The 56,126-nt window shown below is 67.5% G+C and carries 57 protein-coding genes (2 of these 57 cut by a window edge); 18 read left to right on the top strand and 39 right to left on the bottom strand.

Annotated elements, in window-relative coordinates; all coding sequences use genetic code 11:
* From AC4ELH_RS23540 to AC4ELH_RS23515, 6 genes are all read left to right on the top strand, one after another.
* A protein-coding gene (locus AC4ELH_RS23540) for a sirohydrochlorin chelatase (RefSeq protein ID WP_498887002.1) crosses the window boundary here: on the top strand, positions 1-161 show its 3' portion. The gene continues 553 nt to the left of window position 1, outside the view; the window shows 161 of its 714 coding nt (coding positions 554-714); its start codon lies off the left edge, out of view; the stop codon is at positions 159-161.
* A 144-nt stretch (positions 162-305) separates the two neighbouring features.
* On the top strand, positions 306-1,685 hold the full coding sequence (locus AC4ELH_RS23535; protein WP_498887000.1) for an MBL fold metallo-hydrolase: 1,380 nt from the start codon (positions 306-308) through the stop codon (positions 1,683-1,685).
* A gap of 41 nt (positions 1,686-1,726) precedes the next feature.
* Positions 1,727-2,938: an NAD(P)/FAD-dependent oxidoreductase gene (locus AC4ELH_RS23530; protein ID WP_498886998.1), complete on the top strand. Its 1,212-nt coding sequence runs from the start codon at positions 1,727-1,729 to the stop codon at positions 2,936-2,938.
* Entirely contained in the window at positions 2,938-3,534 is a 597-nt protein-coding gene (locus AC4ELH_RS23525) for a rhodanese-like domain-containing protein (protein WP_064960326.1), read from the top strand. The genes AC4ELH_RS23530 and AC4ELH_RS23525 overlap by 1 nt, the downstream gene beginning before the upstream one ends.
* Positions 3,531-4,391, top strand: coding sequence for a sulfite exporter TauE/SafE family protein (locus AC4ELH_RS23520; protein ID WP_463804868.1), 861 nt, complete (start codon positions 3,531-3,533; stop codon positions 4,389-4,391). Before AC4ELH_RS23525 ends, AC4ELH_RS23520 begins: the two co-directional genes overlap by 4 nt.
* A gap of 61 nt (positions 4,392-4,452) precedes the next feature.
* On the top strand, positions 4,453-4,713 hold the full coding sequence (locus tag AC4ELH_RS23515; protein WP_055115484.1) for a metal-sensitive transcriptional regulator: 261 nt from the start codon (positions 4,453-4,455) through the stop codon (positions 4,711-4,713).
* Between the two features lie 18 nt (positions 4,714-4,731).
* On the opposite strand, the gene AC4ELH_RS23510 is transcribed toward AC4ELH_RS23515, so the two are convergent.
* The 6 genes from AC4ELH_RS23510 to AC4ELH_RS23485 form a co-directional block, all read right to left on the bottom strand.
* On the bottom strand, positions 4,732-5,781 hold the full coding sequence (locus tag AC4ELH_RS23510) for a sulfate/molybdate ABC transporter ATP-binding protein (RefSeq protein ID WP_064885575.1): 1,050 nt from the start codon (positions 5,779-5,781) through the stop codon (positions 4,732-4,734).
* Positions 5,782-5,803: 22 nt separating this feature from the next.
* On the bottom strand, positions 5,804-6,625 hold the full coding sequence (cysW, locus tag AC4ELH_RS23505) for a sulfate ABC transporter permease subunit CysW (protein ID WP_055115487.1): 822 nt from the start codon (positions 6,623-6,625) through the stop codon (positions 5,804-5,806).
* Positions 6,622-7,500, bottom strand: a complete 879-nt coding sequence (gene cysT / locus AC4ELH_RS23500; RefSeq protein WP_498886995.1) for a sulfate ABC transporter permease subunit CysT — start codon at positions 7,498-7,500, stop codon at positions 6,622-6,624. The genes cysW and cysT overlap by 4 nt, the downstream gene beginning before the upstream one ends.
* A complete protein-coding gene (locus AC4ELH_RS23495; protein ID WP_498886993.1) occupies positions 7,497-8,540 on the bottom strand; it encodes a sulfate ABC transporter substrate-binding protein in 1,044 nt (347 codons plus the stop codon). The genes cysT and AC4ELH_RS23495 overlap by 4 nt, the downstream gene beginning before the upstream one ends.
* A gap of 139 nt (positions 8,541-8,679) precedes the next feature.
* Positions 8,680-8,772 carry an Ms4533A family Cys-rich leader peptide gene (locus tag AC4ELH_RS23490; protein ID WP_350222992.1) on the bottom strand — a complete coding sequence of 31 codons (93 nt, stop codon included), beginning with the start codon at positions 8,770-8,772 and terminating at the stop codon, positions 8,680-8,682.
* A 139-nt stretch (positions 8,773-8,911) separates the two neighbouring features.
* Entirely contained in the window at positions 8,912-9,115 is a 204-nt protein-coding gene (locus tag AC4ELH_RS23485) for a hypothetical protein (protein WP_064885589.1), read from the bottom strand.
* 115 nt (positions 9,116-9,230) lie between these two features.
* On the opposite strand from AC4ELH_RS23485, the gene AC4ELH_RS23480 reads away from it, so the two are divergent.
* Positions 9,231-11,261: a glycoside hydrolase family 15 protein gene (locus tag AC4ELH_RS23480; RefSeq protein ID WP_055115495.1), complete on the top strand. Its 2,031-nt coding sequence runs from the start codon at positions 9,231-9,233 to the stop codon at positions 11,259-11,261.
* A 53-nt stretch (positions 11,262-11,314) separates the two neighbouring features.
* Here AC4ELH_RS23480 and AC4ELH_RS23475 read toward each other — a convergent pair whose 3' ends face one another.
* On the bottom strand, positions 11,315-12,013 hold the full coding sequence (locus tag AC4ELH_RS23475; protein ID WP_448448898.1) for a sensor domain-containing protein: 699 nt from the start codon (positions 12,011-12,013) through the stop codon (positions 11,315-11,317).
* A 94-nt stretch (positions 12,014-12,107) separates the two neighbouring features.
* Here AC4ELH_RS23475 and AC4ELH_RS23470 point away from each other — a divergent pair, with 94 nt between their 5' ends.
* Entirely contained in the window at positions 12,108-12,389 is a 282-nt protein-coding gene (locus AC4ELH_RS23470) for an ANTAR domain-containing protein (RefSeq protein WP_448448896.1), read from the top strand.
* On the opposite strand, the gene AC4ELH_RS23465 is transcribed toward AC4ELH_RS23470, so the two are convergent.
* Positions 12,373-12,930, bottom strand: coding sequence for a class I SAM-dependent methyltransferase (locus AC4ELH_RS23465; RefSeq protein ID WP_448448894.1), 558 nt, complete (start codon positions 12,928-12,930; stop codon positions 12,373-12,375). The two genes, AC4ELH_RS23470 and AC4ELH_RS23465, sit on opposite strands and share 17 nt — an antisense overlap.
* Positions 12,931-12,984: 54 nt before the next feature.
* Here AC4ELH_RS23465 and AC4ELH_RS23460 point away from each other — a divergent pair, with 54 nt between their 5' ends.
* On the top strand, positions 12,985-13,899 hold the full coding sequence (locus AC4ELH_RS23460) for a zinc-binding dehydrogenase (protein ID WP_498886988.1): 915 nt from the start codon (positions 12,985-12,987) through the stop codon (positions 13,897-13,899).
* Positions 13,900-13,929: 30 nt separating this feature from the next.
* On the opposite strand, the gene AC4ELH_RS23455 is transcribed toward AC4ELH_RS23460, so the two are convergent.
* From AC4ELH_RS23455 to lepA, 6 genes are all read right to left on the bottom strand, one after another.
* Complete coding sequence (locus AC4ELH_RS23455) at positions 13,930-15,165, bottom strand: acyl-CoA dehydrogenase family protein (RefSeq protein WP_498886986.1); 1,236 nt, start codon at positions 15,163-15,165, stop codon at positions 13,930-13,932.
* Positions 15,162-16,151 (bottom strand): GNAT family N-acetyltransferase, encoded by a 990-nt coding sequence (locus AC4ELH_RS23450; protein WP_498886984.1) that lies wholly within the window; start codon positions 16,149-16,151, stop codon positions 15,162-15,164. Before AC4ELH_RS23450 ends, AC4ELH_RS23455 begins: the two co-directional genes overlap by 4 nt.
* Positions 16,148-17,680 (bottom strand): APC family permease, encoded by a 1,533-nt coding sequence (locus tag AC4ELH_RS23445; protein ID WP_064960334.1) that lies wholly within the window; start codon positions 17,678-17,680, stop codon positions 16,148-16,150. The genes AC4ELH_RS23450 and AC4ELH_RS23445 overlap by 4 nt, the downstream gene beginning before the upstream one ends.
* A gap of 126 nt (positions 17,681-17,806) precedes the next feature.
* Complete coding sequence (locus AC4ELH_RS23440; protein WP_498886982.1) at positions 17,807-19,189, bottom strand: LLM class flavin-dependent oxidoreductase; 1,383 nt, start codon at positions 19,187-19,189, stop codon at positions 17,807-17,809.
* Positions 19,189-20,490 carry an NtaA/DmoA family FMN-dependent monooxygenase gene (locus tag AC4ELH_RS23435; RefSeq protein WP_498886980.1) on the bottom strand — a complete coding sequence of 434 codons (1,302 nt, stop codon included), beginning with the start codon at positions 20,488-20,490 and terminating at the stop codon, positions 19,189-19,191. The genes AC4ELH_RS23440 and AC4ELH_RS23435 overlap by 1 nt, the downstream gene beginning before the upstream one ends.
* A gap of 70 nt (positions 20,491-20,560) precedes the next feature.
* Positions 20,561-22,435, bottom strand: a complete 1,875-nt coding sequence (gene lepA, locus AC4ELH_RS23430; RefSeq protein WP_448448884.1) for a translation elongation factor 4 — start codon at positions 22,433-22,435, stop codon at positions 20,561-20,563.
* 79 nt (positions 22,436-22,514) lie between these two features.
* On the opposite strand from lepA, the gene AC4ELH_RS23425 reads away from it, so the two are divergent.
* Complete coding sequence (locus tag AC4ELH_RS23425) at positions 22,515-23,150, top strand: type II toxin-antitoxin system PemK/MazF family toxin (RefSeq protein WP_110917007.1); 636 nt, start codon at positions 22,515-22,517, stop codon at positions 23,148-23,150.
* Here the strand turns inward: AC4ELH_RS23425 and AC4ELH_RS23420 are convergent.
* From AC4ELH_RS23420 to AC4ELH_RS23405, 4 genes are read right to left on the bottom strand one after another with little or no spacing between them, the layout of a single operon-like run.
* Complete coding sequence (locus AC4ELH_RS23420; RefSeq protein ID WP_448448883.1) at positions 23,147-23,917, bottom strand: ABC transporter ATP-binding protein; 771 nt, start codon at positions 23,915-23,917, stop codon at positions 23,147-23,149. The genes AC4ELH_RS23425 and AC4ELH_RS23420 overlap by 4 nt on opposite strands.
* Entirely contained in the window at positions 23,914-24,939 is a 1,026-nt protein-coding gene (locus AC4ELH_RS23415; protein WP_448448881.1) for a FecCD family ABC transporter permease, read from the bottom strand. The genes AC4ELH_RS23420 and AC4ELH_RS23415 overlap by 4 nt, the downstream gene beginning before the upstream one ends.
* Complete coding sequence (locus AC4ELH_RS23410; protein ID WP_498886977.1) at positions 24,936-25,946, bottom strand: ABC transporter substrate-binding protein; 1,011 nt, start codon at positions 25,944-25,946, stop codon at positions 24,936-24,938. The genes AC4ELH_RS23415 and AC4ELH_RS23410 overlap by 4 nt, the downstream gene beginning before the upstream one ends.
* Positions 25,943-26,980: an ABC transporter substrate-binding protein gene (locus tag AC4ELH_RS23405; RefSeq protein WP_448448878.1), complete on the bottom strand. Its 1,038-nt coding sequence runs from the start codon at positions 26,978-26,980 to the stop codon at positions 25,943-25,945. Before AC4ELH_RS23405 ends, AC4ELH_RS23410 begins: the two co-directional genes overlap by 4 nt.
* Positions 26,981-27,214: 234 nt before the next feature.
* On the opposite strand from AC4ELH_RS23405, the gene AC4ELH_RS23400 reads away from it, so the two are divergent.
* Positions 27,215-27,463 carry a DUF6480 family protein gene (locus tag AC4ELH_RS23400; protein ID WP_064882454.1) on the top strand — a complete coding sequence of 83 codons (249 nt, stop codon included), beginning with the start codon at positions 27,215-27,217 and terminating at the stop codon, positions 27,461-27,463.
* Positions 27,464-27,485: 22 nt separating this feature from the next.
* Here AC4ELH_RS23400 and AC4ELH_RS23395 read toward each other — a convergent pair whose 3' ends face one another.
* Both AC4ELH_RS23395 and AC4ELH_RS23390 read right to left on the bottom strand, forming a co-directional pair.
* Positions 27,486-28,094, bottom strand: a complete 609-nt coding sequence (locus AC4ELH_RS23395; RefSeq protein WP_498886974.1) for a GNAT family N-acetyltransferase — start codon at positions 28,092-28,094, stop codon at positions 27,486-27,488.
* A 209-nt stretch (positions 28,095-28,303) separates the two neighbouring features.
* The gene (locus tag AC4ELH_RS23390; RefSeq protein ID WP_064960371.1) at positions 28,304-28,735 is read right to left on the bottom strand and encodes a CBS domain-containing protein; all 432 of its coding nucleotides are present in this window, start codon (positions 28,733-28,735) and stop codon (positions 28,304-28,306) included.
* A 156-nt stretch (positions 28,736-28,891) separates the two neighbouring features.
* Between AC4ELH_RS23390 and AC4ELH_RS23385 the strand changes: the two genes are divergently transcribed.
* Positions 28,892-29,752 (top strand): ribonuclease Z, encoded by an 861-nt coding sequence (locus AC4ELH_RS23385; RefSeq protein ID WP_448448875.1) that lies wholly within the window; start codon positions 28,892-28,894, stop codon positions 29,750-29,752.
* An 84-nt stretch (positions 29,753-29,836) separates the two neighbouring features.
* A complete protein-coding gene (locus AC4ELH_RS23380; RefSeq protein ID WP_498886972.1) occupies positions 29,837-31,354 on the top strand; it encodes a HEAT repeat domain-containing protein in 1,518 nt (505 codons plus the stop codon).
* Here the strand turns inward: AC4ELH_RS23380 and AC4ELH_RS23375 are convergent.
* Both AC4ELH_RS23375 and AC4ELH_RS23370 read right to left on the bottom strand, forming a co-directional pair.
* Complete coding sequence (locus tag AC4ELH_RS23375) at positions 31,351-32,202, bottom strand: LLM class flavin-dependent oxidoreductase (protein ID WP_498886970.1); 852 nt, start codon at positions 32,200-32,202, stop codon at positions 31,351-31,353. The two genes, AC4ELH_RS23380 and AC4ELH_RS23375, sit on opposite strands and share 4 nt — an antisense overlap.
* Before the next feature lie 8 nt (positions 32,203-32,210).
* A complete protein-coding gene (locus AC4ELH_RS23370) occupies positions 32,211-32,918 on the bottom strand; it encodes a hypothetical protein (protein WP_498886968.1) in 708 nt (235 codons plus the stop codon).
* Between the two features lie 88 nt (positions 32,919-33,006).
* Here AC4ELH_RS23370 and AC4ELH_RS23365 point away from each other — a divergent pair, with 88 nt between their 5' ends.
* Positions 33,007-33,501 (top strand): MarR family winged helix-turn-helix transcriptional regulator, encoded by a 495-nt coding sequence (locus AC4ELH_RS23365; RefSeq protein WP_498886966.1) that lies wholly within the window; start codon positions 33,007-33,009, stop codon positions 33,499-33,501.
* Here the strand turns inward: AC4ELH_RS23365 and AC4ELH_RS23360 are convergent.
* Genes AC4ELH_RS23360 through AC4ELH_RS23350 form a run of 3 tightly spaced genes read right to left on the bottom strand, consistent with a single transcriptional unit; the run spans position 33,485 to position 36,977 of the window.
* Positions 33,485-34,324 (bottom strand): transglutaminase family protein, encoded by an 840-nt coding sequence (locus AC4ELH_RS23360; protein WP_498886964.1) that lies wholly within the window; start codon positions 34,322-34,324, stop codon positions 33,485-33,487. The two genes, AC4ELH_RS23365 and AC4ELH_RS23360, sit on opposite strands and share 17 nt — an antisense overlap.
* Positions 34,325-35,299 carry an alpha-E domain-containing protein gene (locus AC4ELH_RS23355; protein ID WP_055115532.1) on the bottom strand — a complete coding sequence of 325 codons (975 nt, stop codon included), beginning with the start codon at positions 35,297-35,299 and terminating at the stop codon, positions 34,325-34,327.
* Between the two features lie 16 nt (positions 35,300-35,315).
* Entirely contained in the window at positions 35,316-36,977 is a 1,662-nt protein-coding gene (locus AC4ELH_RS23350; protein WP_448448870.1) for a circularly permuted type 2 ATP-grasp protein, read from the bottom strand.
* A gap of 237 nt (positions 36,978-37,214) precedes the next feature.
* Here AC4ELH_RS23350 and rpsT point away from each other — a divergent pair, with 237 nt between their 5' ends.
* Positions 37,215-37,475 carry a 30S ribosomal protein S20 gene (rpsT, locus tag AC4ELH_RS23345; RefSeq protein WP_055115535.1) on the top strand — a complete coding sequence of 87 codons (261 nt, stop codon included), beginning with the start codon at positions 37,215-37,217 and terminating at the stop codon, positions 37,473-37,475.
* 33 nt (positions 37,476-37,508) lie between these two features.
* Here the strand turns inward: rpsT and holA are convergent, their stop codons facing one another.
* The 4 genes from holA to AC4ELH_RS23325 form a co-directional block, all read right to left on the bottom strand.
* Positions 37,509-38,459, bottom strand: a complete 951-nt coding sequence (gene holA, locus AC4ELH_RS23340) for a DNA polymerase III subunit delta (protein ID WP_498887062.1) — start codon at positions 38,457-38,459, stop codon at positions 37,509-37,511.
* 25 nt (positions 38,460-38,484) lie between these two features.
* Positions 38,485-39,984, bottom strand: a complete 1,500-nt coding sequence (locus AC4ELH_RS23335) for a ComEC/Rec2 family competence protein (RefSeq protein ID WP_498887060.1) — start codon at positions 39,982-39,984, stop codon at positions 38,485-38,487.
* Between the two features lie 49 nt (positions 39,985-40,033).
* A complete protein-coding gene (locus tag AC4ELH_RS23330) occupies positions 40,034-40,882 on the bottom strand; it encodes a helix-hairpin-helix domain-containing protein (RefSeq protein WP_498886961.1) in 849 nt (282 codons plus the stop codon).
* 98 nt (positions 40,883-40,980) lie between these two features.
* The gene (locus tag AC4ELH_RS23325) at positions 40,981-41,772 is read right to left on the bottom strand and encodes an SPFH domain-containing protein (protein WP_064960374.1); all 792 of its coding nucleotides are present in this window, start codon (positions 41,770-41,772) and stop codon (positions 40,981-40,983) included.
* A 132-nt stretch (positions 41,773-41,904) separates the two neighbouring features.
* Here AC4ELH_RS23325 and AC4ELH_RS23320 point away from each other — a divergent pair, with 132 nt between their 5' ends.
* On the top strand, positions 41,905-42,957 hold the full coding sequence (locus tag AC4ELH_RS23320) for an NAD(P)H-dependent amine dehydrogenase family protein (protein WP_055115541.1): 1,053 nt from the start codon (positions 41,905-41,907) through the stop codon (positions 42,955-42,957).
* Positions 42,958-43,119: 162 nt separating this feature from the next.
* Here the strand turns inward: AC4ELH_RS23320 and AC4ELH_RS23315 are convergent, their stop codons facing one another.
* The 8 genes from AC4ELH_RS23315 to AC4ELH_RS23280 form a co-directional block, all read right to left on the bottom strand.
* Positions 43,120-43,959, bottom strand: coding sequence for a DegV family protein (locus tag AC4ELH_RS23315; RefSeq protein WP_064882479.1), 840 nt, complete (start codon positions 43,957-43,959; stop codon positions 43,120-43,122).
* Between the two features lie 2 nt (positions 43,960-43,961).
* On the bottom strand, positions 43,962-44,711 hold the full coding sequence (gene octT, locus AC4ELH_RS23310) for a diglucosylglycerate octanoyltransferase (RefSeq protein WP_064882480.1): 750 nt from the start codon (positions 44,709-44,711) through the stop codon (positions 43,962-43,964).
* The gene (gpgP, locus tag AC4ELH_RS23305) at positions 44,701-45,381 is read right to left on the bottom strand and encodes a glucosyl-3-phosphoglycerate phosphatase (RefSeq protein WP_064882482.1); all 681 of its coding nucleotides are present in this window, start codon (positions 45,379-45,381) and stop codon (positions 44,701-44,703) included. The genes octT and gpgP overlap by 11 nt, the downstream gene beginning before the upstream one ends.
* A gap of 7 nt (positions 45,382-45,388) precedes the next feature.
* Positions 45,389-45,775, bottom strand: a complete 387-nt coding sequence (gene rsfS, locus AC4ELH_RS23300; protein WP_064882484.1) for a ribosome silencing factor — start codon at positions 45,773-45,775, stop codon at positions 45,389-45,391.
* On the bottom strand, positions 45,772-46,419 hold the full coding sequence (gene nadD, locus AC4ELH_RS23295) for a nicotinate-nucleotide adenylyltransferase (RefSeq protein ID WP_448448860.1): 648 nt from the start codon (positions 46,417-46,419) through the stop codon (positions 45,772-45,774). Before nadD ends, rsfS begins: the two co-directional genes overlap by 4 nt.
* Before the next feature lie 73 nt (positions 46,420-46,492).
* Complete coding sequence (locus AC4ELH_RS23290) at positions 46,493-47,947, bottom strand: vWA domain-containing protein (protein ID WP_448448859.1); 1,455 nt, start codon at positions 47,945-47,947, stop codon at positions 46,493-46,495.
* Entirely contained in the window at positions 47,947-48,834 is an 888-nt protein-coding gene (locus AC4ELH_RS23285) for an AAA family ATPase (protein ID WP_498886956.1), read from the bottom strand. The genes AC4ELH_RS23290 and AC4ELH_RS23285 overlap by 1 nt, the downstream gene beginning before the upstream one ends.
* Positions 48,835-48,864: 30 nt before the next feature.
* Complete coding sequence (locus AC4ELH_RS23280) at positions 48,865-50,124, bottom strand: glutamate-5-semialdehyde dehydrogenase (RefSeq protein ID WP_498886955.1); 1,260 nt, start codon at positions 50,122-50,124, stop codon at positions 48,865-48,867.
* A gap of 84 nt (positions 50,125-50,208) precedes the next feature.
* On the opposite strand from AC4ELH_RS23280, the gene AC4ELH_RS23275 reads away from it, so the two are divergent.
* On the top strand, positions 50,209-51,069 hold the full coding sequence (locus AC4ELH_RS23275) for a ribokinase (RefSeq protein WP_064882491.1): 861 nt from the start codon (positions 50,209-50,211) through the stop codon (positions 51,067-51,069).
* Between the two features lie 44 nt (positions 51,070-51,113).
* Positions 51,114-51,938 carry an enoyl-CoA hydratase/isomerase family protein gene (locus AC4ELH_RS23270; protein WP_064882493.1) on the top strand — a complete coding sequence of 275 codons (825 nt, stop codon included), beginning with the start codon at positions 51,114-51,116 and terminating at the stop codon, positions 51,936-51,938.
* Here the strand turns inward: AC4ELH_RS23270 and AC4ELH_RS23265 are convergent.
* Together AC4ELH_RS23265 and AC4ELH_RS23260 are read right to left on the bottom strand one after the other, a co-directional pair.
* On the bottom strand, positions 51,935-54,625 hold the full coding sequence (locus AC4ELH_RS23265) for a S15 peptidase family protein (protein WP_498886952.1): 2,691 nt from the start codon (positions 54,623-54,625) through the stop codon (positions 51,935-51,937). The two genes, AC4ELH_RS23270 and AC4ELH_RS23265, sit on opposite strands and share 4 nt — an antisense overlap.
* A gap of 136 nt (positions 54,626-54,761) precedes the next feature.
* Positions 54,762-56,126 carry the 3' portion of an NAD(+) synthase gene (locus AC4ELH_RS23260; protein ID WP_498886951.1) on the bottom strand. The gene runs 687 nt beyond the window's last position, so only the last 1,365 of its 2,052 coding nucleotides appear in the window; its start codon lies off the right edge, out of view; its stop codon occupies positions 54,762-54,764.

Below are 56,126 nucleotides of genomic sequence, written 5' to 3'. Positions count from 1 at the left end.
TCCTGGCGCATGGCCGCATCACCGATCGGGTGGCCGAATTCGCTTGTACCGCGGGCATTCCGATGGCCGATCCACTTGGTCCGCACCGCCTGGTGGCAGCCACGGTGCTGGATCGCTACGAAGAGGCGCTTGCCGCGCGCAGCGCCGGCTTCGCCGCCTGACCCCACCCTTTTCCGACCGACCACGCCCCCGGGAACGCCCCGGGGGCGTTTTCATGCGCTTGACACCTATACCCCTTGGGGTATGTTCGGACATATCGGTATACCCCCATAGGTATACATAGTCGTCCACCGAGGAGTTGAACAATGAAGTTCATCCAGTACTACCTGGACTGTCTGTCCCATGCGTCGTACCTGATCGGCGACGAGTCATCGGGGCGCGCCGTCGTCGTCGACCCGCAGCGCGACGTGTCCGAGTACGTCACCGATGCCGAGAAGCTCGGCATGCAGATCACCCACGTCATCGAGACCCACTTCCACGCCGACTTCCTGTCCGGCCACCTCGAACTGGCCGAGGCCACCGGCGCGACGATTGTGTACTCGTCCGTCGCCAAGCCCGAGTTCGATCACCTGGGAGTCGAAGACGGCCAACACATTTCACTGGGCGAGGTGGTGCTGGAGTTCCGCCACACCCCGGGTCACACCCCAGAGTCGATGAGCATCGTGATCTATGAGCACGCCGATGACGCCGTGCCCTACGGCGTTCTGACCGGCGACACCCTGTTCATCGGCGATGTCGGCCGGCCGGACCTGCTGGCCTCCATCGGCTACACCCGAGACGAACTGGCCGACAAGCTCTACCACTCGCTGCACGAGAAGCTGCTACCGCTGCCCGATGCCACCCGGGTCTTCCCGGCCCACGGCGCGGGTTCGGCCTGCGGCAAGAACCTGTCCACCGAACTGTCGTCCACCATGGGTGAGCAGAAGCAGACCAACTATGCGCTGCGCGCACCGGACAAGCAGTCCTTCATCGAGTTGGTCACCGCAGGCCAGCCGCCCGCCCCCGGCTACTTCGTCTACGACGCGATCCTCAACCGCAAGGACCGCGCCCTGCTGGACGAGGAGGCGAACCCGGAGGCCCTGGACTACCGTCAGGCCACCGAAGCGGTCGCCGACGGGGCCATGCTGATCGACGGCCGCAGCCCCGAGGACTTCGCGCTGGGCCATCTGCGCAACGCGATCAACATCGGCCTGGCCGGGCGCTACGCCGAGTTCGCGGGCTCAGTGGTCAAACCCGACGCCGACATCGTGCTGGTCACCGACCCGGGCGAGGAGCGCGAAGGCAAGAACCGGCTGGCGCGCATCGGGTTCGACCGGGTGCTGGGTTACCTCGACAACCCGGAGCGGACCATGTTCGAACATCGAGACGATGTGACGGTCGCCTCACGGTTGACCGCCGCCGCGTTCGGTGAGCGAGCCGGCTCGGTGGCCGACCTGCAGATCGTCGACGTGCGCAATCCGGGCGAGACCGAGGCGGGCACGATCCCCGGCGCGGTCAACATCCCCGTCGGCCAGCTGCCGGACCGGACCGGCGAATTGGATCCGACCCGCCCGACCGTGGTCTACTGCGCCGGCGGCTACCGCTCTTCGGTGGCGGCCAGCCTGCTGCGCCAGCGCGGCTTCACCGATGTCAGCGACATCCTGGGTGGCTACGGCGCCTGGGTGGACAGCACCCAGGCAGTCTGAGCCGGCGCAAATCGTCTGAGAGACAGGAAAACACAACAAGTATGTCCACCCCAGCCAAGCATGAGGTCCTGATCATCGGCGGCGGCACGGCCGGTATCACCGTGGCGGCGCGGTTGCTGCGCAAGCACTACACCGACGTGGCGATCATCGAACCGTCCGACCAGCACTACTACCAACCGTTGTGGACGCTGGTGGGCGGCGGTCAGGCGACGGCGGCCGAGACCGAGCGTGCCGAAGCGTCGGTGATGCCGCGCGGTGCCATCTGGATCAAGAGCGCGGTGACCTCCGTCGACCCGGACGCCAACACGGTCACGTGTGCCGATGGCGCGACGTACTCCTACGACGTCCTCGTGGTGGCGCCGGGTATCCAGCTGGACTGGGAGCGCACCGAGGGCCTGACCGACACGCTCGGCAGGGACGGTGTCTCCTCGAACTACCGCTTCGATCTCGCGCCGCGCACCTGGGAGTTCATCCGCGACACCAAGTCCGGGACGGCGGTGTTCACCATGCCGTCCGGGCCGATCAAATGCGCCGGCGCCCCCCAGAAGATCGCCTACCTGGCCTGCGACCACTGGCGGCGCCAGGGTGTGCTCGACAACATCGACGTGCACCTGGTGGTCCCGACCCCGCGGATCTTCGGCATCCCCGCGATCGCGGACAACTTGGACAAGGTCATCGCCGACTACGGCATCACGCTGCACACCGGAAGTGAAGTGCGGTCCATCGATTCGGCATCGCGCAAGGTGACGATGACGAACGTTGCCGATGGCGTCGAGACGGTGCTGCCCTACGACGTGCTGCACGCGGTCCCCCACCAGTCGGCGCCGGACTGGATCAAGTCCAGCCCGCTGTCCACGAGCCATGTCGGCGGGGACGCCAACGGTTACGTCGACATCGACAAGCACACCATGCAGCATGTGCGCTACCCGAACGTGTTCGCACTCGGTGACGCGGGATCGTCACCGAACTCGAAAACCGGTGCGGCCATTCGTAAGCAGGCGCCCGTGGTGGTCGAGAACATCGGTGCGGTGCTGAGCGGGCGCCCGCTCACCGGGTCGTACGACGGCTACGCGTCCTGCCCGATCGTCACCTCCGCACACGACATGCTCCTGGCCGAGTTCGACTACGACTTCGCGCTGAAACCGTCCTTCCCGCTGCTCGATCCGGTCAAGCCACACCGGCCGTACTGGCTCTTGAAGAAGTACGGGCTGCCCGCCCTGTACTGGAACCTGATGTTGAAAGGTCTTGCCTGATGTCCTCTTCGTCGATCATCGACGCCACCGAACTCAACGAGCTCAAGCAGGCCGGTCCCGGCCCGCGACTCATCGACGTCCGCACGCCCGCCGAGTTCGAAACCGCCCATATCCCTGGCGCTTACAACGTTCCACTGGACCTGCTGCAGGAACATCGCGACGAGATCGCCGAGCACCTCGACGAGAACATCGTGTTGATCTGTCGCTCGGGGCAACGTGCAGGCACCGCCGGGCAGACCCTGCGTGACGCAGGCCTGCCGAACGTCTCGATCCTCGACGGCGGCATGACCGCATGGCAGAACCAGGGATTCGGGGTGCGTCGTGGCGCCCAACGCTGGGATCTGGAACGTCAGGTTCGCCTGGTTGCGGGGTCGATCGTGCTGAGCAGCGTGCTGGGCAGCATCGCGGCCCCCAAGCTGAAATGGCTGGCCGCGGGGATCGGCGCCGGATTGACGACAGCGGCGCTGACGAACACCTGCGCCATGGGCATGATGCTGGCAAAGCTCCCCTACAACCGGGGCGCCTCCTGTGATGCCGACAGCGTCGTCGCACAGCTGATCGGCTCCAAGCAGGCACATTCGGGCGCATTGGCATGATCGCCCTCGCTGTCGCGCTGGCCGTCCTCGTCGGGGTGTCCCTCGGACTCCTCGGCGGAGGTGGCTCGATCCTGACCGTTCCACTGCTGGCCTACGTGGCTGGCATGGAGGCCAAGCAGGCGATCGCCACCTCGCTGCTGGTCGTCGGGGTGACCAGCGCGGTCAGCACCCTGTCTCATGCGCGCGCCGGCCGGGTGCAGTGGCGCAGCGGCCTGATGTTCGGCGCGGCCGGCATGGTCGGCGCATACCTGGGCGGACTGCTGAGCTATGTCGTGCCGGGAACGATACTGCTGACCGCCTTCACGGTGGTGATGATCGCTACGGGTATCGCAATGATCAGGGGCCGCAAGACGTGCGAGCCGACGACGCGGACGATGCCGGTCGCCAAGGTCCTCTTGATGGGTCTGGGAGTCGGGGTGGTGACCGGAGCCGTCGGCGCGGGTGGCGGATTCCTCGTGGTGCCCGCCCTGGCACTGCTGGGCGGCCTGCCCATGCCCGTCGCGGTCGGAACCTCCCTGCTGGTGATCACCATGAACTCGGCGGCAGGTCTGGCCGGCCATCTGAGCACAGTGCCGATCGACTGGACGATCGCCGGTGCGGTCACCGCCGCGGCGGTGCTCGGCAGCCTGCTGGGTACCCGACTCACCGCCCACGTGGACCCCGATGCGGTACGCCGGGCCTTCGGCTGGTTCGTGTTGCTCATGGCATCGCTGATCCTCGGCCAGGAGGTCCACCCCGCCATCGGGCTCACCGCGGCAGGCCTGACGGCACTGGCCGGCCTCGGCAACCTCAGCTGCGCGCGGCTCGGATGGTGTCCGATGCGGTGGCTTTTCGGCCCACCCGCAGCGACAACATGACCACACGCACATACCCCCGAGGGTATGATGAAAGCAAGAAACCCAACGTTAAGGGGACAACATGATCTGCGACGAGGAATCGATCGCCGCCATCCTCAACCGGTTGCGCCGCGCACAGGGACAGCTCTCCGGCGTCATCGCCATGATCGAACAGGGCCGCGACTGCAAGGATGTCGTCACCCAGCTCGCCGCGGTGTCCCGGGCACTCGACCGCGCCGGATTCAAGATCGTGGCAACTGGTCTGCGTGAATGCATCACCGGCGAGAGCGACGAACCGATGGACGTCGCCGAGCTGGAGAAGTTGTTCCTGACTCTGGCCTGACGGGGTGGCGCTGACCACCTAGCTGACGGTCAGCGCCTCATCCTCGTTACTCGCCGGAGTCTGCACTCCCCCGGCGATCTGCGGAACCCGAGTGGCCCGCACATAGACCGTGTCGCCCTCGCGCAACCCGAGCGCCTCGGCGTCGCCGCGGGTGATCTGCGCGGTAAACGGCACATGGGTTGCGGCACCGGTCAGTTCGACCCGCACCTCGAAGCCCAGCATCACGATCCGGTCGATGGTGGCGCGCAGCACCCCGGTGGCCTCCGCTGTCCCATCACCGGCGGCAACGGCCAGCTCCGGGTTGCGTCCCACCCGAATGTCGTGCGGACGCACCAGGATTCCGTTGAGCTCGGAGACGGCACCGAGGAACGACATCACGAACGCGTTGGCCGGCTCGTCATATACCTCCGTCGGCGACCCCACCTGTTCGATCCGCCCCTTGTTGAGCACCGCGATCCGGTCGGCCACATCCAGCGCCTCGGCCTGGTCGTGCGTCACCAGCACCGTGGTGACGTGTACCTCGTCATGCAGCCGGCGCAGCCAGGTGCGCAGATCGTCACGGACCTTGGCGTCCAGCGCCCCGAACGGCTCGTCGAGCAGCAGCACCTGCGGATCCACCGCCAATGCGCGGGCCAGTGCCATGCGCTGACGCTGGCCCCCGGAGAGCTGGTTCGGGTAGCGGGTCTGAAAACCGGCCAGCCCCACCACTTCCAGCAGGTTGTCGACCTTCTCCTTCACCTCGGCTTTGGGGCGCTTACGGATCTTGAGACCGAAGGCCACATTGTCGCGGACCGTCAGGTGTTTGAACGCCGCATAGTGCTGGAACACGAATCCGATATCGCGGCGCTGCGGCGGAATCCCGGTCACATCGCGGCCGTTGATGGTGATGGTCCCGCTGTCGGGCTGATCCAGGCCCGCGATGGCGCGCAGCAGGGTGGACTTGCCCGAGCCACTCGGGCCCAGCAGCGCGGTCAACGACCCTGACGGCACCTCGAAGTCGATGTTGTCGAGCGCCGCAAAATCGCCGTAATGCTTGTTCGCGCCCCGAACCACGATCGCGTCGGTCATAGCTCTTGTCTCCTTCTCAGGCCTACTGCGCGGCCTTGATTCGGCGCCGGTCGAGGATCACCTGGACAACCAGGACGATCACGGCCACCGCCATGAGCAAAGTCGAGATGGCGTACGCCCCGTACACCGAGTCAGCGGTGCCGCGGTTGTAGCGGTCGGCCACCAGCAGGGTCAGGGTCTGGGAGGTACCCGGCAGGTTCGAGGACACCATGATCACCGCACCGAACTCCCCCAGCGTGCGGGCGATGGTCAACACGATGCCGTAGGTCAGGCCCCACCTGATGGACGGCAGGGTGATCCGCCAGAACGTCTGCCACCAGGTCGATCCCAGTGTCGCGGCAGCTTCCTCCTGATCGGTGCCGATCTCGTGCAACACCGGCTCGACCTCACGGATCACGAACGGCACCGTGACGAAGATGCTGGCCAGCACGATGCCGGGGATTCCGAAGATGATCTTGAGTCCGAGGTCGTTCTCGACGAAGCCCAGCAGTCCCGCCGAACCCCACAGCAGGATCAGCGCGACACCCACGACCACCGGTGACACCGCGAACGGCAGGTCGATGACCGCCTGTAGGGCACTCTTGCCGCGGAACCGGTTGCGCGCCAACACCAGGGCGGTGGGAACACCGAACAACACGTTCAGCGGCACCACGATGGCCACCACCAACAACGACAGGTTCAGCGCCGAGATGGCCGCGGGTGTGCCTACCGATGCGAAGAACGCACCGACGCCCGGACCGAAGGTCCGCCACAGGATCAGCCCGACCGGGACCACCACCAGGACCGTCACATAGGCCAGCGCCAGAAAGCGCAGCAGGTAGCGCACCGACGGTGAGAGCGTCATGCCGAAAGCTCCTCACGTTTGGCCGCACGCGAGCCCACCGCCCGCAACACGAACAGCACCAGGAACGAGATCACCAGCAGCACAATCGAGATCGCCGCGGCGCCGGTTCGGTCGTCGTTCTCGATCAGGGTCCGGATCCACTGCGACGACACCTCGGTCTCACCGGGGACGGCGCCACCGATGAGCACCACGGAACCGAATTCACCGATGGCCCGCGAGAACGCCAGACCGGCCCCGGACAGCAGGGCAGGCAGCAACGCCGGCAGGATCACCTTGACGAAGATGACCCGATTGCTGGCACCCAACGAGGCGGCCGCCTCCTCGGTCTCCTGGTCGAGCTCGAGCAACACCGGCTGCACCGAGCGCACCACGAACGGCAGCGTGACAAACAGCAGGGCGATGCCCACACCCCATTTGGTGTGCTGCAGGTGCAACCCGACCGGGCTGGCCGGACCGTACAGCGCCAGCATCACGAGGCTGGCCACGATCGTCGGCAAAGCAAATGGCAGGTCGATCACCGAGTCGACCAGCCGCTTACCGGGGAAGTCGTCGCGGGTGAGCACCCAGGCCACCACCAGGCCGAAGAAGATGTTCACCACCGTCACGCCGGCCGAGATGGTCAGGGTCACCCGAAACGATTCCAGGGCCGCGTTGGAGGTGACCGCCAACCAGAAGGCGTTCCACCCACCGCCGGCCGCCTGCCACAGGATCGCCGCCAATGGCAGCAACACGATGACGCTCAACCAGATCGAGGCCGCGCCCACGCGCAGCGACGTGCTGCCGTAGCGGCCGGACCGCGCGCCGGGAGTGAACTCCCCCGGCGCGGCCACAGCCGAACCAGGTTCGGCTGCCTCGCTCTGCGCTACTGATGTCATCCAGTCGCCTGCTTGTAGATCTTGGTGATCGAGCCGTTGTCCTTGTCGAACAACGCGGGGTCGACCTCTTTCCATCCGCCGAGATCTGCGATCGTCCACAGCTTCTCCGGCGTCGGGAAGTCCTTGGCGAAGTCCGCCGCCACCGCGGGATCGACCGGACGGAATCCGGCCTCGGCCCACAGCTTCTGCCCCTCGGCGGTGAACAGGAAGTTCTCCAGCGCCTTGGCCTTGTCGGCGTGGGCGCTGGTCTTGACGACCGCCACCGGGTTCTCGATCTTGAAGGTCTGCGGCGGGTTCACGTGCTCGATGTCCTTGCCCTGCCGCTCGACGTTGATCGCCTCGTTCTCGTAGCTGATCAGTACGTCGCCGGTGCCCTGCAGGAACACATCGGTGGCCTCACGTCCCGAACCCGGGCGGGTCTTGACGTGCTCGGTCACCACCTTGTTCACGAAGTCGAGCCCGGCCGCGGAATCCTTGCCGCCGTTGCTCTTCGCCGCGTACGGGGCCAACAGGTTCCACTTGGCCGAACCGGAACTCAGCGGGCTCGGGGTGACGACCTCGAGCCCGGGCTGAAGCAGATCGTCCCAGTCCTTGATGCCCTTGGGGTTACCCTTGCGCACTACCAATGACACCACGGAACCGAACGGCACGCCCTTCGTATTGCCTGCGCTCCAGTCGTCGGCCACCTTGTCGGCCTTGACCAACCGGGTCACGTCGGGTTCGACCGAGAAATTCACGATGTCGGCCGGCTTGCCGTCGGCCACGGCCCGGGACTGGTCGCCCGATGCGCCGTACGACGTCCGCACCGCAACGCCCTTGCCTTCCTCACTGGCGGCGAAGGCCGGGATGATCTTGCTCCAGCCCGGTTCGGGCACGGCATAGGCGACGAGGGTCAGCGTGGTGTCGGCACCCGCGGCACCCTGGTCACCGCCGGCGACATCACTGGCGCCGCCACCGCAGCCGACCGCCAGCACGCCGGTGGTGGCCAGGACGGTGGCAGTACGCCAGAACTTACTGAGATGGGGCTTGTTAACAGGCACTGAGGACCTTTCTTGCGGACAGCGGACATTGCGAGGTCCGTCATGCGGAAAGGCGAGGGAGGCGAGGGAGGCGAGGAGGCGAGACAACAGCATCCGGGCGCAGAACCACCACCGACACCAAACCGCGGACGGGTTGGAGTCAGCGACAACAGGCGACGTCAGCAACAGCGCACGAACCCACGGCAATGAGAGCCAAGACATGGCTCTCAGTCTTGCCGGACGCTGAATGCATGGCGCGAAGAATAACAGAATTCCGCCGTCGCGCCCGTCGAGCGACAGGTGTCCTCGCTAGCTGGTCAGCAACCACATCACGATGACCAGCACAACCAGCAGAATCAAGATCAACGTGACACGTGAGCGCGGCATACCGTTCACTCCGATTCCACCTCGTCCACCGGGGCGTGGCGCAACCGGCGCAGCCCGGTGCTTCCCCAGCCCAGCGCGCCGTCGAGCACCACCGCGATGCCATAGGCCAACGCCAGCACCACCGGCATCACCACCGCGGTCTGCACGACGAACGGCAGCCCGGTCAGCCACAGTTCGACGCCGTCCCACCAGTTCAGGATTGCCGCCATGGGGCAAGCGTAGGCGATCGTCGACAGCACCCCGTCTTCATCCCGCCGCACCAGTAACGTTCGACACGCGTGTCTTGGGTAGACGACACCCGTATCCGCAGATGATGATGTGCGGATGGTTCTGCAACACACCGAGCCCACGGATGTCGTCGCGGCACTCGACAAGACCCCTGACACCTCGAAGACCCCCGAGACGCCGCTCACGGCGACGGCGCCCGTGCCGTACTCCTCGGGTGCGTCGCTACGGAACCCTTTCCCGCCGATCGCCGACTACGGGTTCCTGTCCGACTGCGAGAACACCTGCCTGATCTCGTCGGCAGGTTCCGTGGAGTGGCTGTGTGTCCCCCGACCCGACTCTCCCAGCGTGTTCGGCGCGATCCTGGATCGCAATGCGGGCCACTTCCGGCTCGGCCCCTACGGGGTGACCGTTCCATCGGCGCGGCGCTACCTGCCGGGCAGCCTGATCCTGGAGACCACCTGGCAGACCCACACCGGTTGGCTGATCGTGCGCGACGCGCTCGTGATGGGTCCGTGGCACGACATCGACACCCGGTCACGCACGCACCGGCGTACCCCCATGGACTGGGATGCCGAACACATCTTGCTCCGCACGGTCCGCTGCGTCAGCGGCACCGTCGAACTGGTGATGAACTGCGAACCGGCGTTCGACTACCACCGTGTCAGCGCCTCGTGGGAGTACTCCGGCCCGGCCTATGGCGAAGCGATCGCACGCGCCAGCCGCAACCCGGACTCGCACCCCACGATGCGGCTCACCACCAACCTTCGGATCGGCATCGAGGGCCGCGAGGCCCGCGCCCGCACCCGGCTCACCGAGGGCGACAACGTGTTCGTCGCGCTGAGCTGGTCCAAACATCCCGCCCCGCAGACCTTCGAAGAGGCCTCGGACAAGATGTGGAAGACCAGTGAGTCGTGGCGGCAATGGATCAACATCGGCGATTTCCCCGACCACCCGTGGCGGTCATACCTGCAGCGCAGCGCGCTGACGCTGAAGGGACTGACCTACTCGCCGACCGGCGCCCTGCTGGCCGCCCCCACCACGTCGCTGCCGGAAACTCCTCAGGGAGAACGTAACTGGGACTACCGCTACTCGTGGATCCGGGACTCCACGTTCGCGCTGTGGGGTCTGTACACCCTCGGGCTGGACCGGGAAGCCGACGATTTCTTCTCGTTCATCGCCGACGTGTCCGGTGCCAACAACGGCGAACGCCACCCGCTGCAGGTGATGTACGGCGTCGGTGGTGAGCGCAGTCTGGTCGAAGAAGAACTGCATCACCTCTCGGGCTACGACAATGCCCGGCCAGTGCGGATCGGCAACGGGGCCTACAACCAGATGCAGCACGACATCTGGGGCACCATGCTCGATTCGGTGTACCTGCACGCCAAGTCGCGCGAACAGATTCCCGAGGCGCTGTGGCCGGTGCTGAAGAACCAGGTCGAGGAAGCCATCAAGCACTGGAAGGAGCCCGACCGGGGCATCTGGGAGGTGCGCGGCGAGCCGCAGCACTTCACCTCCAGCAAGATCATGTGCTGGGTGGCGCTGGACCGCGGTTCGAAGCTGGCCGAGCTGCAGGGCGAGAAGAGCTACGCGCAGCAGTGGCGCGCGATCGCCGAGGAGATCAAGGCCGATGTCCTGGCCCGCGGCGTGGACTCCCGCGGTGTGTTGACCCAGCGCTACAACGACGACGCCCTGGACGCCTCGCTGCTGCTGGCGGTGTTGACGAGGTTCCTGCCGTCGGACGATCCGCGGGTGCGGGCCACGGTGCTGGCGATCGCCGACGAACTCACCGAGGACGGCCTGGTGCTGCGCTACCGGGTCGAGGAGACCGACGACGGGCTGTCCGGCGAAGAGGGCACGTTCACCATCTGCTCGTTCTGGCTGGTGTCGGCGCTCGTCGAAATCGGCGAGGTGAGCCGGGCCAAGCACCTGCTCGAGCGGTTGCTCTCGTTCGCCAGCCCGCTGCACCTGTACGCCGAGGAGATCGAGCCGCGCACCGGCCGCCACCTGGGCAACTTCCCGCAGGCATTCACCCACCTGGCCCTGATCAACGCCGTGGTGCACGTCATCCGCGCCGAGGAGGAGTCCGACAGTTCCGGAGTCTTCCAGCCCGCCAACGCACCGATGTAGGGGCCGTCAGGCGTTGCCGGACAGCATGTCTGCCCACCCAGGCCCTTCGATGATCAAGCGTCCGCCGCCGTGGCGGCCATATGCAGTGCCAGGGTGGCGGCCTGGTTCGTGATACCCACTCCGCACGCCCAGGTTTCGATCACGAGATTGGAGACAACTGCCAGCGCGTGATCGCATGGCCACTCGGGCTGTTGCTGCTCGGTCGAGAACTGGGTCAACAGCGACCGCTCGGCGACAACGTCAGCGATATCCCAGTGCGTCGTCGCATCTCCGGTACCTATCGAGATGGTGCGCCCGGCGCACGCCTGCCACAATTGCCCGGCCGAGTCGAAGAAGCTACGTGCCTCATCACCCGACGGATACAGCACCACAGTCTGTTCGATGGATTGCCTGGATCGTGGCGTCGACATCACCTGATCACGCACGCCGGTCCAACCTGAACCCGCATACACCGCCTCTTGCGCACCGAAAACCGCTGCCCGGCAGTCTTCGTCAGACAGATCGTTGGCATTGACGTTCATCGTGTCGCTGGTATCGCGGGCCTCCGTGGGTTTCAGTCCGGTCACTCCGACGATCTCGTCGGCTTCCTCCGCGGAAATCAGGAGACCTTCGAGCGCGGATTCGGTGAAGGTTTGGTCGACCACGGGGACCGAGTTCTCCGCCCGCACGGCGCTGCCGTCGACCATCTGCGCGCATCCGGCCATCAGCAGTGATGCGGCGGCGAGTAGTGCGATCACGGGGGGACAGGGCATGTCACCATTGTCACCGACCGGTGGCACCTCGCCGGACACAATCACCGTGCGCCGATCTCTGGATGAGTCGGGACCGACCCGGCACCATCGGGTCATGAGCTACAGCCGCCTCCGCGCAGACGACACTTCACGCATCAAGATCGACGTGGCGATCGGTGTTCTGGTCGCCCTGCGCGGTTGCGCGCCTGATCAGGCTTTTGCCGAACTGGTGCGGGTGGTCCAGCGCACCGGTATCGGAATCGGCAGCATCGCAGGTGCGTTGGTGGATCTTGCCGGCGGCAGCTCGGGCACCACGGCCGACTACGCCGAGGCGTTCAACGCCTGGGGTGAGCTGCTCGCGCAGGCCCGGCGAGTGCCCGTCAGCCCCGTCCGGTGACCTGTGCCCGTGCCATCAGCCAGGCCTCCCCGTCACCCTCGTACGCGGCCAGCGTCTCAAGACCGGCAAAGGCCGCCTCGAGTTCACCGGGGGCGGCCCGGAACCGACCCGGTTGCGCCCCCACCTCACTGAGCACGCAGACGGCCAGCAGGCCGCCCGGCCGCAGGCGGGTGGCCAGCGCCGGATAGAGGCGCGGGTCGCGGAAGCGATGGCACAGCACCACATCGACCTGTGGTCCGGCCGGTAGGCCCTCGTCGAGGTCGGCGACCTCGAATCGGCAGCGATCCGCCACTCCGTGGCTTGCGGCCGTCGCCCTCGCCTGCGTGATCGCCACGGTGGATACGTCGAAGCCGGACACGGTCAACCCGCGCTGAGCCAGCCACACCGCGGCCCGACCGGTTCCACACGCGATGTCGAGGGCCGACCCGGACGCGGGAAACTGGTCGGCGCGGCCGCTGAAGACCTCGGGTAGGGCCGGCACTCGGTCCGGCTCGCGGTCGGCATAGGCCGTGTCCCACCGGGCGCGGTCCTTCTGGCTCACGTCGGCCACCTTATGGGAGGGAATAGCGCCAAACCGTTCGGGGTTAGCCCCTTCATGCGAGCCCTCGTCTACGACCCGCAAGCTCCTGCAAACCTCCGGTTCGACGAAGTGGCCGAACCTTCGGTCGCCGACTCCCAGGCGCTGATCGACGTGCATGCGATCGCGCTGAACTTCGGCGAGGTGCACTTCATCGATCAGATGCGCCGCCCCGGCGAAGTGCCGGGGTGGGACAGCGCGGGGATCGTTGCCAGAGCCGCGGCCGACGGGACCGGACCGGCCGTCGGCACGCGTGTGGTGGGCTTCAGCGGAGCAGCCGGATGGGCCGAGCGCCGCGCGGTCTCCACCGAGAATCTCGCCGAGCTTCCCGAATTCGTCGAATTCGAAGAGGGTGCTGCCCTTCCGGTGGCCGGCGTGACGGCCCTGCAGGCGCTGCGAGCCCTCGGCCCGGTGGTGGGGCGCCGGGTCCTCATCACCGGTGCATCCGGAGGCGTCGGCCGATTCGCGGTGCAGCTGGCCGCACGGGCCGGGGCGCACGTGATCGCCGCGGTCGGCAGTGCGCGGCGCGGTGACGGCCTGCAGGAATTGGGCGCGGCCGAGGTCGTGGTGGGGCTCGACGGCGTGACCGAGCCGGTGTTCGGCGTCCTCGACAACGTCGGCGGAAAGCTCCTGGCCCAGGCCTTCAGCCTGGTGTCCGACGGCGGGTCGGTGCAGTCCATCGGGATGGCGTCCAACGAACCGACCACCATCGACTTCGAGGCCGAGCGGCGTCGCGGGAATCGGAAACGGTTGGAGCCGTTCACCGTTCGGGCACCGTTCCAAGCTGATCTGGACTATCTGCTGACGTTGGTGGCCGACGGCGAGCTCGATCCGCAGATCGGTCTTCGCGACTCGTGGGACAACATCGCCGTCGCCGCACAGGCCCTGCTCGATCGCAAGGTCGCGGGCAAGGCGGTGCTGCAGGTCGACTGACGCCGCCTCAGTTGCCCGGGCCGCCCCGGCTCAGTTGCCCTGGCCGCCCCGGCCGCGGCTCACCAGATCGGCCACCGGATCCTTGCCGTTGACGAACCAGTCCCCCAGGATGCGCGCCTTGTAGACCACGGGATTGTGGGACGCCAACGTGCGGGCGTTGCGCCAATGCCGGTCCAGGCCAAGCTCTTCGGACACACCGGAGGCTCCGAGTGCGTCGAACACCTTGGTGCTGGACCGCAGCGCCGATTCGATGATCACCAGTTGCGCCTGCGCGACGGCAACCTCGGCGTCGATCAACAACTCGCGGGCATGGTCGTCGCTGCCGGCCAGTCGGCCCGCAACGATCCGGTCGAGGGTGCGGGCGCTCAATCCCAGGGCCGCCTCGGCACCGAACGCCTCGGCCGAGATCTCTCCGATCACCTGCAAGAGTTGAGCGTCTTCGGCCGGCACCTCGGCAAGGCCTTGCGGATAGTTGCGGGTGCGCCGTCGTAGCGCAGCCGTCCCATCCCGGTGCACCGCCCGGGTGATTCCAGTGAGCACGGCGAGCATCGCGATCTGATAGAAGTGGGCCTGGTAGGTGAACCGTTCGGCCGCCGGGAACACGTTGCCCGGTTCAGCGCGTGCCCCGTCGTACTGCGCCGAGCCACTTGCGGTGGTGCGCTGCCCGAACCCCCGCCAGTCGTCGACCAGCGTCACCCCCGGATCCTCCGCGCGCACCAGCGCCGTCCACAACTCGCCGTTGTCACCGCGGCCGAGTACATCCAGCCAGTCGGCGTAAAGGCTGCCTGTCGCATAGTATTTCGCGCCCGAGACCAGCCAGTGGTCACCCTCGGCGGTGACCGTGGTGGCCAGGTTGGCCAGCGTGACATTGTTGGCCTCGGTCCAGCCCCCGCCGACGAACTCGCCTGCCAGGAAACGCTTGATCCAGGTGTTGTTGTCCTCGGTCACCGGGGCGTTGAGCCGGTCCTCGACGAAGGCCAGGTGGTTACGCCAGATGTGGGCGACGTTGGCATCGGACTCCCCCAGTTCGGCCAGCAAGAGGAAGGTCTGCTCAAGCGAAGCACCGAAACCGCCTTGTTCCGCGGGGATCCGCAAGGTGCCGAACCCGGCGTCGCCGAGCCACCGCACCTGCTCGTGCGGGAACGTCCGGTCGCGTTCGCGTGCCACGTTGCCTTCCGCGATCCGAGCGAAGATCGGCCGGAACACCGACTGCAACTCGGCGTCGTATCCGGACGGCCGCTTCAGATATGTGCCTGCCCTGCTCATCGGATGCTCCCGTCGTGATCGATGCGGTATGCGTACTGATCCCGGACCGCGAGATAACCCAGTCGGCGGTACAGCTCGTGGGCCTTGCTGGCGTTGTCGATGTCGGTACCCAGCGACGCGACCGTGAACCCGCGCCGCAACGCCGCCAGCCAGATCTTGCGTAACAACAGTTCCCCGGTCCCGCGTGTTCTCAGGTCGCGGCGTACCCCGATGTAATCGGTGTGTGCGCTGCGTTCCTGCTCGGCGCCGGCGCCTTCCGTGTAGGTCGACCCCAGTACGTAGCCGACCACCACGCCGTCGTCGTTGACCGCGGCAATGCTGAAGTCCGGATTGAACGCCCGACTGCGCAGGTGATGTTCCCAGCGCTGCGGGGTTTTCGACATGTTCCCAAAATGCTCGCTGAACGTGTCGAACTGCAATTGCCGCACCTGCTCCGCGAAACCGCCCGAGATCACCTCGGGCCAGGACAGGATCGTCAGTCCGTCGATGTGCGCGGCGGCCAGCGCGGCGCGATCCTCACCGAGCAACGGCTTTCGGGTCGCGACGAACTGGCGCTCCCGACGCGCGCCACGTCGCACGAGCGCCTCGATCGCCACCGGTTGATCGGCCCCGATGTACACCCGAAGATAGGCGCCGGGGGTAGCCACCCGGTGGAATCGGTCGACGGTGTCGTCGACGACCTCCGCGACCGGCGCCTCGGCAACCTCCGGGCTGAATACGAAGTCTGCCAACACTTCCGGTTCGGCACCGTCGGGCTGGTACAGCGCCGCGTACCCCAGCACGTCGGCCGATTCACTGCGCAGGACCACTGCCGACCCGGGGTACACGCCGGCGAGCTGCTCCGCGACGTCGCGCGAATCGGCGGCGAACTTTCGCCCCCGCAGGCCCGGTGTGGTGGCGAGGAAATCTGCGATCAGTGGATGGTCGTGGGTGGTGGCCGCTTCCACTGTCCAGCCGGTGGTCAACGCCTGGTCGGTGAGCGTCATTTCCGGTCCTCATCGATCAGTGCCGCCTGTGACTGTTGGAGCACCTCGCCGATTCCTTCGGCGGCCAGGCGCTGTTGCTCGTCCTCAGAGAGGGTCTGGATGCTGCCGATCCGGTTGGCCACCTCGGGCCTGGTCCGCTTGAGGTACCAGTACCAGGACAGTCCGGCCAGCAGGATGGCCCCGAACACGAAAGGCAGGATGTTGAACGGGAACTCGGGTACCGGATAGAAGTTGCTGACGATCACATAGCCCAGACCGATGGTGGCCGCGACCGCGACCGCGAGCCGCGCCGGGGTCAAGGCGCCGATCTTGCGCAGCCAGATCGGCGTCGCGATGACCACCAGCAGGTAGCTCACCAGGAAGCCCCAGTTGGCCACGTAACCGCCGTAGACGTCGAATACCAGCCGGCCCGCGGAGCTGAAGGTGGCCGTGATCGAGAACGCGAGGGCCAGGATCCCGACAAACACCACGCCCGCCCACGGTGTCTTGTAGTTCGAGTGCACCTTGGTGAACACCTTGGGCAGCGCCCCTTCGTGCGCGAAGGTGAACAGCGATCGGGACGCCGCCGTGGTGACCGCGGTGACGAACACGATGAACGCGATCGCGACGGCGCCGCTGACGATCTGGTTCACCCATTCCACCCCGACGCTGGTGGCCAGCTGCGGCAACACCGCCTTGTCGCCGTCGATCTCGCCGAAGTGCAGGATCTGCGGGTAGGTCGCGAAGATGTAGAGCGCACCGATCAGGAGCACCACGCGCAGCAAGGATCTGGCGATGTTGCGGTGCGCGTCCTTGGCCTCGGCCCCGAGCGAGGCGACGCTCTCGAAACCGGCATAGGAGCCCACCGCGGTGACCGCCGCGATGAAGGTGGCGCTGGACCCGAGATGCTGGGGATTCCACTGCTCCCAGTCGATGCGGAACCCGTAGCCGATGTAGGAGGCCACGATGATCACCAGGATCGACGCGATAGCCAGCAACTCGAAGGCCAGTTCGTACTTGGCGGCCAGCGACACCCCGCGGTACGGCAGGTACACCGCGACGCCGACCACCACGAACACCAGCAGCAGCCGGAACCAAACCGCCTGCGAGCCAAGGCCGATCGACTCGAGGAACGCATCGAGGTAGAGCACCCCGCCGAGGGTGCCGGTGGTGGCGAAACCGATGTAGCCGAACAGCAGGCTGAACCCGGCGGCGAAGGCGAAGCCGGGGCCCAGGCCGTTACCCGTGTAGGTTCCCAGCGAGCCCGAGGACACCGTGCGTTTGGCCTGGAAGCTGATCGTGATGGCGACCAGCACCACGATGGACAGGCCGATCACGGCGGCCCATGCCGCACCCTTGCCGGCCGCCACGAACAGCGAGAACGGTACGACGGCCAGGGCCACGCTGGGGGCGGCGGCCGCCAGGCCCTGGGCAAACACGCCCCAGGGGCCCAGCGCCCCGGATTCCAGTCCGGTCGATTCGGCCGCGATCAGGGTGCGGCCTGCGGCATTCGCCGTCGGGTGCGCCTTCGGGTCTTCTGTAGTGGTCACGGCTATGTCCCTTTCTGACCGCGACGCCTCCCGTCCGTGAACCGGTACGGGTGGTTGAGATGTCGGTATGTGTTGTCACACTGCCGCAATCGGTTTCGCGTCGTCAGCTATGGAATCGGCAGGATTCTATTGCGAATGAACGGAATTCCTGCGGAATGCGGCGGCCGGGTGCCCGCCGGCCAGTAATCCGTCGCCACCGCCGAACAGCTTCTGCCGCAGGGTCGTCGGATCGCCGAGTTCGCGGACGTGACCGCGCCGACGCAGCTCGGGGATGAGGTGGTCGGCGATGTCGGCGAAGCTGCCGGGCGTGACGTGATAGGCGATGTTGAATCCGTCCACCCCGGTCCGCCCGGCATAGGCGTCCAGGGCGTCGGCTACGGTGGCGGCCGACCCGACGAACAACTCGCCACCGAATCCGCCCAGTCCCCCAACGTAATCCCGCAGCGTCAAGCGCTCACGGACACCCGAGTCGGTCACCGCGGCGAGGATGGACCGGCTGGCGTCGGTGTCGAACTGCTCGATCGGGCGATCGACGCCGTAGGTCGACCAGTCGACGCCGGACAGTGCCGACAACAGCACCAGCCCGCCGTCCAGATCGTGGAAGTCGGCAAGTTCGCTCGCCTTGGCCTGCGCTGCGGAATCGGTACTGTCCGTGACGATCTCGGCCGAAGTGATGAACTTCAGCGATTGTGGGTCGCGGCCGTGTCCGGCCGCCCGGCGACGGATGTCGGCGATGTGGCTGCGCAGCACCTCGGGCCGCGGATCGCTGACGAACACCAGTTCCGCGTTGCGGGAGGCGAACTCCCGCCCGGCCGGCGAGGTGCCGGCTTGGAAGAGCACCGGCGTGCGTTGCGGTGAAGGCTCGACCAGGTGCGCCCCGGGCACGGTGAAATACCGCCCATGGTGGCTGATGTCGTGCACCTTCGCCGGGTCGGTGTACACCCCGCGCTTCGCATCGCGCAGCACCGCGTCGGGCTCCCACGAGCCTTCCCAGAGCTTGTAGGTCACTTCCACGAATTCCTGGGCCATCGCATAGCGCTCGTCGTGCGGGATCTGCCGGTCGCGGCCGATGATGTTGCGCGCCGCGCTGTCGAGCAGAGAGGTCACGATGTTCCAGCCGATCCGGCCACCGGTCAGGTGGTCCAGCGTGCTGAACTTGCGGGCCAGCAGATAGGGACTCTCGTAGGTGGTGGACACCGTGATGCCGAACCCAAGGCGCTGGGTGGCCGCGGCCATGGCCGATACCGCCAACAGCGGATCGGTCACCGGCGTCTGCACCGCCCGCGCCAGCGCGGCACTGGCATCTCCGCCGAACACGTCGAGTTGTCCGACCGCGTCGGCGATGAACAGCAGGTCGAATCCGCCGTCGTCGAGCAGCTTCGCCAGATCCACCCAGTAGCGGACATCGGTGTAGTCGGCGGTGCGATCCTGCGGATGACGCCACAACCCGAAATTGCCGTGCGACACCGTCGACATGGTGAACGCCGACAGCACATACGGTTCGGTCATCACAGCTGCCGCGGCGGGACGTCGAGCCCCAGATGGGATCGCAGGGTGGCGCCGGCGTATTCATGGCGGAACAGCCCGCGCTTGCGTAACACCGGTACCACCTGCTCGACGAAAAGCTCGTGCTGGCCGGGCAACCCGGAATCCCGCAGCACGAACCCGTCGGCGGCGCCGGTGGTGAACCACTGTTCGATCTCGTCGGCGATCTGCTCGGGGGTGCCCACCGCTGCCGCACCCCAACCGTTGACCGTGCGGTACAGGAACTCTCGCACCGTCGGATTCCCGTCGGCTGCCAGCAACCGGTAGCCGGCCAATGCGGTCTGATGGGTCTCGGTGTGGGCCGGGAAGGCCGACTCCGGAACCGGACCGTCGAGATCGGCACCGGTGACGTCGACATCGACCTCGAGCAGCCAACCAGCCTGATACTGCGGGCTGAAGTACTCGTACTCCTGCTGTTGCGCGCGCCTGGCCTCTTCCTCGGTGGAACCGACGAGATACCGCAGAGAAGGCGTGATCAGCGGTGGCCGGGCCCGGCCAAACCGCCGCGACTCCTCGTGAATCTGGGAGTAGAACTCCTGCGCGCGCCTCCGGTTTCCGTGACTGGTGAAGATCACCTCTGCGTGGCGGGCCGCGAAACCCCGTCCGGTTTCCGATGATCCGGCCTGGAAGAGCACCGGCTGGCCCTGCGCCGACCGAGCCGCGCCCAGCGGACCGGCCACGTCGAAGTAGCGGCCGTGGTGATCCGTCGGTTGGATTCTGTTGACGTCGTTGAATATTCCTGCCGCACGGTCTTCGACGATCGTGTCCTCGCCCCAGCCGTCCCAGAGCTTGCGCACCACCTCGAGAGCCTCCTCGGCAATCCGGTAGCGCTCGTCATGGGCCACCACGCCGCGGGCGCTGAAGTTGTCGGCCGCGGCCTGCGCGAAGCTGGTCACCAGATTCCAGCCGGCCCGTCCACCGCTGAGGTGATCGAGTGAAAGCAGCTGGCGGGCAATGTGGTACGGATGGGCCAGGGTGGCCGATCCGGTGACCACCAGACCGATCCGCTCGGTGACCGAGGACAGCGCGGCCGTCGCGGTGAGCGGTTCGAAGTCCTCGGTGATCTTGTAGGGCCAGGTCGCGGGCGGACCGTAGTTCAGGCCGTCGGCGAAGAACAGCGCGTCAAAGGTGCCCGCCTCGGCGGTCTGCGCATAGCTGATCAGCCGCCGGCGTACCCCGGCGGTGCTGTTGTCGATATCGGGATGCCGCCACGGCCCGGTAGACCGGGTATTGCCGAAGGCCAGCAGGTGCAGTTCTCTGGGCACTGCGCCGACGCTACGGTCGCGGGGGGCACGAGCCGAGGGTTGCGCTCAGCGCGAAGCTATCCCGGGCGCGCTACTTCTTGGGCTTGTCCGAAGCGGCATCGGTGGACAGCGCCGCGACGAAAGCCTCCTGAGGAACCTCCACGCGACCGATGGTCTTCATGCGCTTCTTGCCCTCCTTCTGCTTCTCCAGCAGCTTGCGCTTACGGGTGATGTCACCGCCGTAGCACTTGGACAGCACGTCCTTGCGGATTGCCCGGATGTTCTCGCGGGCAATGATTTTCGACCCGATCGCGGCCTGCACCGGCACCTCGAACTGCTGGCGCGGGATGAGCTCCTTGAGCTTGGTGGTCATCTTGTTGCCGTAGGCCGACGCCGAATCCTTGTGCACGATGGCGCTGAACGCGTCCACGGCCTCGCCCTGCAGCAGGATGTCGACCTTGACCAGATCGGCCATCTGCTCGCCGGCCTCCTCGTAGTCGAGGCTGGCGTAACCCCGGGTGCGGGACTTCAGCGAGTCGAAGAAGTCGAAGATGATCTCGCCCAGCGGCATGGTGTAGCGCAGCTCGACACGCTCGGGCGACAGGTAGTCCATGCCGCCGAGCTCACCGCGCCGTGCCTGGCACAGCTCCATGATGGTGCCGATGAACTCGCTGGGCGCGATCACGGTGGTCTTGACCACGGGCTCGTAGACCTCGCGGACCTTGCCCTCGGGCCAGTCCGACGGGTTGGTCACCACGCTCTCGGAGCCGTCATCTCGCACAACGCGATAGACCACGTTGGGCGCGGTGGAGATCAGGTCGAGGTTGAACTCGCGTTCGAGGCGCTCGCGGGTGATCTCCATGTGCAGCAGGCCGAGGAATCCGCAGCGGAACCCGAAGCCCAGCGCCACCGAGGTTTCCGGCTCGTAGGTCAGCGCGGCGTCGTTGAGCTGCAACTTGTCCAGCGCCTCGCGCAGCACCGGATAGTCCGAGCCGTCCACCGGGTAGAGCCCGGAATAGACCATCGGCCGGGGCTCCCGGTAACCGGTCAGGGCTTCGGTGGCGCCCTTGCGCGCCGTCGTCACGGTGTCGCCGACCTTGGACTGCCGGACGTCTTTCACACCGGTGATGAGGTAGCCCACCTCGCCGACACCGAGACCGTCGCTGGGCTTCGGGTCGGGTGAGACGATGCCCACCTCGAGTAATTCGTGGGTGGCGCCGGTGGACATCATCGCGATCTTCTCGCGCGGGGTGATCTTGCCGTCGACGACGCGCACGTAGGTGACCACGCCGCGGTAGATGTCGTAGACCGAGTCGAAGATCATCGCCCGCGCAGGAGCGTCGGCGTCGCCGGTCGGCGCCGGCACCTGCCGGACCACCTCGTCGAGCAACTCGGCCACCCCGACGCCGGTCTTGCCGGACACCCGCAATACGTCGGACGGCTCGCACCCGATGATGTGCGCGAGCTCACCGGCGTAGCGCTCCGGATCCGCGGCGGGCAGGTCGATCTTGTTGAGCACCGGGATGATCGTCAGGTCCCGGTCGAGCGCCAGGTAGAGGTTGGCCAGCGTCTGCGCTTCGATGCCCTGCGCGGCGTCGACCAGCAGAACGGCACCCTCGCAAGCCTCCAGCGCGCGGGACACCTCGTAGGTGAAGTCGACGTGGCCGGGGGTGTCGATCAGGTGCAGGACAAACTCTTCGTCCCCGACCTTCCAAGGCAACCGCACGTTCTGCGCCTTGATCGTGATGCCGCGCTCACGCTCAATGTCCATCCGGTCCAGGTATTGCGCTCGCATCGACCGGTCGTCGACGACGCCGGTGAGCTGCAGCATCCGGTCCGCCAGCGTCGATTTGCCATGGTCGATGTGGGCGATGATGCAGAAGTTCCTGATCTGCGCCGGCGCAGTGAACGTCTTGTCGGCGAAGCTGCTGATGGGAATCTCCTGGTGAGCGTGGGTGTCCAGCACGTGCTGTGCTCCCTAAGGGTATCGAGCAACCACCGTCGCGACACAATCGCCGGGGGTCCCCTCGCCTATGCTCGACACCATGGCGTCGCAGTGGAAGGCGTTCCAACAGGTTCTCAAGGGCGTGATGGACGGTGCCGAGAACCTGGTGTTCAACGAAGCACCCAAGTTCGTGCGCCAGCTACAGACCACCGACAACGTGCCCCGCACCGTGCAGCAAGGCCTTCAACAAGGGCTTCAGCAGGGCCTCAGGCTGGGCCTGGGCGTTCTCGCCGGTGCGGCCGCCCCGGCACCCCAGGCGATCACCGCCGGCCGGCCGGTGTCGAAGAACAGCGTGCCCACCGCACACCGGGCCCGCAAAGTCGTCTACGCGCCCGATCTGGACGGGCAGGCCGATCCGGGCGAGATCGTGTGGACCTGGGTCGTCTACGAGGATGACCCGACCCAGGGCAAGGACCGCCCGGTTCTGGTGGTGGGTCGCGATCAGCGCACCCTGCTCGGGCTGATGCTGTCCAGCCAGGACTACCACCGAGACGATCCGGACTGGATCGGCATCGGCGTCGGCACCTGGGATTACGACGGCCGGCCGAGCTGGGTCCGGCTGGACCGGGTGCTCGACGTTCCCGAGGAAGGCATCCGCCGTGAGGGCGCCATCCTTGACCGTCAGCGATTCGAATCGGTCGCAGTCCGGTTGCGCGCCGAGTATTCCTGGAGCTAGCCCGCCGAGCCGCCGGCTCCCACGAACCGGACGTACGGTCCGGCGTCGTCGACGGTGATCCGGCACTGCACGCCGTACACGTCGGCCACCAGTTCTTGGGTCAATACCTCGACCGGGCTACCGGTGGCCACCACCCGTCCCGCCGACAGCATCACGACGTGGTCGCAGAACATCGCCGCCAGGTTGAGGTCGTGCAGGGCCACCACGGCGGTGACATCGAGGGTGCGGATCAGCGCCAGGATCTCCAGTTGGTGCGCGATGTCGAGGTGATTGGTGGGCTCGTCCAGCAGTAACTCGCTGGGCTCCTGCGCGAGAGCGCGGGCGATCTGCACGCGCTGACGCTCCCCGCCCGAGAGGGTGTGCCACAGGCGGTCGGCCATACCGTCGAGACCGGTGGCCGACAGGGCGGCGGCCACCGCGGCGGTGTCGTCGCCACCACCGCCGAACACCGAGCTGTGCGGGATCCGTCCGAGCCGCACCACATCGCGCACGGCGATGTCCAGGTCGGTCTCCGCGTGCTGGCCGACCATCGCCACCCGCCGCGCCACCGCACGCCGCGACATCCTGTGCAGATCACGGCCGTCGAGCTGCACGACACCCGAGTCGGGCCGATCGATACCGGCCAGCAGTCGCAGCAGCGAGGACTTGCCTGACCCGTTGGGACCCAACAACCCGACCGTGCTTCCGGGGGCCGGATCCACCGTCACACCGTCGAGCACGACCCGGCCGGACCGGATCCAGCGCACCTCGCCCGCCCGCAGGGTCATCGGTCAACCTTCTTGCGCCGCAACAGGATCAACGCGAAGGCCGGCACCCCGAGCAGCGCGGTGACCACTCCGGTGGGTAACTCCTGCGGCGCGAACACCGTCCGGGCCAGGGTGTCCACCCACACCATGAAGACGGCGCCGAAGATCGCCGCGGTGGGCAGCAGACGCCGATGGCCGGGCCCGACGACGAACCGGGCGGCATGCGGCAGCACCAGCCCGACGAACCCGATCGCGCCGGCGGCACTGACCAGGGCCGAGGTCATCAACGCGGTGATCACGAGCAACACAATGCGGGCGCGGGTCACCGAAACGCCCAGGGTCGCGGCGGCATCCTGCCCGAACGCGAACGCGTCGAGGGTGCGTGCGAAGGCCAGGCACACCAGCAACCCGGCACCGACGACGACCGCGCAGATGAGCACGTCGGACCACGACACCCCGGCCAGCGAACCCAGCAGCCAGAACAACACTCCCCTGGTCTGCTCGGCGTCCGCCGAGGACAACACGATGAAGGAGGTCAGCGCCGAGAACAGTTGGGTCCCGGCCACTCCGGCCAGTACCACCCGGTCCGTCCCGCCGCCGGCGGCGTAGGCGAGCAGCAGCACCACGGCGAACGACACCACCGCGCCGATGAAGGCGCCGCCGGACAGGCTCAGCGTGCCGGCGCCGACACCCAGCACCGCGACCAGCACGGCACCCGTCGACGCGCCCGAGGACACCCCCAGCACGAACGGGTCGGCCAGCGGATTACGCAGCAACGACTGCAGAATCGCCCCGCACAGTGCCAACCCGGCGCCACAGATGGCGGCGAGCACGATCCTCGGCAGTCGCAGTTGCCAGACGATGCTCTCCTGCAGTCGGGTGGCCCCTGACGGGCCGACGCCGAGCCGGTCGCCGACGATGCGGTACACGTCACCCACCGACAGTGCGGCGGGCCCGATGGTGATGGCCACCGCCGCCGAGAACACCAGCAGCAGGAGGCCGCCGACCCACAGCCCGCCGAGCCAACCGGTGCGCACGCTCACCGCGGTGAACCGAATCCGAGGTCCCGCAGGCCTTTCGCCACCTTCTCGGCGCCGTCGACCGTGCGGATCGACGGGTTGAGATCGGCCCCGTTGACCACGATGTAGCGACGCTGCCGCACCGCGGTGAGTCCTCGGGTCAGCGGATTCGATTCCAGGAACTCGATTTTGGTCGCCAGCGCGTCCCCGTCGATCGTGCGTCGGCTCAGGTCCGCCAGCACCAGCACATCCGGGTCGCGATCGGCCACGCTCTCCCAGCTCACCTGCGGCCATTCGTCGCTGGTGTCGGCGAAGACGTTACGTGCCCCGGCCGTGCCGGCGATCACCCCGGGCGATCCACAGCAGCCGGCGAAATAGGGGGCACGGATATCGGAGAACCAGAACGCCATATCGATGCCTGTTTCTGTCCCGGTGGCCGAGGCCATCCGTTGACGCAACTGTGCGATGAGCTGATCGCCGCGTTCGGTGACATCGAAGATTGTTGCCAGGTCCCGGATTTCGGCGTAGATCGCGTCCATGGTGAACGGTGCGCTCCGCGCCCCGTCGCCGTTGACCGACGTCTTGCCTTCGCAGTCACTGGGCGCCAGATACGTCGGGACGCCGAGTTCCGCGAACTGATCCCGGTCGGCGACGCCACCAGGCCCGAGGGTTCCGCCGAAGGACGCCGTCACCAGATCGGGTTCGGCGTCGAGCACGCTCTCCAGAGACGGTTTGTTCACCGCGAGTCGTGGCACCCGGGCGTTGTCGGCCGCCAGGTCGGGCCTGACGGGATCGGTCCAGGTGGCGGTTCCGACCATGCGGTCGGCCAGGCCCAGTGACAACAGGATCTCGGTGGAACTCTGGTTGAGCGAGACCGCACGCTGCGGCGGCGTGTCGATCACCACCTGCCTGCCGCAATTCTGCACGGTCACCGGATATCCGGCCGCCCTCTGTGAGGCCGCGGTCGGCCCGGCCTGGGCACACCCGGCCAGTAGCAGCGCACTGATCCCGCCGGCGATCAGCCGGTTCACTGGGCCAGGCCGAACGTCTTGAAACCGGCCGCCAGCTTCTCCACCGCGTCGATCTCCCGAATTCCGGGGTCAAGCTCGGACCCGGTCAGCACCACATAGCGCTTCTCGCGCACCGCGGTCATGTTCCTGGTCACCGGATTCGATTCCAGGAACTTCACTTTCGCGTCGAGAGAATCACCGTCGATGCGCCTGCGGTTGAGGTCGGCCAGGACCAGCACGTCAGGGTCGCGGTCCGCCAGCGACTCCCAACTGACCTCCGGCCAGTCCTCGCGGGCGTCGGCGAAGACATTGGTGACACCGAGTTCGGTGGCGTACAGGCCGGGCGCCGAGCAGCATCCGGCCAGGTACGGCGTCCGCAGCCCCGAGAACCAGAACGCCACAGTGGTGTTGGTCGCCGTGATCGACGGTGCCTCGTCCAGCCGCCGGGTGAGTCGGGCGATCAGGTCCTGGCCGCGCTGCTGCACATCGAAGATCTGAGCCAGCTCGGTGATTTCCCGAAACAGCGTGTCGAATGCCAGCGGCTCAGTGCGGGTGACGGTCTCACCGTCGACCTTCGCTCCGGTGCATACCGACGGTGATTGATACGTCGGGATTCCCAGTTGGGCGAATCTGGCACGGTCGGCGACGACCGCGGGCGTGAAGGTATGCGCGCTGGCCGAAGTCACCAGATCCGGCTCCACGCTGAGCACTGCTTCCAGGCCCGGGTCGTTGTCCGCCAGCCGGGGCACCTCGGCGTTTTCGTCCGCGAGTTCGGGCAGCACCGGGTCGAACCACGTGGTGGTGCCGGCCATCCGATCGGCCAGACCAAGTGCCAGCAGGATCTCCGTCGAAGCCTGATACAGCGCTACTGCCCGCTGCGGAGGCCCGTCGAACGTGACGGTCACGCCACAGTTCTCGACGGTGAGTGGATAGCTGGTGGGGCCGGGCCCGGCAGGTCCCGCGACCGCGTCGTCCGCAGGCGGGTCGGGGCGCCCGCACGCCACCGTGAGTGACAGTGTCACAGCCAACAGGGACAGCACCGCGAATACCCGCACGGCCAAGACTTCCTTCGATACAGGGCTCGGTCGCGGAGCCGTCGACAGTCACACCCGGCCACAGGTGATCGGACTCGAGGCGGTGCCTCATACCGTTGCGCGTCAGTTCCGGTTTCGCACCGGATTCCCCTGTTGGTCGGTCTTCGCACTGTAACAGCCACGATGTGGCGTGATTGCCGGCCCGCGACAGGCAAACCGATGCATCAAATCGGCGTCAGCGGGCACTCCTAGGCCATGACTGCGCTACCACCCGATCCCGATCCGGCCGAGATTCCCGATCTGGAACCCGGCGGCGGTGTCGCTCCCGGCGCCACCCCGCCCGACTCGGCGCAAACCTCGGGCCTGGGCGAACCCGCCCCGCGACCCAGGCACCGGTACAGCCCCACTTCGGTGGCCGCGATCATCGGGGTGGTGCTGCTCATCGCGGTGTTCGTCGCGGTCGGTGTGTTGCTGATCATGAAGATGACCGGCGTATTCGGATAGCCAGGCTGCCGGCCGATTTGCTCTACCGCGGCCGGCGCCACATCGCAGTCATCACGGGTCCGCCGTCGGGCAGCACGATCTCCCCGGTGACCTCGAACCCGAAACGCAGGTAGTAGGGAACGTTGTCGGGGTTGCTCGATTCCAGATACGCCGGAGCGTGTTCGGCGTCGACCCGGTCCAGCCGGGACTGCATGAGAGCGTGCCCGAACCCGCCACCGCGCACCGTCGGATCGCTGCCGATCACCGCGAGATACCAGTGCGGCTCCTCGGGATGGTGCCGCTTCATGAGCTCGACGACCTGTTGGCCTCGCCGCATGTCGCGGCCGAATGCCAACACCATCGTGGGCAGCATCCGCAGTTCCTCGCCCGGAGTCTGCTTCCAACGGCCCGGCCCGTCCCACAGCGCTGCCCCGCCGATCTGACCGTCGCGGACGGCCACTTCGGCACCACCACCGGCGAGGAAGTGGTGGCGTGTGATCGCGGCGAAGAGCCGCGGCAGTCCCTTGGCGCGGCGCGTGTCGTCGGCCAGGATCCACGACATCACGGGGTCATTGTGAAAGGCCCGGGCCAAGACCGCGGAGAGCCGCTTCACGTCGGTCTTGTTCGGCGGATGGACATCGATGGCAGCCACCAGCCCACCATCGCACACGTTTCACCTACTGCGCCGGGTCAGCCGCCTCCTGGGGCAGGTCGCCCCGACGGCGGCGATAGTTCCTCGGTGAGGCCGGGCGCACTACGGCGACGCGCAAGATCCCAATGCCGTTGCCCGGCAAGGTGTTCACCGATCGCCGTGGTGCCATCGACCCGCTCAACAGCGTCGGGATCGCCTGATTTGCCGGGTCAACGGCTCTGGGTGATGTAGGCCTGCAGCTGTTCCTGCTCGGCCTCGAGTTCTTCCATCCGGGTTTTGACGATGTCCCCGATGCTGACGATGCCGGCCAGCCTGCCGCGGTCGAGGACCGGGATGTGGCGCACCCGGTTCTCGGTCATCAACGCGCTGAGGTGATCGACGGTGTCGCGTGGCGTGCAGGTCGCCACCACCGTGGTCATGATCTCCGACACGGGTTGTGCCAGCAGGCTGCTGCCCCGCTCGTGCAGCTTGCGGACCACATCGCGTTCCGAGACGATGCCGGCCAGCCCGTCGGGGCCCATCACCACCATGGCGCCGATGTTCAGCTCGTCCAGCCCGGCCAGCAGCTCGGTCACCGTGGTCTCCGGCGAAATCGTCACCACCGCCGTGCCCTTGTTTTTCAGCACGTCCGCGATTCGCATCGGCAGCCTCCATCGTGATCCACCTCACATCAGGCTATGTCGATGGCGGTCAGGAAGAAAGGGGCCACGCGGGAGGTCACGAACATCCGGTGCGACCAAGCCGACGAGCAGCCTTTTCCCGCATGTCCGATCCCGGAACGGAGTAGGAATGGGGCCATGATCGAGGTCACGCTGCTCGGCACCGGTAGCCCGATTCCCGATCCGGAGCGGGCCGGACCGTCAACCCTGGTCCGCGCCGGGGGCCAGACATTTCTGATCGACTGCGGGCGTGGTGTGCTGCAACGCCTGGCTGCCGCAGGGTCAGGCGCCAACCAGCTCAGCGCGCTGCTCCTGACTCATCTGCACAGCGATCACATCGCCGACCTCGGCGACGTGATCATCACCCGCTGGGTGAGTACGTTCGCCCCGGACGCTGCGCCCCTGACGATCATCGGTCCCCCGGGCACCGCCGAGGTGGTCGACGCGACACTGCGGGCCTTCGGGCATGACATCGGTTACCGCATCGCCCATCACGCGGATCTGACGGCTCCGCCACCCGTGGAGGTACATGAACACACCACAGGTGCGGTCTGGGATCAGGACGGGGTGCACATCCAGGCCGCGCCCACCGATCACCGGCCGGTGACACCGACCATCGGGTTCCGGGTCGAGCATGCCGGCGCGTCCGTGGTGCTGGCCGGCGACACCGTGCCGTGCGAGAGCCTCGATACGTTGGCCGCCGGCGCGGGAGCCCTGGTGCACACCGTGATTCGCAAAGACCTGGTGAATCAGCTTCCGATGCAACGGATCCGCGACATCTGTGACTACCACTCGTCGGTGGAAGAAGCGGCCGCCACCGCCGCTAGGGCCGGAGTGGGCATCCTGATCCTGACCCACTACGTTCCGGCGATCGCGCCGGGCACCGAGGACCAGTGGCGGGAGTTGGCCGCATCGGAATTCGACCGACAGATCGAATTGGGTGACGATCTGCACCGGGTCCAGGTTCATCCCGGAGTGTGTACCAAGGCGCGCAGCTGATCGGCCACGTACTCCGCGAAATCCGTTGGTATTTGCCCGGGCGCTGCGCTCACACTGAACCGCACCGAGGGGAAGGGGCGCGTGATGGCGATGCGGGAGTTCCGGCGACCTGGCGATGACGCGCTGGGCGACTTGGCCGCGGCCATCGCGGATGCGGACCGCGGCGGAAGCTTCTACGCGGCGGCGAACATCCTGGCGCAGCTCGCCGCCGAAGGCGCCGATCCCGACAAGGTACTGCCCGTGCTGGCAGCTGTAAGACCACGCACCTGGCTGCGGTTGGACACCGCGTTGCGGCGGCTATGGCACCCAGGCGGCCGATGGCGCAGGATCACCGACGCCGTGTGGGGCAGATCCGGTTCCCTCTCCCTGCTGCTCACCGTTTGCTCAGGAGACGGGCGACAGCGGCAGCGTTCGGTGAATGCGAAGCCGATGCGCAGCGATCAGCGACTGCTTCCGCTGTTGTTGATCCGTTCCGCCGACTGGGTGGAACCGGTTAGGGTCGACGCCGCGCGGGCCCTCCCTTCGGCGCTTGACGCGGCGGATGGGGACGCGTTGATCCGAGCGGTCGGCGTGGCGACGGCGATGCGGGATTGGCGCCGAGGCGACGGTGCCGTCGCAGCGGTGACCGAGGCATTACGCGCACGCTCGGATGGAATTCTCGATGCTGCCCGCCAGAGCAACGACTTTCACGTGCGCAGGCTCGCTTACCGCGTGTGGTTGGAGCCGGGTCGTGCTGATTCGGCTCGGGTCGTCGAGGCGGCCCTCACCGAGCCGGACAACATCTGCCAGAGCCTGTGCGTTGACGCGGCCGTCCGCGCCGTCGCGCCACATCGGCAACGCGACATGCTGCTACACCTGCTCGGCGCCCGATTCGCGCGCGTTCGCGTTGAGGCACTCGCCGGGCTGGTCCGGATCGGGCACCCAGAAGCCGGTGAAATCTTGCTGGCGGACCGGTCTGCGACGGTACGGGCCAGCGCCCAATGGGCAATGCGACGGGCCGGCGTGGACTCGGCCGAACGCTACCGGGAACTACTGTCCTCCGTTGACGACTCACCCCTGCGCGGTGTCATTGCCGGTCTCGGCGAATGCGGCGCGGCCGACGATGCGGAGCTGGTCTGCGGCTACCTCGAGCACGACCGCCCACGGGTGCGGGCCGAAGCCGTACGGGCCGTACGCCGACTGGGCGGCCCCCTCATCAGGATCTCGGGCATGCTCACCGACCCGGCACCGATCGTCGTGCGCGCGGTGTTGGTGGCATTGCGTGGGCAGCCTGGCCTGCCGCCGACGGATCTGCTGTGGAAACTGCTCCGCACAGACCAACCGCCCCATGTGCGACGCGCCGCGTTCACCCTCCTGCTCGGCAGCGACACCTGGATCCGCATCGAGGCGGACCTGCGAGGTGTCGTCGACTCCGACGACAGGCTCCGCGCCCACGCCAGCGCAGATCTCACCGGATGGCTGAGCCGAGAGGCCTCGACGGCGTACCAGCTGCCGCCCCCATCCACCCTCGACCGCCTGGGCCCGCTCATCGATGTCGCACAACCGAGCATCGGTGCCCACGAGGCGCGTCTCCTTCGCTGGCACCTCGGCCTGTCTGATTAGACTGCGAGCTGTTCCGCCGCGCCCGCAACACAATTGAGGTCGGCGTCGGTCAGCGGTCGGCCGCGGGCGATGACCACAACGTGCTGGATTCCCAAGTCGGCCAACGCGTGGCAGCGTTCGGCGAGCGCGTCGGACCGCTCGTCGTCGTGAAGTGCCGTGGTCACCGTCCGCTCGATCTCGTGGGCCGGCCGGCCGGCATCCGTGCAGTGTCGGTCGAGAACGTCGAGCTGCCTTGCGATCGTGGCGCCGCCGTCGGGTACGTCGAACAGGTTGCAGGCATCGCCGTACTGCGCGACCAGCCGCAGTGTGCGTCGTTCTCCGGTCCCGCCGATCAGCACCGGCGGATGCGGCGCGGTGACGGGTAGTGGGCTGCCGACCGGCTGCGACCCGGTCAGATACTCACCGCGGAAAGCGGTTTGGTCGCCGCGCCACATCTGACCGGCCAACTGCAACAGTTCGGTCATCCGTTCGAACCGTTCCCCCGTGTCAGGTAGGAACAAACCCATCGCGGTGGCCTCGGCTCTGTTGTAGCCCGCACCGACGCCGAGCCACGCCCGCCCGTTCGACAGCACGTCGAGCGTCGTCACCGTCTTGATCAACAGGGCGGGCGCACGGAAGGTCGCCGCGGTCACCATCGTGCCCAACCGGATGTGCCGCGTCACCGCAGCGAGGTAACCGAGCACCGTGCACGCCTCGAGCATCGGCTCGTCGGTCCGACAGGAGGGGTCCGCCTGCACGAGATGATCGGCCACCCACAGGGTGCCGACGGAGGTGCGGTCGAGGAACGTCGCCAGCTCGGCAAGCCGCTCGTGAATCGGTTCCGGCCACGAATAGTTCGTGACACTCACGCCGAGCTTCATCCGTGCCGCACCTGCGCCCGACGCTTCGGCAGGAGGACACCGGCGACGATGAGCCAGATCAGGCCCGTGAACCGGGCGATCGGCAGGATCACCGCGGCTTCTGGCCAGATCAGTACCAGCGTGGCCACCTCGGCCAGCACGGCGATGGCCAAACCGGTCCAGGCCAGCGACCGCGGCAACAGTCCGAGGATGAGGCCGGGCACCGCGATCCCGGCGAGCAGCAGTCCGAGCGCGACGATGTGCCCAACCCCGCCCGTCAGGAACACCAGGTAGTACAGCGCGCGAATCAGACCGTCGTCGACCGCCACCTCTGGCCGCGACATCGTCCAGCAGATCAGCCCGGCCAACGCGAGTGATCCGGAGGCGAGAATCCCGCCCGCCAGGGCGATGGTCGCACCAGGTGCCGTCACGCCGAGCTGCCGCAACCGGGCGCTCGCCGTCGCGGCATAGATCGCCAGCGGTACCGACGCCACGAACATACCCACCGCACTGGCCTGCACCGCCCCGTGATGGTCGTGGACATATCGGAGGACATCGACGGCCGCCCCGTACGGCAACGGCATCACCCCGCCGAGCGCAACGCCGACGCCCAGCCCGACCAGCACCAACGCGAGCGAGACCGCGGCCAGCGGGGCCAAGGGCGGTCCACCTTGAGGACCCCCGCGCCGTGGGGACTGGATTCGATCATCCGTTGAATCGTTCATGACTTGAACGATATGCCTGTAGTCACACCGGCGGCAAGGGCCCGAATGTTTTCAGTTGTGAACCATTTGGCGGTGATACGGTTTCGATGTGGAGACTGGGCCGGACACCGTCGCATTCCTGCTGGCACAACTCGGCCACCGTGCGGCGGCACTGTTCGCCGAGCAGATGGAGACCCTCGAGCTCACCCCTCCGCACGCCGGCATCCTGCGCGCCATCGGCGGGCAACCCGGCCTCAGTCAGCAGGCCCTGAGCACCCAACTGAGTCTGTTGCCCAGCCGGGTGGTGAGCTACGTCGACGACCTCGAGGACCGCGGCTACGTCGAACGACGCCGCAATCCCGACGACCGCCGACTACATGCGCTGTACCTCAGCACCGCGGGAAAGAAGACACTGCGCCGCATCGGCGAGCTGGCGCGCCGGCACGATGAGCGCATGACCGCAGGCCTCGACGCCGCCCAACGGGACAACCTCCACGTACTGTTGCAGACCCTCGCCGTACACCACGAGCTGGCACCGCACGTACACCCCGGCTTTCGCAACCTGGGCCGCACGGGTGCGGGCCGGCTCAAGCCAGCCGAGTGACCTCCACGACCACATCGAGATCCGTCGAACCCTCACCCGAATAGATTCCCTTAAGCGGGGCCACATCCGAATAGTCCCGGCCCACACCGATACTGACGTACTGCTCATTGATCTTGGAGTCGTTCGTCGGGTCGTAGTGCCACCAGCCGCCGGTCCAGGCCTGGATCCAGGCGTGACTCTGACCGTCGATGGTGTCCCCCACCACCGCCTCCCGCGACGGATGCAGGTAACCGGACACATACCGCGCCGGAATTCCCATGGACCGCAACATGATCAACGACAGATGGGCGAAATCCTGACACACGCCCTTGCCCTCGCGCAGGGCATCCAGACCCGAGGAGTGCACCCCGGTGGTACCCGACACATAGTCGAGTTCGCTGCGCACCCACTGCGCCACCGCCACGACCGCCTCGAACGGGTCGTGCTCCTTGGCGATCCGCTGTCCCACGCGCGCGATCCGCTTGCTGTGCGGTGTGTAGTGAGTCGGACTGAGCACCTCGTCGAACCGGTCGATCACGGCCTCGGTGTTCAAGTCATCCCAGCCGGCCAACTCCTCGGGTTTCTCCGCGACGTCGGTCTCGACCACCGAGGACCCCGACACCTCCAACTCGGTGTGCGGAGCGTGCAGGTCGAAGGCCGTCACCGCGGTACCCCAATAGTCGACGTACCGGTAGGACCTGGTCGCCGGAATGGTCTCGACGCGGTTGAGGATGACGTTCTGACGCGAATCCGACCGCGGGGTCAATCTGGCCTCGTTGAAGGACGCCGTCACCGCCGACTTGTAGGCATATCCGGTCGAGTGCACCACCCGTAGCCGCCACATCTAAACCTCGCCTTCCTCGATCACAACCACATCCCCGTGACCGGCGTCGGTCCAAGCCACCCAGGGTGCGGAGTGGAAGTACTGCAATGCCAACGCTTCTCCGACATCGCGGCAAGTCTTCTGCAACCCGGCCAGCCGGGCATCCAACGATTCCAGCAGCGCCCCCGGCTGCAGGAACTCGAGCTCACTGCGCGCCCGGCCCAACAGCCGCTGCGCCTCGGCGGTGGCCCCCAGCCGGCTGTGCGGCCGGTTGAGCAACTCGTCGAGACTGTGCTCGGCCAACCGCAGCGAATAGAAGATCGACCGGGGGAACAGTCGATCCAGGAGCATGAACTCGACCACCCGACCGGCGTCGAGCACGCCGCGGTAGGTACGTAGGTAGGTGTCATGGGCCCCGGCCGAGCGCAGCAACGTGACCCAGGCAGGCGACGAGCCGCTGTCCCCGACCCGCGACAGCAGCAACCGGACGGTCATGTCGACCCGCTCGATCGCGCGGCCCAGCAGCATGAACCGGTACCCGTCGTCGCGGCTCAACGTCGAATCGGCCAGGCCTGCGAACATCGCCGCACGCCCCTCGACATAGGACAGGAACTCGTGGGGGCCCAGGCGTTTGGCCGCGCGTTCCCGCTCGGCGAGCGCGTTGTAGGTGGTGTTGAGACACTCCCAGATCTCGGTCGAGGTGACTTCGCGGGCCCCGCGGGCATTCTCGCGGGCAGCCGAAATTGAGTCGACGATCGAGTTTCCCCCACTGTCGCGGCTGAACGCCACGATGTCGGTCAACGACCACACGTCCAGGCGCCGGGTCGGTGGCTCGATCCCGAGCACCCGCAGCAGCGTGCGTGAGGCCACGTCGGGGTCGACGCTGGAGTCCTCCAATAGCTGGTGCACCGTGACATCGAGGATGCGTGCGGTGTCGTCGGCCCGCTCCACATAGCGCCCGATCCAGTACAACGACTCGGCATTGCGCGCCAGCATCTACCACCACCCCCTGTTACTGCTGTTGTTGAGACGACGAACCATCAGCTGCGCCATCACTTTTGGGCCCCTTGGCGGATTCCGGCAGGGACCGCACCACCTCGGCCGCGGCGAGCTCGCGATCCGCCGCCGATGCCCGCGACGCCAGCACCCAGGTGTCCTTCGACCCACCGCCCTGGCTGGAATTGACCACCAGAGACCCTTCCGGCAGCGCCACCCGGGTCAGCCCGCCGGGCAGGACCCAGACGTCGTTGCCGTCGTTGACCGCGAACGGGCGCAGATCCACGTGCCGGGGTGCCAGCTTGTCGCCGATCTGGGTGGGCACGGTGGACAGCTGCATCACCGGCTGGGCGATCCAGCCGCGCGGGTCGTTGCGGATCTTCCTGGCGGTCGCCGTCAGTTCCTTGGCCGAGGCGTCCGGACCGAACACGATCCCGTACCCACCCGAACCTTCCACCGGCTTGATGACGAGTTCGTCGATCCGGTCGAGCACCTCTTCCCGTTCGGCGTCCACCCAGCAGCGGTAGGTGTCGACATTGGCCAGCACCGGCTTCTCGCCCAGGTAGTACTCGATGATCGTCGGGACGTAGGTGTAGACGAGCTTGTCGTCGCCGACCCCGTTGCCCACCGCGCTGGAGATCACGACGTTGCCGGCCCGGGCCGCGTTGAGCAGACCCGCCACCCCCAGCACCGAGTCGGGCCGGAACTGCATCGGGTCGAGGAACGCGTCGTCGATGCGTCGGTAGATGACATCGACCTGACGCTCGCCCTCCGTGGTGCGCATGTAGACGGCGTTGTCACGGCAGAACAGGTCGCGACCCTCGACCAACTCGACCCCCATCTGCCGGGCCAGCAGCGAATGCTCGAAGTAGGCCGAGTTGTAGACGCCGGGGGTGAGCACCACGACAGTCGGGTCCGCGACGTTGGTGGGTGCGGCGTTGAGCAGCGCCCGCAGCAGGTGCGACGAGTAGTCGCCGACCGCGCGCACCCGGTGGGTGGCGAACAGGTTCGGGAAGACGCGCGCCATCGTGCGCCGGTTCTCCATCACATAGGACACCCCGGACGGCGACCGCAGGTTGTCCTCGAGCACCCGGAAGTCACCCTTGTCGTCACGGATCAGGTCGATGCCCGCGACGTGGATGCGCACCCCGTTGGGCGGGACGATGCCCGCGGCTTCCCGGTGGAAGTGCTCACACGACGTGACCAGCCGACGCGGGATCACGCCGTCGCGCAGGATCTCCTGCTCGCCGTAGATGTCGTCGAGATACATCTCCAGCGCCTTGACCCGCTGGGTGATGCCCCGTTCCAGTCGGGACCATTCAGCCGCCGAGATGACCCGTGGCACCAGGTCGAGCGGGAACGGCCGCTCCTGCCCCGACAACGAGAATGTGATGCCCTGATCGATGAACGCCCGCCCAAGCGCGTCCGACCGCGACCGCAGCTCCGAGGCGTCCGACGGAGCAAGCTCGGCGAAGATCCCCTTGTACGGTCCGCGCACGTTGCCAGAGCCGTCGAACATCTCGTCGAAGGCCTCCGAGTAGCGGCCAAGTTGGTTGTAGCCGTCGAAGACGCCCTGATGTCTGACGCGGCGCGCCGAAGCGGCACGTCGTCCGGCCGGGCCGGACCCGTTCGATCCTGGCCCTTCGGTACGGACTGTTCTCAGGCTCACCCTTGCCATGCTGCCGCACCTGACGCCGTTTCGCCGGGTCAACGGCGCAGCCCGTTTCGGCAGGCCAAAGGCCGATTGACGTGGTACAAGTGTTCGGAACCGGGGCGCGGGCAGCCCATGTTCGGCCGGCGCCGCTTTGGGAGTTCGGATGCCTCGCTGGTACCCTGAACAGTCGCTGCCCGCAGTGCGGGTGTGCGCACCCAGACTTCGGTAACCCCAGCTAGAGAATTACGAAGGAATTTTTACGTGGCCAACATCAAGTCGCAGGAAAAGCGCATCCTCACCAACGAGCGTCGTCGGCTGCGTAACCAGTCGGTGAAGTCGTCGCTGCGTACCGCCGTGCGCGGCTTCCGCGAGGCCATCGACGCGGGCGAGAAGGACAAGGCCGCCGAGTTGCTGGTGTCGACCAGCCGCAAGCTCGACAAGGCCGCCAGCAAGGGCGTCATCCATGCCAACCAGGCTGCCAACAAGAAGTCGGCCCTGGCCCTGGCGCTGAACAAGCTCTGATCCTTCGGTTCAACCCGAAATAGTTTTCCCGGTTCACCGGGTGGCGAGTTCCGCCACCCGGCGTACCGCTGTTTCAAGGGCGTAGTCGGCATCTGCCGCTGCGCCCTTTACGTCTGCGTTGAGCGCGGCGACCACCCGCATGGCCTCGGCCACCGAGTCCCGCGACCATCGGCGCGCCTGCTTCTGGGCCTTCTGCACCCGCCAGGGCGGCATCCCCAGTTCACCGGCCAGCCGGTACGGATCTCCCGAGAGCGGACCCACCCGCGCGATCGTGTGCACCGCCTCGGCCAGCGCATCGGCCAGGACCACCTGTGGCTCGCCGGCCAGCATCGCCCACCGCAACGCCTCAGCGGCCCCCGCGACATCTCCGGTCACCGCCTTGTCGGCGATGTCGAAGCCCTTCACCTCCGCTTTGCCGCTGTGATAGCGGCGCACCGCGACCGCGTCGACCTGCCCTGCGGTGTCGGCCACGAGCTGTGAGCACACCGCGGCGAGCTCACGGATGTTCGAGCCGACCGCGTCAAGTACCGCGGTGACCGTGTCGTCGGACACCTTGACCCGCAGTGTGCGGAACTCGCCCCGCACAAAATCTGCACGCTCGGCCGGCTTGCTGATCTTCGCGCACGGATGCACCTGTGCGCCAAGCTTTTTCAATTGATCGGCCAGCGCCTTGGCCCGCCCTCCACCGGAGTGGATGACACACAGCACCGTACCGGGCGGCAGATCGGCTGCGGCCGAGGCGATCAGGGCCACGGCATCCTTGCCTGCCTCGGCGGCCGCCTCGAGCACCACCAGGCGTTCCTCGGCGAACAGCGATGGGCTCAGCAACTCGGCGAGCTCGCTGGTGCTGACCTCACCGGCCCGCATCCGGTCCACCGGAACGTCATCGGACCCGGCCTGCCGGCGCAGCGCCCGCAGCACCGACCCCACCGCACGCTCGACCAGCAGTTCCTCATCGCCCAGAACCAGGTGCAGACCGTCGATCTGTACGCTCACACCGATGATCGTGTCACGCCGACCCGACAGCCCCGACCACCTGGCCCGCCAGCGCCCAGGCCAGCAACCCGAACACCAACGCGGCCAACCCGCGATGCATCCAGCGCAGCCGCCACAACACCGTCAACGCCACCCCGCCCAGTGCCACCGACACCACGCCGGCCAACCCCGAGGGCGACGGCACGGCGGCTGCCGGCAGTGCCGAAGCCCAGCGGGCCACCGACAGCAGCCACCACAGCTCCGGTCCGGTGAACCGGATCAACAGTTGGGCTGCACCCGGCCAGACCGTCGAGCACACCGCCGCCGCGGTGCCGAGGATGGTGATCGGCGGAATCACCCACGCCACTGCGAGATTGGCGGCGACCGCCACCAGGCTGACCGTCCCTGAGATCCCGGCCACCAGCGGCGCGGTCACCAGTTGGGCCACGACCGCGACGCTGACCGCCGCCGCCACCGGGCGCGGCCAGCCGCGGGCCTGCAGCCGGCCCGACCATACCGGCGCCAGCACGACGATGCCCGCCGTCGCACACACCGACAACGCGAACCCGACGTCGACCGCGAGTTCGGGGGTGGCGATCATCAGCGCGATCACGCTGGCGGCCAATGCGGGTACCGCCCGCCGACGCCGGTGGGTCAACACCGCGAGCAGGGTCACCGCCCCCATCACCGCGGCCCGCAACACGCTGGCCGAGGGCTGCACGACGATGACGAACCCGACCAGCCCGGCGCCCGCGAGCAGCACGGCCGCTCGTGGCCCGATCAGTGCCGCGCTGAGCAGCAGCGCACCGCACACGATGGTCACGTTGGCGCCCGACACCGCCGTCAGATGGGTCAGACCCGCGGTGCGGAACTGTGCGGTCGTCGCGCCGGTGACCGTCGAGGTGTCCCCCAGCACCAACGCGGGAAGCATGGCCGCCTGATCGGCGGGCAGCACCGCACGGGCCGCCTCGGCGAAGCCGGCACGGATCCGTTGGGCGGCGCGCTGCACAGCCGATGCCTCGCCCAGCGACGGCTGACCCGACGCCGACAGCACGGCCACGCTCAGATCCCTCCGGCCCGGACGCCCCACGGCCGCCCGGAACGTCGCCGGACGCCCCGGATCGACCGCCCCGAAGCCCGGTGGTGCGAACACCAGGACGCGCCCCGCCATCGGGGCCTGGTCGACCCGATGCAGCCCGGCCCGGAACATCACCCGGCCGCCGCTGATCGTCCGCGGGGTCTCGGCGGGCACGACCTCGACCGTCCCGGTCGCGCCGTAGAGGCGACCGATCGGGTGGTGTTCGACCTGATGCACGCGCAGTCCGACTGCGACGCCGAATCCGCCCGCGACGGCCGCCACCGCCAGAATCGCAGCGGCGACACCCGCGCCCTCATCGTCTCCACACCGGGCGGCCAGCCAGGTCAACCCCACTGCGCCGAGGCCCACCACCACCGCGACACCCACGCCCCAGACGATGGTCGCCGCCGACACCGACCACGCGGTCAGAGCGACCGGGACGAGGCGCAGATCCAGTGGCTGCCCCGCGACCCACCCGTCGGCGGGCCCGTCCCTGTCGGAAGCGTCACGCCCGGACCAGCTCACGCAGTTTCTCCAGCCGCGCCGGACCGATCCCGTCCACGTCGCCGAGTTGATCGACACTGTCGAACCGACCATGCGCAGACCGCCAGGCCACGATCGCCTCGGCGGTCACCGGACCGACACCGGGCAGCGTGTCGAGGTCCTCGACCGTCGCCGTGTTGAGGTCCACCGGCCCCGCAGGCGCGCCGGGCGTGGCTTTCGAAGCCCCTTTCTGCGGCACACCGGGTTGCCTGGAAGGCGACGCGTCGGCGGCGACCGAACTGCCCATGGTCGCCGGTTGTCCCGGCGGCGGGTCGATGCCGACCACGATCTGCTCGCCGTCGCCGACCCGGCGGGCCATGTTCAGCCCGATCAGGTCGGCACCGTCGAGTGGGCCACCGGCGGCCTCCAGCGCATCGGCGATCCTCGCCCCGGATTGCAGGGTCACCAGACCGGGCTTGTGCACCAACCCGACCACGCTGACCACCACCGGTCCTGGCGGGGCGTTCGCATCCGGCGTCGGTACCGCCGACGAAACCATTTGCACCGGTGGCAGATTGGCCGAGGCGACCGGCGGTGCCTGCTGACGGATCAAGGTGAAAACGGTGACCAGGATCGCGAGGACCCCGACGCCGGCCAGCACCACGGCGCCGGCACGTCCGGGGTCCGCCCGGACCCTCGTCAACCAGCCCGGGCCGTCCCCCGGCGTCGTATCGGGCAGCCATCTCGACAGCGCGCTCTCGGACGCGGCGCCTTGTTCGCCACGGTCGCTCTGGGCGTCGGCGTCATCTCCGCCGCCCCGACCATCACCGCCGAGACGACGGAGCCGCTCCACCGACAATTCGGTTCCCATGCCCGCGACGGTAAGTGCGGGCCACGACGATCCGAGGCGCCCGGGGCGCCGGCGCACAACTCCTGTGGATGAATCGCACGCTGGGGATTACCGGGTGGTCACCCCGCCACTCTGGTGGAAGGCTGCTGGGGCGTCGCCCGCTCCAGGTACCGCAGCAGTTCCACCGGGAACGGCAGAACCACGGTGGAGTTCTTCTCCGCAGCCACTTCGACGACGGTCTCCAACAGCCGCAGCTGCAGGGCCGCCGGGTCGGCCGCCATCACATCGGCGGCGGCAGCGAGTTTCTCCGACGCCTGCAGTTCGCCGTCGGCGGTGATGACGCGGGCCCGTCGTTCCCGTTCCGCCTCGGCTTGACGCGCGATGGACCGCTTCATCGAATCCGGCAGCACGACGTCTTTGATCTCGACCCGGTCGATGTGGATCCCCCAGCCCACCGCCGGGTTGTCGATCAGCAGTTCCAGGCCTTGGTTGAGCCGCTCCCGGTTGGACAGCAGGTCGTCCAGGTTGCTCTTGCCGATGATCGACCGCAGTGAGGTCTGCGCCACCTGGCCGATCGCCGACATGTAGTCCTGGACATCGACCACCGCGCGAACCGGGTCGATCACGTTGAAGTAGATGACCGCATCGACCCGCACGGTGACGTTGTCGCGGGTGATGCCGTCCTGCGCGGGAACCGGCATCGTGATGATCTGCATGTTGACCTTCTGCAGCCGGTCGGCGACCGGAACGAGCATCGTCAACCCTGGTTGCCGGACGTTGTCCTGCACTCGACCGAACCGGAAGACCACGCCGCGCTCGTACTGTCTGACCACACGGATATTGTTCGCGCCGAGCCAGAGCAGGGCGATCGCGCCGGCCCCGGCCGCGGAGAGGGCATAGAGGATGTCCATGATCTGACCTCGATTCATGGCGTCGTGGGACGAGCCCGCCCCACAGTTCGATTGTGCGTCGGTGGTGTGCCTACCGCGAGTGAACAAGTCACCGATAGTGTCTAGAGTCCAGCGCTCAGCGAGGAGGCGATCATGACCGCAGCGGGTAAGCCGATCCGAGTCATCCAATGGACCACCGGCAATATCGGACGACGCTCGCTACACGCGATCATCGGCCGCGACGACATGGAACTGGTCGGTGTGTACGCGTACGGCGCCGACAAGGTGGGTGTGGATGCCGCCGAGCTGGCCGGTTGGCCCGAGCCCACCGGCATCAAGGCCACCAATTCCATCGACGAGCTGATCGCCCTGAAGCCCGACGCCTGCTGCTACAACCCGATCTGGCCCAGCGTCGACGAACTGGTCCGCCTGTTGGAGGCCGGCGTCAATGTCTGTTCCAGCGCCGCCTGGATCACCGGCGGCAAGCAGACCCCCGAAGACCGGGAGCGCATCGAGAAGGCTTGCCAGACAGGAAATTCCACGATCTTCGGCAGCGGGGCGCATCCAGGCCTGACCAACATGATGGGCATGGTGCTGTCCAGCGCGTGCGAGAGCGTCGACGAGATCCGGATCACCGAGTCCGTCGACTGTGGGGTCTACGAATCGGCCGGAACCATGGCCGCGATGGGCTTCGGCAAGGACCCGGAGACGCCCGGGCTGGCCGAGAGTGTCCGGCTCGAGAGTGAAGTGTTCGCCGAGTCGGCGGCGATGATGGCCGACGCGATCGGCGCCAAGCTCGACCGGATCACCTTCGATGTCACGTTCACCCCGGCCACCGAGGACTCCGACCTGGGGTTCATGCAGATCCCCAAGGGCACCGTGGCCAGTGTCTACGGGTATCACCGCGGCTGGGTCGGCGACAAGAACGTCGTCAGCGTCGGATTCAACTGGATCATGGGCGAGCACGTCACCCCGCCGAAGCCGGTGGCGCACGGTCACGTGATCCAGGTGTTCGGGGTGCCCAACATGCGCACGGTGGTGTACTGCCTGCCGTCGAAGGACTGGAGCGAGGTCAGCCTCAACGGGCTCGGCATGATCTACACCGCGCTGCCGGTCACCAATGCGGTGCCCGCCGTGGTGGCCGCCAAGCCCGGCATCCTCACGCTCAAGGATCTGCCGCCGGTCACCGGGCGGTTCGCCGGCTAGCTCCGGCTCAATTACGCGCTGATACAGCGCCGTTTGCGCCATTCCGCTGCGCCGATTTCTACCTGACGGTTGTGCGCGCCGTCGATCCACAGCCCTGGAGTAGAAAAACGGCGCGGGCAAGCGCCGGACGGCAGACAAACCCAAGCGCGGGCAGGCGCCGGACTACGCGTCGGCCACCGTGATGCAGGCGCCCACCGCGCCACCACCGACATGCACGGCCAGCACTGCGCCCATGTCCGTCACCGCCAGCGACTGCAGGTTCGGCAACCGGTCGGTGAGTGCCGCCGCGATCTCCTCGGCGCCGTCCGGGTTGTCGACGTGGTGCACGACCACGCGCACGGCCCGGTCCCCCGCGGCTTCGGCGATCTGATCCACAAGTGCCGCATGCGCTTTCGATATCGTCCGGATGCGCTGGGAGAGCACCAGCCGGCCGTCCACGTCGAGGTGCAGCAGCGGCTTGAGTGACAGTGCGGTGCCCAACCACGATGCCGCCGCACCGATCCGGCCACTGCGCCGCAGATTGTCGAGCCGGTGCACCACGATGAACGCCTGACCGCGCGGGATCGCGGCACGCGCTGCCGCCTCCACCGTGTCGAGTGAGCCACCGGCCCGGGCCGATTCGGCGGCCGCCAGGGCGACGAACCCCACCCCCATGGCGGCAGCCCGGGAGTTCACCACCCGTACAGCCTGTCCGATCTCGCGGGCCACGGCCGCCGCGGTGCTGTAAGTGCCCGACAGCGCCGCCGAAATATGCACTGCGACAACACCGTCACCGTCGCTGTCGGCCAGCGCCTGCCGATAGGTCTCGGCCAGATCGGCAGGCGACGCCCCGGACGTGGTGACGCGCGGCCGGTCATGGATGTCGGTCGGCATCGGGTCGATACCGTCGCGCAGGTCGTTGCCGTCGTCGAGGATGTGCAACGGCACCTGCCGGATACCCCATTGTTCGCACAACTCGGGCCGCAACCGCGCCGTCGAGTCGGTCACCACCATGACCGCCATCGTCAGTCGGTGGAATCCATTTGTGGCACACCGGCATCGGCAAGACCCTTGAGCATCAGCTCGGCCACCGCCCGGTGCGCTTCGAAATTCCAGTGGATGCCGTCGGGATTGCCGCGCCCGCCCAGCACCTCGTCGGCCACCGCGGCCTTGAGATCCACCAACGGCACGTCATGCTCGGCGGCCCAGTCCGTGATCGCCCTGACCGTGGGCTCACGTCCGTGATGGGCCTTGCCGTACGTATCGGCGATGTGCACCGACGGCAGCGAGGCCACCACCGGAATGCCCGGTCGGTTGAAATCGATGGCGTTGCGCGTCATCTCCAGATACTCCACCGTCACATGCGGTGGCAGTGCCGCCCGGGCGATCGGCGACAACCGCGGCTGAATCCAGCCGTAGCCGTCCCGCGCCCAGCGCCGCAACCAGGCCGGACGCACGTACCGGATCAGCTCGCGCAGCGCCGTCGGCAGCGGCGAGGGCAGCGAATCCATGCCGCTGGTGGCAAAGACCACGGCACCGGCGCGCGGTAACGCCGCCCACGCCCGCGGGTCCTGGGTGGAGGCCCACCAGACGTCGCGGGTGGTCCAGCCGATCCGGCCGATGAGTTCTACGTCCCAGCCCAGCTGCTCGGCCACGATGTTGGGCCAGATCCGTGGATCATCGGACGGCAGACCACCGGTGGGACCGAAATAGGACAGGGAGTCGGCGAAGACCAGCAGCACCGGCCTGCGGTCGGACGAGCGATCAGAGGACATCGTTGGCCACCTGTGCCGAGGCGTTCCACACATCCAGCCGCCATTTGATGTCGTCGAAGTCTCCGTCGTCTTCGGAGTGCCCCGACAACTGAACCCAGCTGGCGTTACCCATACCGCCCAGCACCGGCCAGTTGTCCACCGGCAGGCCGAGCAGGCCGGCGGTCAGCGCCGCGATGAGCCCGCCGTGGGCGACGAGCACGACCGGACGGTCTGCTCCTCCCCCGGCCTGATCCAGACCCCAATCGGGTTGCCCGGCAACAAGTTCAGCAACAACCGGAACACTGCGGCCGGCCACGTCGACGCGGCTCTCGCCACCGTGCGGTGCCCACCGTGCGTCCTCACGCCACGCCACGCGGGCGCCCGGGGCCGCGGTGTCCACCTCCTGGTGCGTCAGCCCCTGCCAGTCCCCGAGATGCGTCTCCCGCAACCGCTTGTCCACGGCCACCGCAATCCCGGCGCGATCGCCGAGGGTCATCGCGGTATCCAGGGCACGCTTGAGATCCGAGGACACGATCAACAGCGGTTGGCGCTTGGCCAGCACCTCGGCCGCCGCAGCGGCCTGGTCGCGGCCCAGATCGGACAACTCGGTGTCGAGCTGCCCCTGCATCCGGCTGCCCGCGTTGTACTCGGTCTGGCCGTGGCGCAACAGCACCAGCCGACGGACCCTCATCGCGCCCTCATTCCGTGATTTCCGGGTCCGCCGGACCACCAAGCTCGACCGGAACGGTCGGGCAGTCCCGCCACAGCCGTTCCAGGGCATAGAACTCCCGCTCGTCCTGGTGCTGGATGTGCACGACGATGTCCACGTAGTCGAGCAGCGTCCAGCGCCCCTCGCGGGTGCCCTCGCGGCGGGCGGGCTTGTAGCCGGCCAGCCGCATCTTTTCCTCGACCTCGTCGACGATCGCATTGACCTGACGCTCGTTGGAGGCCGACGCGATCACGAAGCAGTCGGTGATCACCAACTGCCCCGACACGTCGATGACGACCACATCGTCGGCCAGCTTGGCCGAGGCAGCCTGAGCGGCCACCGTCGCCATCGCCACGGCCTCAGCGGTGGCGCTCATCGAACCGGCTCCATGATGTGTTCACCCTTTCCGTCTGCGGAGTACAACCCGCGTTTGGCCACGTACTGCACCACGCCGTCGGGCACCAGGTACCAGATCGGCCGGTCTTCTTCGGCCCGCTTGCGACAGTCGCTGGACGAGATGGCCAGCGCAGGCACCTCGACCAGTGTCAATGCGTCCGGCGGCAGCTCACGCAGCGCCGCCTCGATGTGTTCACCGTCCAACTCGTAGCCCGGCCGGCTGACGCCGACGAACCTCGCCATGGAGAACATGTCCTCCCAGTTCTGCCAGGACAGGATGGAGGCCAGGGCGTCGGCTCCGGTGATGAAATACAGGTCGGCGTCGGCGTTGAGGTCACGCAGATCACGCAGGGTGTCCTTGGTGTAGGTCGCCCCGCCCCGGTCGATGTCGACGCGGCTGACCGAGAACCTCGGGTTGGACGCGGTGGCGATCACCGTCATCAGATACCGGTCCTCCGGCGCGCTGACCCGCCGGTCGTGTTTCTGCCAGGGCTGACCCGTCGGGACGAATACCACCTCGTCGAGATCGAACAGGTCGGCCACCTCACTGGCGGCGACCAGGTGCCCGTTGTGGATGGGATCGAACGTCCCACCCATCACACCCATCCTGCGCCGTCTAGCCACGAACAGGCAGCTTACGGCAGCGTTCACAAGCGGCGCGCAGGCTGCGGCACGGCGGCGCCACGATGGGCCGTGCTCAGACCGGCAGCAACCCGTCGATCACCGCGGCCAGTTGTTTGGCCGAGCGGCACTCGTGCATCGGGATGGTCTCGGCGTATTTCGGCGCCGCAGAATCGCCGCTGCCCCACAGATGCCTGGGCTCCGGGTTGAGCCAGTGGGCGTGCCGGCTGGACGACACCATGTGCGCGAGCAGACCGGTCTCCGGGTTGCGGTAGTTGTTGCGGCCGTCGCCCAGCACCAGCAGCGAGCTGCGCGGGGACAGCACGTTGGGGTACTTGTCCAGGAAGGACACGAACGCGTGCCCGTAGTCGGAGTGCCCGTCACGGGTGTAGACGCCGGCCTCGCGGGTGATGCGCTGCACCGCGACCGCCAGGTCGGACTCCGGCCCGAACATCTCGGTCACCTCGTCGGTGGTGTCGATAAATGCAAAGACCCGCACCCGGGAGAACTGCTGACGCAGCGCCGAGACCAGCATCAGGGTGAAGTGGCTGAACCCGGCGACCGACCCGGACACATCGCAGAGCACGACGAGCTCAGGACGGGCCGGATGCGGTTTCTTGAGCACGACGTCGATGGGCACCCCGCCGGTGGACATCGATTTGCGCAGGGTCTTGCGCAGGTCGATCTCCCCGGAACGGGACCGGCGGCGCCGGGCCGCCAGGCGCGTCGCCAACGTGCGCGCCAACGGCTGCACGGTCTTGCGCATCTGACGCAGCTGCTCACCGGACGCGCGCAGGAACTCGACGTTCTCGGCCAGCTGCGGCACTCCGTACATCTGCACGTGGTCACGGCCCAGTTGCTCGGCGGTGCGCCGCTTGGTCTCGGACTCGACCATCTTGCGGAGCTGGGCGATGCGCTGGGCGGCCAGGGCCTTGGCAATCTCCTCCTGGGTCGGCGTGGGTTCGTCGCCGTAGGGGGCCAGCAGCCCGGCCAGCAGCCGGCCCTCCAGATCGTCCAGGCTCATGGCCTTGAGCGCCTGATACGACGAGTAGGACGGGCCGCGGCTGGAGTTGTACCGGCCGTAGGCCTCGACGATCCGCGCGATCATCGCCGCCATCCGGTCGTCGAGGTTGGCCAGTTCCTCGTTGTCGGCCAGCATCTGCACCAACGCCTCGCGCATCGCCTCGATGTCCTCGGGCGGCAACTGGGGCCGATTCTCGTCGCCGGGGCCACCCTGCTCGTCGTCAGACAGCACGGTGCGATCGCCCAGAGCGGCGGGGAAGAACAGGTCGAACATCGCGTCATAGGTGTCGCGGTGATCGGGGCGGCGCAGCACTGCGCAGGCGATGCCCTCACGCAGTGCCTCACGATCACCCAACCCCAGCACGGTGATCACCCGGCCGGCATCCACCGTCTCCGACGGTCCGACCGAGATGCCTTGCCCGCGAAGCGCTTCGACGAACTCGACGAGGTGGCCAGGCAGGCCGTGCGGGGCCAGCGGCTGCGGCGGTCGAACCCGGCGGGGCACCATCAGTTCAGCTTCAGCTCGCCGGCCGCCCTGACCTGGTCGGACTGGTGTTTGAGCACCACACCGAGGGTGGCGGCGATCATCTCGTCGTCGATGGTGTCCAGACCGAGGGCCAGCACGGTGCGGCCCCAGTCGATGGTCTCGGCCACCGACGGCACCTTCTTGAGTTGCATGCCGCGCATCACGCCGATGATCTTCACCAGCTCTGAAGCGATGTGCTCGGGCAGTTCGGGGACCCGCGACAGCAGGATGCGCCGCTCCAGATCCGGATCCGGGAAGTCGATGTGCAGGAACAAGCAGCGACGCTTGAGCGCCTCGGAGAGCTCACGGGTGGCATTAGAGGTGAGCACCACGAACGGCGGCCGTTCGGCGGTGATCGTGCCGAGTTCCGGGACGGTGACTGCGAAGTCGGACAACACCTCCAGCAGCAGGCCCTCGATCTCGATGTCGGCCTTGTCGGTCTCGTCGACCAGCAGGACGGTCGGCTCGGTGCGCTTGATCGCGGTCAGCAGCGGGCGGGTCAGCAGGAACTCCTCGCTGAACACGTCCATCTTGGTCTGGTCCCAGTCGCCGCCGTTCGCGTTCTGCCCGGCCTGGATCCGCAGGATCTGCTTGGCGTGGTTCCACTCGTAGAGCGCGCGAGCCTCGTCGACGCCCTCATAGCACTGCAACCGCACCAGCTCCGAGCCCGTCGACTGGGCCACCGCGCGGGCGAGCTCCGTCTTGCCGACGCCTGCGGGACCCTCGACGAGCAACGGTTTGCCCAGCCGGTCGGCGAGGAAAACCGCTGTCGCGGTGGCGGTATCGGGCAGGTAGCCGGTCTCCGCCAGGCGCCGCGCGACATCGTCGATGTCGGCGAACAACGGAGCGGGGCGAGCGGGCACGCTCATGTGGTCTCCTGGTCTCTATCGGGTCGGCGGCTACGCCGGGCGGGTCTGACCGTCTCCCCACACGATCCATTTGGTCGAGGTCAGTTCGGGCAGGCCCATCGGTCCGCGGGCATGCAGTTTCTGGGTGGAGATGCCGATCTCTGCGCCGAAACCGAACTGCTCTCCGTCGGTGAACGCGGTGGACGCGTTGACCATCACCGCAGCCGCGTCCACCTGTTCGGTGAAACGCTGGGCCGCAGCAAGATCCGTTGTCACGATGGCCTCGGTGTGGCCGGTGCCGTACTCGTTGATGTGGGTGATCGCCCCGTCGAGCCCGTCGACCACCGCGACGGCGATGTCCATCGAGAGAAACTCGGTGTGCAGCTCCTCGTCGGTGGGATCGGCGTGCACGGTCACCCCGGCGTCGCGCAGCGCGGCGGTGAGCCGCGGCAGCGCGGTGTCCTGCAGCGCCTTGTCCACCAGCAGGGTCTCGGCGGCATTGCAGACGCTGGGACGGCGGGTCTTGGAGTTCAGCAGGATCTTCTCGGCCAGGTCGACATCGGCCGAGGAGTGAACGTAGACATGGCAATTGCCCACACCGGTCTCGATGGTGGGAACCTGGGCGTCGCGCACCACGGCCTCGATCAGGCCGGCTCCCCCACGCGGGATCACCACATCGACCAGGCCGCGGGCCTGGATCAGGTGGGTGACGCTGGCGCGGTCATGGCTGGGCAGCAGTTGCACGGCGTCCAAGGGCAGACCGACCGATGCCAGGGCCGACCGCAGCGCGGTCACCAGGGCCTCGTTGGACCGGGCCGCCGACGAACTGCCGCGCAGCAGAGCGGCATTGCCCGACTTCAGGGTGAGCCCGAACGCGTCCACCGTGACATTCGGGCGGCCCTCGTAGACCATGCCGACCACGCCGAGCGGCACCCGCTGCTGACGCAGTTGCAGCCCGTTGGGCAGGGTGCGGCCCTGCAACACCTCACCGACCGGATCGGGCAACCCGGCGACCTGGCGCAGCCCGGCCGCGATGCCGTCGACCCGCTGCGGGTTGAGTGCCAGGCGGTCCAGCATCGCCTCGGGGGTACCCGACTCGCGAGCGGCCTCGACGTCGGCCGCGTTGGCGGCCAGGATCTCATGGACATGGGCGACCACGCTGTCGGCGGCGGCGTGCAGCGCGCGGTTCTTGGTCTCGGCGCTCAGAGTGCCCAAGGTGCGGGCGGCGATGCGAGCACGACGCGCGGCCTCGTGCACCTGCTCGCGCAGGTCTGCTTGCGGCACCGTCGGCGACTGTGTCTGAACGCTCATCTAGCCAGCGTATCGGACCTGTTGACGCCCTTCGACAGGTGTCAGGCGCCCTGGGACGAGCACGCCGGGCTAGCCTTTTCGTTTATGGCCGCTGCGCGGGTTTGCGTCGTCGGGAGCATCAACGCCGACCTCACGTTCACTGTCGGAGCATTGCCGCGGCCGGGACAGACCGTGCTCGCGTCGTCCCTGGCGTCCGCGCCCGGCGGCAAGGGCGGCAACCAGGCGGTGGCGGCCGCGCGGGCGGGCGCCGAGGTGGCCCTGGTGGCCGCGCTCGGCGACGACGCCGCCGCCGCGAACCTGCGCGAGCATCTCCGGTCCAATGGGGTGGCGACCGACTCTGTGACATGCGTTCCCGGTCCGAGCGGATCGGCGGTGATCCTGGTCGATGGAGTCGGCGAGAACTGCATCGTGGTGGCGCCGGGCGCCAACGCCCGGCTCGAGGTGGACTCCGCCGCGGCGCGCACGGCCATCGTGTGGAGCGAGGTCGTGCTGATCCAGTTGGAGATCCCGGTGGCGACGGCGATCGCGGCGGCCCGGCTGGGCAAGGCAGCCGGGGCGGTCGTGATGCTCAACGCCTCACCAGGAGGCACCGCCGCCCATCAACTGCTCGCATTGTCGGAACTGGTCGACGTGGTGGTGGTGAACGAGACCGAGGCGGCCGAGTGGCACTGGCCGGTGCGGCATCTGGTGATCACCCGGGGCGCTCGAGGGGCCAGTTACGTGGGCGCCGACGAACGCTTCGACGTGCCGGCCCCCGCGGTGCGCGCGCTGGACACCGCCGGTGCCGGCGACGTGTTCGCCGGCGTGCTGGCTGCGGGCTGGACCGCAGGCCACGAGCAGGCCCTCCGCCGCGCATGCGCAGCCGGAGCGTTGGCCACCCTGGTGCGCGGGGCCGGTGACTGCGCCCCGTCGGCGTCCGACATCGACGCCGTCCTGACCCACTGAGACGGCCAACTGAAGCCGATACCGTTGGCGTTATAGTCGCCGACATGACCCAGGGAAACACTCCGCGACCACCCGAAGGCGACTGGCTCGGCACCCCGTACCTCAGGTTCGAGCGGCAGGGACCGTTCGGCGTGGTCACCCTGGACCGGCCCGAGGCCCGCAACGCGATGACGCCGGCCATGTACTTCGGCATCCGGTACGCGGTCACTCACGTCGAGGCGGACCCCGACCTGGCCGGCCTGCTGATCACCGGAACCGGGGACGTGTTCGCCCCCGGGGGCGACCTCGGCGGCGGTAACGGCGTCGACGACTGGATGAGCTTCGGCGCGGCCCTGTCGATGGACGTCACCCCGTTCGAAACCCTGCGCCAGTCGGTCAAACCGGTGGTGAGCGCGGTCAACGGCTTGTGTCAGGGCGGCGGGCTGCAGATCGCGATCTGCAGCGACATGGCCGTGATCAGCGACCGCGCCACATTCCGGGTGCCCGAGCTGTACCGCGGCATCGCCGACACGTACTACAGCCAGATGCTGGCCCGCCTGATCGGTCCGGTCCGCACTCGCGACCTGATGTTCACCGGCCGCACGCTCAATGCACAGGAAGCCGTCGACTGGGGCATGGTTGCCCGAGTGGTACCGCACGACGAATTACTACCTGCCGCAACAGAAGTACTCGCCCAATGCTGCCGGACGGCGCCCCGTGCCCGCGGGGTGGTCAAGTCCAGTCTGGACAGCTACCTGGGCCTCTACGACCGGATCGGCATGAAGGCCAGCTACAGCGGCGACGAGGCCGCCGAGGGATTTCGCGCCTTCAAGGCGCGCCGCTCCCCGGAGTGGGTCCACCCGGACCTGCGTACCGAGGGCCGGCTCTAAACGCTGACCAGGTCCTCCCTGTCAGCCGTCGCGGGCTGCACATTGGCTCCGGGCCCCGCGGTCGGCAGGGACACCTCCACACCGGAGATGTCGATGACGCCGAACTGGGTGAAGTTGAGGAACGGCGTCGCCGAGGTGGTGATCTGCACCGTGGCGGTATGTCCGGGCTCCAGCGTGTAGGCCACGGCCTCCATCGGAATGGTGACGGTGTGCTCCTTGCCGTCGAGAGTGACCGGAATCGGCGTGACCACGTTGCCGATCACCTGGCCGGTCTGGTCATCGACGATCTGGGCGTAGACGTGGCGGCTGGTGCCGATTCCGGAGTACGTCATCGTCAGATCCGGTGCACCGACGATCTGGGTGGCGGTGCCCGACGGCGCCGTCACCTTGACGTTCACCGCGTTGGCGGCCTTCGTGCCGTCCCCGAGACCGAACGGGATCCCCGCCGCGCCCGGTCCGGAACCGCCGAGGATCGGGACGATTCCCAGCAGTCCGCCGCTGCCCGACGCGCTGACCGGGGTTCCGGTGAAATTCGGGTCGGTCGGCAGGAGATCGGACGTGTAGTGGTCGCCGTTCTGGTCGATCCACTGAAACTTGGGTAGACCGTCGTCCACGGCTTCGCCCTTGTGCTTGACGTAGGTGTCCAGCCAGCTCATCGTCGCGGACTCGACCATCTCGGTACTGTCGCCGGCCGGGGTTTCGCAGTTGCCGTGACCGCCGCAGAACCACACCATCTTCACCGGCACGCCGTTGCCGTCCAGGATCTGCGCGTTGTCCATCGCCTGCTGCAGCGGGAACAACACGTCGACGGTGCCCTGGATGATCAGCGTCGGTGCGGTGACCTTGTTGACCAGCGCTGTCGGGCCACTGCTGGCCAGCAGGGCTTGCTGCTCAGGGGTCAGGATGCCCAGCAGTCCACCGGTGAGGATGCCGCTGTACAGCTGGCTGTTGATGTTCGCCCCCGATGTCACCAAGGACAAGAGCAGCAGCGCCGCATACGACGTCTTGAACGCCTCGTTGGGGTAGAGCGAACTGTTCAGCGAGTTCCACGAGATCGTCGGGACGATCGCGTCGATCCGGTTGTCCGTACCCGCGGCCACCCACTGGATGCCTCCGCCGTACGACGGGCCCACCATGCCCATCCGAGGATCATTGGCGGCGTCGAGTTGCGTGCCGGGCCGTTTGGCCACGTAGTCGATCATGGCCGACACGTCGCGGCCCTCGAAGAACGGATTGTCGAGCTGCAGGATCCCGCCCGAGTCGTGCTCGCCGCGCGAATCCCAGGTGACGACGTTGTAGCCCGCGTCGCGGAACGTGCCGACGCCGGTGGCTCCGCCGGAGTACGGGTTCGTGTCGCCCGCACTGGACAGGCCCGCGCCACTGAAGATGGTCGGCGCCTCCTCCCCCGCCTGAAGCCCCGACGCCGGGAAGTAGTTCATGCTGATCGGAGTGCCGTCGAACGATGTCACCTTGACCGTGTAGGCCACCGGGGTGCCCGCCGGGGCCAGCGCGCCGACGTCCACGTTGACGTCCACCATCTCCGACTTGCCGATGAGCGGCGCCAACAGGTCGTTGACGACCGGTACCTGATGCACGATCACCAGCACCTGCGGCACGAACGATCCCACGATCGGAATCTGTTGCAGCGCAGCATCGAACGCGGTGGTCTCGGCGACCAGGACGGTGAACTTCTCCGTGCCGCCGCTGTCGACGACGGTGGCATAGGGCAAGAACGTGAAGGTGCCGTTGGCCGAGTTGAGCCGGACCTTGCCGCCCGCGCTCGGGTCGCCGATCACGGTGTAGGTGAGCGGCAGACCGGTGGAACTCGTGGCTCCCGTGGAGCCGTGGATGATGCCGTCGGTGATGCCGACCGACGGACTGGCCGTGATGCCACCGGTGGCGCTCACGGACGGTGACACGGCGGCCGCGGAGAACTCCCGGCGTGCGGCCGCAAGCAAAACCCATCCGGCAGGCGAATCGGTCGACGGCGCGGTCGGCGAGTTTCCGGCCAGAGTCCTGGCGATGTCGTTGACGACGGTCTCGATCAGGCCCCGCACCGGAGCCACTTGCACGACGGGTGGCGGTGCCGCCTCGGCCTTGGCCGTGACCGCCGGGGTCGCTGTGGTTTCGTCGGCCGGGCCGTAGTCGATGCTCTCGGTCGTCGACTCGACGGGCGCCGGGGTCTCGGCGTGATCCCGTAGGGGCCGCGGCAGGTTCGGCTTGACGAACGACAAGCCCCGCGCCGCCGGTGCTTCAGCGGGCGCAGTGGCCTTGGGTTTTTCGACCGCCGGGGCGTCCTGTCCGTTGCCGCTGCCGCCGTGCCGGTTCAGTCCGGCTTCGATCTTGGCCTGGGCCTCCGACAGCCGGTCGGTGATCGATTGCACGACATCGGACTTCGGCGTCGTCGAGCTCACGCGGTGGCGACCGGACTCACCGAGCTTGGTCGGCCGGTCCTTGATCGCCGCACGCACCGTCGCCGGTCGCGACGTGCGGGTGCTCTGCCGGTCCTTGGCGGCACCCTTGTTGGCCGCTTGGGCGGACGGCGAATCGGACGACGTGTCGCTGGAACCGGGCGATGCCGAGGCCACCGGCGTACCCAGTGCCTGCCCACCCAGAACGACGGCCGACCCGACCCCGAGCGCAACCGCCAATCCGCCTACCCGACCGACGTACTTTGCAGCACCCAACGCGACCTCCTAGACCCGGCATTCGGCGATGCCGAACTGTGACCCGACGCACATTAGCGCGTCACTGTGGCCCAGAAGGTTAGCTTGTCAATTTTTTGCGTCGTCAATTGGGAGAAGCCACACGGGCTGATGAAAACTACTGCTCAGGGACGTTCCGCTCGATCTCGTCGAGCCAGATCCGCGCCGACATGTCCGACGGAGCCCGCCAGTCCCCACGCGGCGACAGCGAGCCGCCGTGCAACACCTTGGGCCCGTTGGGCAGCGCCGAACGCTTGAACTGCGAGAACGAATAGAACCGTTGGGCGAAGACCTGAAGCCAGTGCCGGATCTCGCCGAGCGAATACACCGGGCGCTTGTCCTCGGGGAACCCGGCGGGCCAATCGCCGTGGGCCGCGTCATGCCAGGCATGCCAGGCCAGGAAGGCCACCTTCGACGGGCGGAAGCCGTAACGCAGCACCTGGAACAACGAAAAGTCCTGCAGCGCATAGGGACCAACCTTGGCCTCGCTGCTCTGGATCTCCTCGTCCTCGCCGGTGGGCACCAACTCCGGGGTGATCTCGGTGTCGAGCACCGATTGGAGGACCTCATTGACTTCAGAGTCGTCGCCGCTGAACTGACCGGATGAGATCACCCACCGGATCAGATGCTGGATCAGGGTCTTCGGCACGCCGCCGTTGACGTTGTAGTGCGACATCTGGTCGCCGACACCGTAAGTCGACCACCCCAGTGCCAGCTCCGACAGGTCCCCGGTGCCGAGCACGATGCCGCCGCGCTGATTGGCCAACCGGAACAGGTAATCGGTGCGCAGGCCGGCCTGGACGTTCTCGAACGTGACGTCGTAGACCTCCTCACCGCGACCGAACGGATGGTCCATCTCGGTGAGCATCAGCTCGGCGGTCTTCTTGATGTCGATCTCTTCGAACGTCACCCCCAGCGCCCGGCTCAACCGGATCGCGTTGTTCTTGGTGCGGTCGCCGGTGGCGAAGCCGGGCAGGGTGAAGGCGAGAATGTCACTGCGCGGCCGGTTCTCCCGGTCCATCGCCCTGGCCGCCACGATCAGGGCATGGGTGGAATCCAGACCGCCGGACACCCCGATCACCACCTTGGGGTATTTCAGCGCCCGCAGCCGCTGCTCCAGCCCGGAGACCTGAATGTTGTAGGCCTCATAGCAATCCTGTTGCAGCCGTGCCGGATCCGCAGGCACGAACGGAAACCGCTCGATCTCGCGCCGCAACCCGATGTCACCTGTCGGCGGGTCGAGCTGGAACTCGATGCGACGGAACGTATCTACCTGGGCGCCATGACTTCTCGCGTTGTCGTCGAACGTGCCCATGCGCAGCCTCTCGGAACGCAACAGCTCCAGATCCACGTCGGCGACCGAGCGTCGTTCACCGCGCGGGAAGCGCTCGCTCTCGGCGAGCAGCAGCCCGTTCTCCCAGATCATGGTCTGGCCGTCCCAGGCCAGGTCCGTCGTCGACTCCCCCTCGCCGGCCGCGGCGTA

Source organism: Mycobacterium shunyiense (assembly GCF_058270075.1).
The sequence above is the reverse complement of the archived record's forward strand: the minus strand, read 5'-3'. Positions and strand labels throughout refer to the sequence as shown.

Excerpts from the sequence above, each read along its gene's own strand:
- AC4ELH_RS23535 (WP_498887000.1), top strand. The coding sequence starts at position 306 with ATGAAGTTCATCCAGTACTACCTGGACTGTCTGTCCCATGCGTCGTAC.
- AC4ELH_RS23530 (WP_498886998.1), top strand. The coding sequence starts at position 1,727 with ATGTCCACCCCAGCCAAGCATGAGGTCCTGATCATCGGCGGCGGCACG.
- AC4ELH_RS23525 (WP_064960326.1), top strand. The coding sequence starts at position 2,938 with ATGTCCTCTTCGTCGATCATCGACGCCACCGAACTCAACGAGCTCAAG.
- AC4ELH_RS23520 (WP_463804868.1), top strand. The coding sequence starts at position 3,531 with ATGATCGCCCTCGCTGTCGCGCTGGCCGTCCTCGTCGGGGTGTCCCTC.
- AC4ELH_RS23515 (WP_055115484.1), top strand. The coding sequence starts at position 4,453 with ATGATCTGCGACGAGGAATCGATCGCCGCCATCCTCAACCGGTTGCGC.
- AC4ELH_RS23510 (WP_064885575.1), bottom strand. The coding sequence starts at position 5,781 with ATGACCGACGCGATCGTGGTTCGGGGCGCGAACAAGCATTACGGCGAT.
- cysW (WP_055115487.1), bottom strand. The coding sequence starts at position 6,625 with ATGACGCTCTCACCGTCGGTGCGCTACCTGCTGCGCTTTCTGGCGCTG.
- cysT (WP_498886995.1), bottom strand. The coding sequence starts at position 7,500 with ATGACATCAGTAGCGCAGAGCGAGGCAGCCGAACCTGGTTCGGCTGTG.
- AC4ELH_RS23490 (WP_350222992.1), bottom strand. The coding sequence starts at position 8,772 with ATGCATTCAGCGTCCGGCAAGACTGAGAGCCATGTCTTGGCTCTCATT.
- AC4ELH_RS23485 (WP_064885589.1), bottom strand. The coding sequence starts at position 9,115 with ATGGCGGCAATCCTGAACTGGTGGGACGGCGTCGAACTGTGGCTGACC.
- AC4ELH_RS23480 (WP_055115495.1), top strand. The coding sequence starts at position 9,231 with ATGGTTCTGCAACACACCGAGCCCACGGATGTCGTCGCGGCACTCGAC.
- AC4ELH_RS23475 (WP_448448898.1), bottom strand. The coding sequence starts at position 12,013 with ATGCCCTGTCCCCCCGTGATCGCACTACTCGCCGCCGCATCACTGCTG.
- AC4ELH_RS23470 (WP_448448896.1), top strand. The coding sequence starts at position 12,108 with ATGAGCTACAGCCGCCTCCGCGCAGACGACACTTCACGCATCAAGATC.
- AC4ELH_RS23460 (WP_498886988.1), top strand. The coding sequence starts at position 12,985 with ATGCGAGCCCTCGTCTACGACCCGCAAGCTCCTGCAAACCTCCGGTTC.
- AC4ELH_RS23455 (WP_498886986.1), bottom strand. The coding sequence starts at position 15,165 with ATGAGCAGGGCAGGCACATATCTGAAGCGGCCGTCCGGATACGACGCC.
- AC4ELH_RS23450 (WP_498886984.1), bottom strand. The coding sequence starts at position 16,151 with ATGACGCTCACCGACCAGGCGTTGACCACCGGCTGGACAGTGGAAGCG.
- AC4ELH_RS23440 (WP_498886982.1), bottom strand. The coding sequence starts at position 19,189 with ATGACCGAACCGTATGTGCTGTCGGCGTTCACCATGTCGACGGTGTCG.
- AC4ELH_RS23425 (WP_110917007.1), top strand. The coding sequence starts at position 22,515 with ATGGCGTCGCAGTGGAAGGCGTTCCAACAGGTTCTCAAGGGCGTGATG.
- AC4ELH_RS23420 (WP_448448883.1), bottom strand. The coding sequence starts at position 23,917 with ATGACCCTGCGGGCGGGCGAGGTGCGCTGGATCCGGTCCGGCCGGGTC.
- AC4ELH_RS23400 (WP_064882454.1), top strand. The coding sequence starts at position 27,215 with ATGACTGCGCTACCACCCGATCCCGATCCGGCCGAGATTCCCGATCTG.
- AC4ELH_RS23390 (WP_064960371.1), bottom strand. The coding sequence starts at position 28,735 with ATGCGAATCGCGGACGTGCTGAAAAACAAGGGCACGGCGGTGGTGACG.
- AC4ELH_RS23385 (WP_448448875.1), top strand. The coding sequence starts at position 28,892 with ATGATCGAGGTCACGCTGCTCGGCACCGGTAGCCCGATTCCCGATCCG.
- AC4ELH_RS23380 (WP_498886972.1), top strand. The coding sequence starts at position 29,837 with ATGGCGATGCGGGAGTTCCGGCGACCTGGCGATGACGCGCTGGGCGAC.
- AC4ELH_RS23370 (WP_498886968.1), bottom strand. The coding sequence starts at position 32,918 with ATGAACGATTCAACGGATGATCGAATCCAGTCCCCACGGCGCGGGGGT.
- AC4ELH_RS23360 (WP_498886964.1), bottom strand. The coding sequence starts at position 34,324 with ATGTGGCGGCTACGGGTGGTGCACTCGACCGGATATGCCTACAAGTCG.
- AC4ELH_RS23355 (WP_055115532.1), bottom strand. The coding sequence starts at position 35,299 with ATGCTGGCGCGCAATGCCGAGTCGTTGTACTGGATCGGGCGCTATGTG.
- AC4ELH_RS23350 (WP_448448870.1), bottom strand. The coding sequence starts at position 36,977 with ATGGCAAGGGTGAGCCTGAGAACAGTCCGTACCGAAGGGCCAGGATCG.
- AC4ELH_RS23330 (WP_498886961.1), bottom strand. The coding sequence starts at position 40,882 with ATGGGAACCGAATTGTCGGTGGAGCGGCTCCGTCGTCTCGGCGGTGAT.
- AC4ELH_RS23325 (WP_064960374.1), bottom strand. The coding sequence starts at position 41,772 with ATGGACATCCTCTATGCCCTCTCCGCGGCCGGGGCCGGCGCGATCGCC.
- AC4ELH_RS23320 (WP_055115541.1), top strand. The coding sequence starts at position 41,905 with ATGACCGCAGCGGGTAAGCCGATCCGAGTCATCCAATGGACCACCGGC.
- AC4ELH_RS23315 (WP_064882479.1), bottom strand. The coding sequence starts at position 43,959 with ATGGCGGTCATGGTGGTGACCGACTCGACGGCGCGGTTGCGGCCCGAG.
- octT (WP_064882480.1), bottom strand. The coding sequence starts at position 44,711 with ATGTCCTCTGATCGCTCGTCCGACCGCAGGCCGGTGCTGCTGGTCTTC.
- gpgP (WP_064882482.1), bottom strand. The coding sequence starts at position 45,381 with ATGAGGGTCCGTCGGCTGGTGCTGTTGCGCCACGGCCAGACCGAGTAC.
- rsfS (WP_064882484.1), bottom strand. The coding sequence starts at position 45,775 with ATGAGCGCCACCGCTGAGGCCGTGGCGATGGCGACGGTGGCCGCTCAG.
- AC4ELH_RS23290 (WP_448448859.1), bottom strand. The coding sequence starts at position 47,947 with ATGGTGCCCCGCCGGGTTCGACCGCCGCAGCCGCTGGCCCCGCACGGC.
- AC4ELH_RS23285 (WP_498886956.1), bottom strand. The coding sequence starts at position 48,834 with ATGAGCGTGCCCGCTCGCCCCGCTCCGTTGTTCGCCGACATCGACGAT.
- AC4ELH_RS23280 (WP_498886955.1), bottom strand. The coding sequence starts at position 50,124 with ATGAGCGTTCAGACACAGTCGCCGACGGTGCCGCAAGCAGACCTGCGC.
- AC4ELH_RS23275 (WP_064882491.1), top strand. The coding sequence starts at position 50,209 with ATGGCCGCTGCGCGGGTTTGCGTCGTCGGGAGCATCAACGCCGACCTC.
- AC4ELH_RS23270 (WP_064882493.1), top strand. The coding sequence starts at position 51,114 with ATGACCCAGGGAAACACTCCGCGACCACCCGAAGGCGACTGGCTCGGC.